General features: G+C 45.6%; 69 protein-coding genes (2 of these 69 only partly in view). 10 read left to right on the plus strand and 59 right to left on the minus strand.

Annotated features, from left to right (window positions below; translation table 11 throughout):
- Window positions 1–789: the 3' portion of a 3-dehydroquinate synthase gene (gene aroB, locus LDX50_RS04800; protein ID WP_225697270.1), read on the plus strand. It extends 255 nt beyond the left edge of the window; only the last 789 of its 1,044 coding nucleotides appear in the window; the start codon falls outside the window, past its left edge; its stop codon occupies window positions 787–789.
- Here the strand turns inward: aroB and LDX50_RS04805 are convergent.
- On the minus strand, window positions 786–959 hold the full coding sequence (locus LDX50_RS04805; protein ID WP_225697271.1) for a hypothetical protein: 174 nt from the start codon (window positions 957–959) through the stop codon (window positions 786–788). The two genes, aroB and LDX50_RS04805, sit on opposite strands and share 4 nt — an antisense overlap.
- A 100-nt stretch (window positions 960–1,059) precedes the next feature.
- Here LDX50_RS04805 and LDX50_RS04810 point away from each other — a divergent pair, with 100 nt between their 5' ends.
- Complete coding sequence (locus tag LDX50_RS04810) at window positions 1,060–2,295, plus strand: 3-phosphoshikimate 1-carboxyvinyltransferase (RefSeq protein ID WP_225697272.1); 1,236 nt, start codon at window positions 1,060–1,062, stop codon at window positions 2,293–2,295.
- Here the strand turns inward: LDX50_RS04810 and LDX50_RS04815 are convergent.
- The 4 genes from LDX50_RS04815 to LDX50_RS04830 form a co-directional block, all read right to left on the minus strand.
- Window positions 2,290–3,051: an ABC transporter substrate-binding protein gene (locus LDX50_RS04815; protein WP_225697273.1), complete on the minus strand. Its 762-nt coding sequence runs from the start codon at window positions 3,049–3,051 to the stop codon at window positions 2,290–2,292. The two genes, LDX50_RS04810 and LDX50_RS04815, sit on opposite strands and share 6 nt — an antisense overlap.
- Before the next feature lie 69 nt (window positions 3,052–3,120).
- Window positions 3,121–3,651 carry a YfiR family protein gene (locus tag LDX50_RS04820; protein WP_225697274.1) on the minus strand — a complete coding sequence of 177 codons (531 nt, stop codon included), beginning with the start codon at window positions 3,649–3,651 and terminating at the stop codon, window positions 3,121–3,123.
- Window positions 3,652–3,766: 115 nt separating this feature from the next.
- On the minus strand, window positions 3,767–4,837 hold the full coding sequence (locus LDX50_RS04825; protein WP_225697275.1) for a M42 family metallopeptidase: 1,071 nt from the start codon (window positions 4,835–4,837) through the stop codon (window positions 3,767–3,769).
- Between the two features lie 11 nt (window positions 4,838–4,848).
- Window positions 4,849–6,420 carry an acyl-CoA carboxylase subunit beta gene (locus LDX50_RS04830; RefSeq protein ID WP_225697276.1) on the minus strand — a complete coding sequence of 524 codons (1,572 nt, stop codon included), beginning with the start codon at window positions 6,418–6,420 and terminating at the stop codon, window positions 4,849–4,851.
- A 154-nt stretch (window positions 6,421–6,574) separates the two neighbouring features.
- On the opposite strand from LDX50_RS04830, the gene LDX50_RS04835 reads away from it, so the two are divergent.
- Both LDX50_RS04835 and LDX50_RS04840 read left to right on the plus strand, forming a co-directional pair.
- A complete protein-coding gene (locus LDX50_RS04835; RefSeq protein WP_225697277.1) occupies window positions 6,575–7,507 on the plus strand; it encodes a Ppx/GppA phosphatase family protein in 933 nt (310 codons plus the stop codon).
- 11 nt (window positions 7,508–7,518) lie between these two features.
- Window positions 7,519–8,607, plus strand: coding sequence for an Ldh family oxidoreductase (locus LDX50_RS04840; protein WP_225697278.1), 1,089 nt, complete (start codon window positions 7,519–7,521; stop codon window positions 8,605–8,607).
- On the opposite strand, the gene LDX50_RS04845 is transcribed toward LDX50_RS04840, so the two are convergent.
- The 38 genes from LDX50_RS04845 to LDX50_RS05030 form a co-directional block, all read right to left on the minus strand.
- Complete coding sequence (locus LDX50_RS04845) at window positions 8,599–9,129, minus strand: hypothetical protein (RefSeq protein WP_225697279.1); 531 nt, start codon at window positions 9,127–9,129, stop codon at window positions 8,599–8,601. The genes LDX50_RS04840 and LDX50_RS04845 overlap by 9 nt on opposite strands.
- Window positions 9,126–9,410, minus strand: a complete 285-nt coding sequence (locus LDX50_RS04850) for an FtsB family cell division protein (protein WP_225697280.1) — start codon at window positions 9,408–9,410, stop codon at window positions 9,126–9,128. The genes LDX50_RS04845 and LDX50_RS04850 overlap by 4 nt, the downstream gene beginning before the upstream one ends.
- A gap of 53 nt (window positions 9,411–9,463) precedes the next feature.
- Window positions 9,464–10,144 carry a hypothetical protein gene (locus LDX50_RS04855; protein ID WP_225697281.1) on the minus strand — a complete coding sequence of 227 codons (681 nt, stop codon included), beginning with the start codon at window positions 10,142–10,144 and terminating at the stop codon, window positions 9,464–9,466.
- 107 nt (window positions 10,145–10,251) lie between these two features.
- A complete protein-coding gene (gene eno, locus LDX50_RS04860; RefSeq protein ID WP_225697282.1) occupies window positions 10,252–11,526 on the minus strand; it encodes a phosphopyruvate hydratase in 1,275 nt (424 codons plus the stop codon).
- Between the two features lie 11 nt (window positions 11,527–11,537).
- Entirely contained in the window at window positions 11,538–12,641 is a 1,104-nt protein-coding gene (gene carA, locus LDX50_RS04865) for a glutamine-hydrolyzing carbamoyl-phosphate synthase small subunit (protein ID WP_225697283.1), read from the minus strand.
- Between the two features lie 122 nt (window positions 12,642–12,763).
- Window positions 12,764–13,495, minus strand: coding sequence for a 50S ribosomal protein L17 (gene rplQ, locus LDX50_RS04870; protein ID WP_225697284.1), 732 nt, complete (start codon window positions 13,493–13,495; stop codon window positions 12,764–12,766).
- A 6-nt stretch (window positions 13,496–13,501) separates the two neighbouring features.
- On the minus strand, window positions 13,502–14,491 hold the full coding sequence (locus tag LDX50_RS04875) for a DNA-directed RNA polymerase subunit alpha (protein WP_225697285.1): 990 nt from the start codon (window positions 14,489–14,491) through the stop codon (window positions 13,502–13,504).
- A 70-nt stretch (window positions 14,492–14,561) separates the two neighbouring features.
- Window positions 14,562–15,167 carry a 30S ribosomal protein S4 gene (rpsD, locus tag LDX50_RS04880; RefSeq protein ID WP_225697286.1) on the minus strand — a complete coding sequence of 202 codons (606 nt, stop codon included), beginning with the start codon at window positions 15,165–15,167 and terminating at the stop codon, window positions 14,562–14,564.
- Between the two features lie 31 nt (window positions 15,168–15,198).
- Complete coding sequence (rpsK, locus tag LDX50_RS04885) at window positions 15,199–15,591, minus strand: 30S ribosomal protein S11 (RefSeq protein ID WP_225697287.1); 393 nt, start codon at window positions 15,589–15,591, stop codon at window positions 15,199–15,201.
- A gap of 53 nt (window positions 15,592–15,644) precedes the next feature.
- Window positions 15,645–16,022: a 30S ribosomal protein S13 gene (gene rpsM, locus LDX50_RS04890; protein ID WP_225697288.1), complete on the minus strand. Its 378-nt coding sequence runs from the start codon at window positions 16,020–16,022 to the stop codon at window positions 15,645–15,647.
- 2 nt (window positions 16,023–16,024) lie between these two features.
- On the minus strand, window positions 16,025–16,141 hold the full coding sequence (gene ykgO, locus LDX50_RS04895; RefSeq protein WP_002695078.1) for a type B 50S ribosomal protein L36: 117 nt from the start codon (window positions 16,139–16,141) through the stop codon (window positions 16,025–16,027).
- A gap of 5 nt (window positions 16,142–16,146) precedes the next feature.
- The gene (gene infA, locus LDX50_RS04900) at window positions 16,147–16,365 is read right to left on the minus strand and encodes a translation initiation factor IF-1 (RefSeq protein ID WP_202856030.1); all 219 of its coding nucleotides are present in this window, start codon (window positions 16,363–16,365) and stop codon (window positions 16,147–16,149) included.
- 1 nt (window position 16,366) lies between these two features.
- On the minus strand, window positions 16,367–17,140 hold the full coding sequence (map, locus tag LDX50_RS04905; RefSeq protein WP_225697289.1) for a type I methionyl aminopeptidase: 774 nt from the start codon (window positions 17,138–17,140) through the stop codon (window positions 16,367–16,369).
- Between the two features lie 4 nt (window positions 17,141–17,144).
- On the minus strand, window positions 17,145–18,458 hold the full coding sequence (gene secY / locus LDX50_RS04910; protein WP_225697290.1) for a preprotein translocase subunit SecY: 1,314 nt from the start codon (window positions 18,456–18,458) through the stop codon (window positions 17,145–17,147).
- A 2-nt stretch (window positions 18,459–18,460) separates the two neighbouring features.
- Window positions 18,461–18,907: a 50S ribosomal protein L15 gene (rplO, locus tag LDX50_RS04915; RefSeq protein ID WP_225697291.1), complete on the minus strand. Its 447-nt coding sequence runs from the start codon at window positions 18,905–18,907 to the stop codon at window positions 18,461–18,463.
- Window positions 18,908–18,938: 31 nt separating this feature from the next.
- The gene (gene rpmD / locus LDX50_RS04920) at window positions 18,939–19,118 is read right to left on the minus strand and encodes a 50S ribosomal protein L30 (protein ID WP_225697292.1); all 180 of its coding nucleotides are present in this window, start codon (window positions 19,116–19,118) and stop codon (window positions 18,939–18,941) included.
- 4 nt (window positions 19,119–19,122) lie between these two features.
- On the minus strand, window positions 19,123–19,641 hold the full coding sequence (rpsE, locus tag LDX50_RS04925) for a 30S ribosomal protein S5 (RefSeq protein WP_225697293.1): 519 nt from the start codon (window positions 19,639–19,641) through the stop codon (window positions 19,123–19,125).
- A 5-nt stretch (window positions 19,642–19,646) separates the two neighbouring features.
- Window positions 19,647–19,994, minus strand: a complete 348-nt coding sequence (gene rplR, locus LDX50_RS04930; RefSeq protein ID WP_225697294.1) for a 50S ribosomal protein L18 — start codon at window positions 19,992–19,994, stop codon at window positions 19,647–19,649.
- 8 nt (window positions 19,995–20,002) lie between these two features.
- A complete protein-coding gene (gene rplF, locus LDX50_RS04935; RefSeq protein ID WP_225697295.1) occupies window positions 20,003–20,560 on the minus strand; it encodes a 50S ribosomal protein L6 in 558 nt (185 codons plus the stop codon).
- A gap of 14 nt (window positions 20,561–20,574) precedes the next feature.
- Window positions 20,575–20,973: a 30S ribosomal protein S8 gene (rpsH, locus tag LDX50_RS04940; RefSeq protein ID WP_225697296.1), complete on the minus strand. Its 399-nt coding sequence runs from the start codon at window positions 20,971–20,973 to the stop codon at window positions 20,575–20,577.
- A gap of 96 nt (window positions 20,974–21,069) precedes the next feature.
- Window positions 21,070–21,339 carry a 30S ribosomal protein S14 gene (gene rpsN / locus LDX50_RS04945; protein WP_225697297.1) on the minus strand — a complete coding sequence of 90 codons (270 nt, stop codon included), beginning with the start codon at window positions 21,337–21,339 and terminating at the stop codon, window positions 21,070–21,072.
- Between the two features lie 9 nt (window positions 21,340–21,348).
- Window positions 21,349–21,903, minus strand: coding sequence for a 50S ribosomal protein L5 (rplE, locus tag LDX50_RS04950; protein WP_225697298.1), 555 nt, complete (start codon window positions 21,901–21,903; stop codon window positions 21,349–21,351).
- Window positions 21,896–22,243 carry a 50S ribosomal protein L24 gene (gene rplX, locus LDX50_RS04955; protein ID WP_225697299.1) on the minus strand — a complete coding sequence of 116 codons (348 nt, stop codon included), beginning with the start codon at window positions 22,241–22,243 and terminating at the stop codon, window positions 21,896–21,898. Before rplX ends, rplE begins: the two co-directional genes overlap by 8 nt.
- 4 nt (window positions 22,244–22,247) lie before the next feature.
- Window positions 22,248–22,616 carry a 50S ribosomal protein L14 gene (gene rplN, locus LDX50_RS04960; protein ID WP_225697300.1) on the minus strand — a complete coding sequence of 123 codons (369 nt, stop codon included), beginning with the start codon at window positions 22,614–22,616 and terminating at the stop codon, window positions 22,248–22,250.
- A 2-nt stretch (window positions 22,617–22,618) separates the two neighbouring features.
- Window positions 22,619–22,876 (minus strand): 30S ribosomal protein S17, encoded by a 258-nt coding sequence (gene rpsQ, locus LDX50_RS04965; RefSeq protein WP_225697301.1) that lies wholly within the window; start codon window positions 22,874–22,876, stop codon window positions 22,619–22,621.
- A 7-nt stretch (window positions 22,877–22,883) separates the two neighbouring features.
- Entirely contained in the window at window positions 22,884–23,078 is a 195-nt protein-coding gene (rpmC, locus tag LDX50_RS04970; RefSeq protein WP_225697302.1) for a 50S ribosomal protein L29, read from the minus strand.
- Between the two features lie 5 nt (window positions 23,079–23,083).
- The gene (rplP, locus tag LDX50_RS04975) at window positions 23,084–23,506 is read right to left on the minus strand and encodes a 50S ribosomal protein L16 (RefSeq protein WP_225697303.1); all 423 of its coding nucleotides are present in this window, start codon (window positions 23,504–23,506) and stop codon (window positions 23,084–23,086) included.
- 35 nt (window positions 23,507–23,541) lie between these two features.
- Complete coding sequence (gene rpsC / locus LDX50_RS04980; protein WP_225697304.1) at window positions 23,542–24,291, minus strand: 30S ribosomal protein S3; 750 nt, start codon at window positions 24,289–24,291, stop codon at window positions 23,542–23,544.
- Between the two features lie 9 nt (window positions 24,292–24,300).
- Window positions 24,301–24,684 carry a 50S ribosomal protein L22 gene (gene rplV, locus LDX50_RS04985; protein ID WP_225697305.1) on the minus strand — a complete coding sequence of 128 codons (384 nt, stop codon included), beginning with the start codon at window positions 24,682–24,684 and terminating at the stop codon, window positions 24,301–24,303.
- A 2-nt stretch (window positions 24,685–24,686) separates the two neighbouring features.
- Window positions 24,687–24,965, minus strand: coding sequence for a 30S ribosomal protein S19 (gene rpsS, locus LDX50_RS04990; RefSeq protein WP_225697306.1), 279 nt, complete (start codon window positions 24,963–24,965; stop codon window positions 24,687–24,689).
- On the minus strand, window positions 24,965–25,792 hold the full coding sequence (rplB, locus tag LDX50_RS04995; RefSeq protein ID WP_225697307.1) for a 50S ribosomal protein L2: 828 nt from the start codon (window positions 25,790–25,792) through the stop codon (window positions 24,965–24,967). Before rplB ends, rpsS begins: the two co-directional genes overlap by 1 nt.
- Before the next feature lie 13 nt (window positions 25,793–25,805).
- Window positions 25,806–26,093 (minus strand): 50S ribosomal protein L23, encoded by a 288-nt coding sequence (gene rplW, locus LDX50_RS05000; protein ID WP_225697308.1) that lies wholly within the window; start codon window positions 26,091–26,093, stop codon window positions 25,806–25,808.
- Window positions 26,090–26,725, minus strand: coding sequence for a 50S ribosomal protein L4 (gene rplD / locus LDX50_RS05005; protein WP_225697309.1), 636 nt, complete (start codon window positions 26,723–26,725; stop codon window positions 26,090–26,092). The genes rplW and rplD overlap by 4 nt, the downstream gene beginning before the upstream one ends.
- The gene (gene rplC / locus LDX50_RS05010) at window positions 26,725–27,357 is read right to left on the minus strand and encodes a 50S ribosomal protein L3 (RefSeq protein ID WP_225697310.1); all 633 of its coding nucleotides are present in this window, start codon (window positions 27,355–27,357) and stop codon (window positions 26,725–26,727) included. The genes rplD and rplC overlap by 1 nt, the downstream gene beginning before the upstream one ends.
- A 204-nt stretch (window positions 27,358–27,561) precedes the next feature.
- Window positions 27,562–28,224: a DNA repair protein RecO gene (recO, locus tag LDX50_RS05015; protein ID WP_225697311.1), complete on the minus strand. Its 663-nt coding sequence runs from the start codon at window positions 28,222–28,224 to the stop codon at window positions 27,562–27,564.
- Window positions 28,224–30,401: a type IX secretion system anionic LPS delivery protein PorZ gene (porZ, locus tag LDX50_RS05020; protein WP_225697312.1), complete on the minus strand. Its 2,178-nt coding sequence runs from the start codon at window positions 30,399–30,401 to the stop codon at window positions 28,224–28,226. The genes recO and porZ overlap by 1 nt, the downstream gene beginning before the upstream one ends.
- Window positions 30,398–30,988, minus strand: a complete 591-nt coding sequence (locus LDX50_RS05025) for a thymidine kinase (protein ID WP_225697313.1) — start codon at window positions 30,986–30,988, stop codon at window positions 30,398–30,400. The genes porZ and LDX50_RS05025 overlap by 4 nt, the downstream gene beginning before the upstream one ends.
- Window positions 30,989–31,015: 27 nt before the next feature.
- Window positions 31,016–31,339, minus strand: coding sequence for a 2Fe-2S iron-sulfur cluster-binding protein (locus LDX50_RS05030; RefSeq protein ID WP_225697314.1), 324 nt, complete (start codon window positions 31,337–31,339; stop codon window positions 31,016–31,018).
- A gap of 192 nt (window positions 31,340–31,531) precedes the next feature.
- Here LDX50_RS05030 and LDX50_RS05035 point away from each other — a divergent pair, with 192 nt between their 5' ends.
- Window positions 31,532–32,533 (plus strand): hypothetical protein, encoded by a 1,002-nt coding sequence (locus LDX50_RS05035; RefSeq protein ID WP_225697315.1) that lies wholly within the window; start codon window positions 31,532–31,534, stop codon window positions 32,531–32,533.
- Here LDX50_RS05035 and rodA read toward each other — a convergent pair.
- From rodA to LDX50_RS05085, 10 genes are all read right to left on the minus strand, one after another.
- Window positions 32,530–33,804: a rod shape-determining protein RodA gene (gene rodA, locus LDX50_RS05040; RefSeq protein WP_225697316.1), complete on the minus strand. Its 1,275-nt coding sequence runs from the start codon at window positions 33,802–33,804 to the stop codon at window positions 32,530–32,532. The genes LDX50_RS05035 and rodA overlap by 4 nt on opposite strands.
- A gap of 1 nt (window position 33,805) precedes the next feature.
- The gene (gene mrdA, locus LDX50_RS05045; RefSeq protein ID WP_225697317.1) at window positions 33,806–35,608 is read right to left on the minus strand and encodes a penicillin-binding protein 2; all 1,803 of its coding nucleotides are present in this window, start codon (window positions 35,606–35,608) and stop codon (window positions 33,806–33,808) included.
- Window positions 35,605–36,126: a Rod shape-determining protein MreD gene (locus LDX50_RS05050; protein ID WP_225697318.1), complete on the minus strand. Its 522-nt coding sequence runs from the start codon at window positions 36,124–36,126 to the stop codon at window positions 35,605–35,607. The genes mrdA and LDX50_RS05050 overlap by 4 nt, the downstream gene beginning before the upstream one ends.
- On the minus strand, window positions 36,119–36,976 hold the full coding sequence (gene mreC / locus LDX50_RS05055) for a rod shape-determining protein MreC (protein ID WP_225697319.1): 858 nt from the start codon (window positions 36,974–36,976) through the stop codon (window positions 36,119–36,121). Before mreC ends, LDX50_RS05050 begins: the two co-directional genes overlap by 8 nt.
- A 50-nt stretch (window positions 36,977–37,026) precedes the next feature.
- Window positions 37,027–38,052 (minus strand): rod shape-determining protein, encoded by a 1,026-nt coding sequence (locus LDX50_RS05060; protein WP_225697320.1) that lies wholly within the window; start codon window positions 38,050–38,052, stop codon window positions 37,027–37,029.
- Window positions 38,053–38,140: 88 nt separating this feature from the next.
- A complete protein-coding gene (gene purH, locus LDX50_RS05065; RefSeq protein ID WP_225697321.1) occupies window positions 38,141–39,664 on the minus strand; it encodes a bifunctional phosphoribosylaminoimidazolecarboxamide formyltransferase/IMP cyclohydrolase in 1,524 nt (507 codons plus the stop codon).
- A 71-nt stretch (window positions 39,665–39,735) separates the two neighbouring features.
- Window positions 39,736–40,305, minus strand: coding sequence for a phosphoribosylglycinamide formyltransferase (purN, locus tag LDX50_RS05070; protein WP_225697322.1), 570 nt, complete (start codon window positions 40,303–40,305; stop codon window positions 39,736–39,738).
- A 4-nt stretch (window positions 40,306–40,309) separates the two neighbouring features.
- A complete protein-coding gene (locus tag LDX50_RS05075; protein ID WP_225697323.1) occupies window positions 40,310–41,188 on the minus strand; it encodes a geranylgeranylglycerol-phosphate geranylgeranyltransferase in 879 nt (292 codons plus the stop codon).
- 61 nt (window positions 41,189–41,249) lie between these two features.
- Window positions 41,250–43,724, minus strand: a complete 2,475-nt coding sequence (locus LDX50_RS05080; protein ID WP_225697324.1) for a TonB-dependent receptor — start codon at window positions 43,722–43,724, stop codon at window positions 41,250–41,252.
- 184 nt (window positions 43,725–43,908) lie between these two features.
- Window positions 43,909–44,307 (minus strand): DUF1801 domain-containing protein, encoded by a 399-nt coding sequence (locus LDX50_RS05085; protein ID WP_225697325.1) that lies wholly within the window; start codon window positions 44,305–44,307, stop codon window positions 43,909–43,911.
- A gap of 99 nt (window positions 44,308–44,406) precedes the next feature.
- Here LDX50_RS05085 and LDX50_RS05090 point away from each other — a divergent pair, with 99 nt between their 5' ends.
- The 3 genes from LDX50_RS05090 to frr are packed head-to-tail and all read left to right on the plus strand — an operon-like array spanning window position 44,407 to window position 46,263.
- Window positions 44,407–44,901 carry an acyl-CoA carboxylase biotin carboxyl carrier protein subunit gene (locus LDX50_RS05090; protein WP_225697326.1) on the plus strand — a complete coding sequence of 165 codons (495 nt, stop codon included), beginning with the start codon at window positions 44,407–44,409 and terminating at the stop codon, window positions 44,899–44,901.
- Window positions 44,902–44,956: 55 nt separating this feature from the next.
- Entirely contained in the window at window positions 44,957–45,661 is a 705-nt protein-coding gene (pyrH, locus tag LDX50_RS05095) for a UMP kinase (RefSeq protein ID WP_225697327.1), read from the plus strand.
- Window positions 45,662–45,702: 41 nt separating this feature from the next.
- Window positions 45,703–46,263, plus strand: a complete 561-nt coding sequence (frr, locus tag LDX50_RS05100) for a ribosome recycling factor (RefSeq protein ID WP_225697328.1) — start codon at window positions 45,703–45,705, stop codon at window positions 46,261–46,263.
- Here frr and LDX50_RS05105 read toward each other — a convergent pair.
- The 6 genes from LDX50_RS05105 to LDX50_RS05130 all read right to left on the minus strand — a co-directional run bounded on the left by LDX50_RS05105 (window position 46,260) and on the right by LDX50_RS05130 (window position 52,999).
- Entirely contained in the window at window positions 46,260–48,878 is a 2,619-nt protein-coding gene (locus LDX50_RS05105) for a DUF5686 and carboxypeptidase regulatory-like domain-containing protein (protein WP_225697329.1), read from the minus strand. The two genes, frr and LDX50_RS05105, sit on opposite strands and share 4 nt — an antisense overlap.
- A gap of 51 nt (window positions 48,879–48,929) precedes the next feature.
- On the minus strand, window positions 48,930–49,502 hold the full coding sequence (nadD, locus tag LDX50_RS05110; protein ID WP_225697330.1) for a nicotinate (nicotinamide) nucleotide adenylyltransferase: 573 nt from the start codon (window positions 49,500–49,502) through the stop codon (window positions 48,930–48,932).
- Window positions 49,499–50,068 carry a guanylate kinase gene (gene gmk / locus LDX50_RS05115; RefSeq protein WP_225697331.1) on the minus strand — a complete coding sequence of 190 codons (570 nt, stop codon included), beginning with the start codon at window positions 50,066–50,068 and terminating at the stop codon, window positions 49,499–49,501. Before gmk ends, nadD begins: the two co-directional genes overlap by 4 nt.
- A gap of 2 nt (window positions 50,069–50,070) precedes the next feature.
- Window positions 50,071–50,361 carry a zf-HC2 domain-containing protein gene (locus LDX50_RS05120; RefSeq protein WP_225697332.1) on the minus strand — a complete coding sequence of 97 codons (291 nt, stop codon included), beginning with the start codon at window positions 50,359–50,361 and terminating at the stop codon, window positions 50,071–50,073.
- A 6-nt stretch (window positions 50,362–50,367) separates the two neighbouring features.
- Window positions 50,368–50,949 carry a sigma-70 family RNA polymerase sigma factor gene (locus tag LDX50_RS05125; RefSeq protein ID WP_225697333.1) on the minus strand — a complete coding sequence of 194 codons (582 nt, stop codon included), beginning with the start codon at window positions 50,947–50,949 and terminating at the stop codon, window positions 50,368–50,370.
- 196 nt (window positions 50,950–51,145) lie between these two features.
- Window positions 51,146–52,999 carry a vWA domain-containing protein gene (locus LDX50_RS05130; protein ID WP_225697334.1) on the minus strand — a complete coding sequence of 618 codons (1,854 nt, stop codon included), beginning with the start codon at window positions 52,997–52,999 and terminating at the stop codon, window positions 51,146–51,148.
- Window positions 53,000–53,108: 109 nt separating this feature from the next.
- Between LDX50_RS05130 and LDX50_RS05135 the strand changes: the two genes are divergently transcribed.
- Window positions 53,109–53,672, plus strand: a complete 564-nt coding sequence (locus LDX50_RS05135) for an RNA polymerase sigma factor (RefSeq protein ID WP_225697335.1) — start codon at window positions 53,109–53,111, stop codon at window positions 53,670–53,672.
- Window positions 53,662–54,942, plus strand: the 5' portion of a protein-coding gene (locus tag LDX50_RS30980; protein ID WP_225697336.1) for an energy transducer TonB. 9 nt of this gene lie beyond the right edge of the window; the window shows 1,281 of its 1,290 coding nt (coding positions 1–1,281); it begins with the start codon at window positions 53,662–53,664; its stop codon lies beyond the right edge, outside the window. The genes LDX50_RS05135 and LDX50_RS30980 overlap by 11 nt, the downstream gene beginning before the upstream one ends.

A 54,942-nucleotide genomic window follows, 5' to 3' on the forward strand; every position in this document is an offset into this window, starting at 1 on the left:
GGCTTGCTCATCAACCTCGGGGGAGGCGTGATCGGTGATATGGGCGGATTTTGTGCCAGTACCTATAAACGCGGCATTTCATTCGTCAACATGCCCACAACCCTCCTGTCTCAGGTCGACGCCAGTATAGGCGGGAAATTAGGTATTGATTTTCATGGATTTAAGAATCACATCGGCCTCTTTCGTGACCCGGACGAGGTAATAATTTTCCAAACATTTTTAAATACATTACCTGAACGTGAGTTGAGGTCGGGTTTTGCCGAGATCATCAAACACCATCTCATTCAGGATACTGAGAACTGGAATTCTTTGAAAACCTCAGACTGGAATACAGTGATTTCACCTTCACTTTTACGTCACTCGATCGAAATTAAGTCGGCCGTCGTCATGAAAGACCCTTTCGAAAAAGGCTTGCGTAAAATTCTTAACTACGGACATACCGTAGGCCATGCCATTGAAACTCATTTCCTTGCCGGAGCAGATCCATTACTTCATGGAGAGGCAATCGCCGCCGGAATGGTGATTGAAAACTTCATTGCGGAAGGAAAACAGTTGTTAAACGGTGAATCCTGTAATGAGATCAATGGGTATATTCTACGTATTTATGGTAAAGCTATTATCAGGGAAACCGACATTGCTGCGATAATTCAACTTGCCTCACAGGACAAAAAGAATCAGAACAAAGAGATTCGGGGAAGTCTTTTGAAAGAAGCGGGAATCGCTACATGGGATGTTGCGATCACTCAGGAAGAAATGCGTGATGCTATCAATCGATACCGCGCTCTTTAAATATAGCGCATATCATTGTCATCTTCGCCGAAGGCGCGGTCTGCACGCAGAACAGTTTTCAATTTCTTTCCGGTTCTGATCAGGGATTTCCTGGTGGAATCCTTGGTCATGAAGAATGCGAGGGCTGAACCTATTCCAAGAGTTACAGCAAGGGTCTTTAGATCTTTCATATTCCCGACGTTTAAATCACTTATGCAGAAATCATTCCACTTTTAAGGTGTATTATTTTAATCAAATTTCCCCTATCATTGTTTTCAGAATTTTGCCGAGATGCTTCTAAATGATAATTCCATTCAAATTCAAGCCAACAAATCATCGCATCTGGTGAGCATTGCGTTGCCAGCTTCCAAGAGCATGGCGAACAGAGCACTCATAATTAATGCGTTAGGCGGAAATAAAGGTAACCTCGAAAGACTGAGTGAAGCCAGGGACACCCAGACCATGCACCGCCTTCTTTTATTAAATGAACCGGTTTGGGATGTGCTGGATGCCGGTACTACCATGCGTTTTCTAACGGCATATGCAGGGGTACTCGGACTGGATAAAACACTCACCGGAACTCCCAGAATGCAGGAACGCCCCATCGGTATTCTGGTAGATGCACTCTGTGAACTAGGCGCGAACATCTCGTATTCAGGCAAAAAGGGTTATCCTCCCCTCAAAATTGGTGCATTCGGCGGGCAGCGTACTGATTCTCTCACTGTTCGGGGAGACATCAGCAGCCAGTACATATCTGCCCTTTTGATGATTGCACCTATTTTGCCTCGCGGACTAAACATTACACTCGAAGGTAAGATCGGCAGCCGGCCGTATATTGAAATGACGCGTAAAGTCATGGAACGATTCGGTGTGCGAACCTTCTGGAAAGGTGAAGATAGTATTGAAATACCACCACAAACCTACCTTTCGGCAGACATAACAATTGAGCGGGACTGGTCGGCAGCCAGTTACTGGTACAGCATAGTTGCCCTGGGAGATGGTACCGAGGTCTTTCTTGAGGACCTTACGGACGATTCTATCCAGGGAGATCGTAAAATGGCTGATCTGATGTCGAAATTGGGTGTTGAAACGGTTTTCACTGAAAAGGGAGCCCATCTTCGACAAATTTCCCACAATTCTTCTGCCGAAATTGATTTTAGTGATTGTCCGGATATAGCCCAGACCATTGCGGTAATCTGTGCGGCAAAAGGTATCCGCTGTGTGATGCTGGGTCTGGAGAGCCTTAGAATCAAGGAGACCGACAGGATTGCTGCCCTGCAACTGGAATTAGCGAAAATCGGCAGCAAGCTCACAGAAACCAGAAATAATGAGGAATGGATTCTTGAACCAGGCAATTTAACCAAACCGGAGTCATCCTTTCATACCTATCATGACCATCGAATGGCGATGGCATTCGCCCCGCTGGCATGGAAATTCCCGATTAGCATTGAAGACCCTTCCGTAGTAAATAAGTCATATCCCGGTTTTTGGGATGACCTGAAAAAAGCCGGGGCAATTATTTCATAAAGATTTAAAATACGCAGGTGCATTTAAGAGCCGGCTGCCATACCAGGAAAAATACTCTCCGTTCACAATCCGGATTTTTGCATGGGGAAACATGTCTCTCAGTTCCGGAATATGCTTTTCCTTAAACGGATATGGTTCGGAAGAGAGAAAAATATGATCAGGATTTAGCTGATTAAGCATATGAGTGGTTAGCTCAGGATAGCGATCTGATGGCGCCTGATTTTGAAGTCCCAGTCTGTGAAGCATATCATCAATAAAGGTACCCTTCCCTGCAACCATCCATGGATCTTTCCAGATGAAATAAAGCACATTTCCCGTTAAGGGTGAATTTAAGGAATCAAATGCATTGAAGACCTGGTTTGCCATTTGACTGGCATGATTTGTCTTTCCGGTAATTTTGCCCACAGAAATGATCATTTCAAGGGCTTCCTGAAGATTTGAAACATCACTCACCCATACAGGATGCCTTTTCTCAAGCTCAAGGATACCTGACCTCTCATTCTCTTCCTTATTTGCAATGATCAAATCAGGATTCAGGGCCTCAATTCGCTCCAATGAAAAGTCCTTGGTGCCGCCAACAGACGTGAGGCTCTTTATTCCATTAGGGTGAATACAAAAACGTGTTCTGCCAACTACCCGGTCACCCAGACCGAGGTCGAATAGCAGCTCGGTTTGTGAAGGAACGAGCGATACAATCCGCTGTGGATTTGAAACAACATTTACGGCTCTGCCGAGTTGATCTTGAAATACTGGCATATTTAAAGATAAAAAAAAGAGCCCGACATCCTTCTGCCAGGCTCTTTAAGTACTTTCAAGCTTCGTAAATTAAATCACAATCGCCATTGCAGACAGCTGACTTGATACTTTCAATTTTGATGCGTTCAAGGCATTCTCATTCAGCTCAAACTTCAGTCGATTGTTTACAATCTTGAAGTTAATACCACTTCCTTTAGCACCCAGACCATTTTTGTCAGTAATAATTAGTGTCGGATTGTTGGAAACGACCTCGTGGATCGATTCAAACGTATTACTCGCCGCACTGCCTATATAAACTAACTGACAGTCTTTCGCCTCAGAAGCAGATGAGAGCTTCCTGACTTGCAAGAGTTTCCCCATGCGTTCCTTGTCGCCATACCAAGCTTTCAACGTATTGTACACATCGTCATCGCCCATGACACCGATAACGAATTGACCGGAATTTGCTGACTCTGGCCATTGGATGTATTTCAAAAAATTATAGATCATCATAGAATGCAATTCATGCTTCTCGCGATCTTGCGCGTTAACACTTGTTAATCCTATGACTACTACAAGAAGAGTAGCAATCAAACTCGCCTTACTGATTACTCTCGCCATACAAAAAATGTTTACGTTGTTTAAACTTAAAAGCAATGCTAAGGTAAACACATTGCTCAAGTGAATACGCCGAAATTGGGCCAGGTAATCAGCTATGTAAGGATTTTAGCCGATTTTAACGCATGTATCGAAAGTCTGTTTTGGGATCATGTTCCACTAAGAACTTGTAAATCAATTCAATAACATGATTAACATCTTCCTTATGAGCCATCTCAACAGTGGTGTGCATATACTTCAGTGGTAAGGAAATCAGGGCAGAAGCTACACCGGAATTGGAATAAGCGAACGCATCTGTATCAGTTCCTGTCATGCGCGAAGCCGCTGCACGCTGAAAAGGTATCTTATTTTTTGTCGCTACATCAATGATTTTTCGCAATAAATTATTCTGAACGGCTGGTCCGTACGTTAAAACCGGCCCCTCCCCTGCCTTTTGTAAGCCATGTTCAATCTTTTTGTAAGCTGGTGAGGTTGTTTCATGGCAAACATCCGTCACGATCGCAACATCGGGTTTGATACGTTCGGCGATCATCTGCGCGCCGCGAAGTCCGATTTCTTCCTGTACAGCATTCACGATATAGAGGCCAAAGGGTAGTTTATGCTTTTTCTGATGCAGTTTACGGGCCACCTCGGCAATCATAAATCCGCCAATTCGGTTATCCAGCGCCCGGCCGACAAAAAAGCGGTCATTTAATTCCATGAGTTCATCCTCAAACGTCATTACTGACCCCACATGGACACCCATTTTCTCCACTTCTTCCTTTTTTGAGCAGCCAATGTCCACGAAAATATTCTTCAGACTGGGTTTCTCTTCATTTTCAGCATTTCGAACGTGGATGGCGGGCCAACCAAAAACGCCTTTTACAATACCCTTATCGGTATGAATGTTGACCCGCTTGGAAGGGGCAATCATATGATCTGAACCACCGTTCCGTCGCACATAGATATATCCGTCATCACTGATGTAGTTGACAAACCATGAAATCTCATCTGCATGGGCTTCAATCACCACGCGGTGCTCAGCATCGGGGTTGATCACGCCCACAACGGTTCCATAGGTATCTACAAGATGTGTATCAATAAACGGTTTCATATAATCCAGCCATATTTGCTGTCCGGATGTTTCGAAACCTGTGGGTGATGCGTTATTAAGATAGGTAGTTAAAAAATTTCTGCTTTTCTTATCCATTCTGATTCTGTTTACAACGGTATATTGCCATGTTTCTTTCTTGGCAGTGAATCTGCCTTATTTTCGAGCATTTTGAAGGCCCGGATCAATTTTTTTCGGGTATCCCGCGGAAGGATTACCTCATCGATATATCCGCGGTGGGCTGCCCGGTAAGGGTTTGCAAATTTATTGGTGTATTCATCCACCTTTTCCTGAAGCTTTTCTTCCGGATTCTCAGATTCTGCGATTTCCCGCTTGAAAATGATTTCTGCCGCACCTTTGGCACCCATCACAGCGATTTCCGCCATCGGCCAGGCATAGTTCATATCGGCGCCTATATGTTTTGAGTTCATTACATCGTATGCTCCACCATAGGCTTTCCGGGTAATCACAGTCACACGGGGAACGGTCGCCTCACTGAAGGCATACAATAATTTGGCGCCATTGGTAATAATTCCATTCCATTCCTGATCTGTGCCAGGCAGGAAGCCCGGTACATCTTCCAGAACCAGAAGTGGGATATTGAAACAGTCGCAAAAACGCACGAACCGGGCACCCTTTGTACTTGCATGTATATCCAGAACTCCGGCCAGGGATGCAGGCTGATTACCAATAATCCCGACGCTCCGGCCTCCGATGAAGGCAAAACCAACTACAATATTCTCAGCAAAATTCTTATGCACTTCAAAGAATGATCCATCATCTACCAGGGAATCGATCACTTCACGCATGTCATAGGGTTGATTCGGGTTATCAGGAATGATGGAATCAAGTGCTTCACGGGCTTCGTCTTTTTCATCATACTCCGACACAGGTGCATCCTCCTCACAATTTTGGGGAATGAAGGAAAGTAGCCTCTTGATACTTTGGATACAGTCTACCTCATTTTTACAAGAAAAATGTGTGACTCCGCTTTTGGTACTGTGTGTGCTGGCACCTCCGAGCTCCTCGGCCGTAACATTCTCCTGTGTTACTGTTTTCACAACGTTCGGACCGGTGACGAACATATAGGATGAATTCTCAACCATAAAGATAAAATCTGTAATGGCCGGACTGTAAACTGCTCCGCCCGCACATGGCCCCATAATGGCAGAAATCTGCGGGATTACGCCACTCGCTCTTGTATTTCTGTAGAATATATCTGCATAGCCGCCCAGTGAAACAACCCCCTCCTGGATTCGCGCTCCCCCGGAATCATTCAGTCCGATTACCGGTGCGCCGTTCTTCATGGCCAGATCCATGATCTTTACAATTTTTTCAGCATGGGTTTCAGACAGTGACCCTCCAAAAACTGTAAAATCCTGGGAGAAAACATAAACCAGCCGCCCGTTCACAGTTCCGTAGCCGGTAACAACACCATCACCAAGGTAATGCTGCTTATCCAATCCGAAATCTTTGCAACGATGCATTACAAACTTTCCGATTTCCTCAAATGAACCTTCATCCATCAAAAGTTCAACACGTTCCCGGGCCGTAAGCTTACCTTTGGAATGCTGTGCTTCAATTCGTTTTTCACCTCCCCCAAGTGCGGCCTCATCGTTTTTCTTTTGCAGCAGATCAAACTTTTCTTCACGCGTTGGGAGGGAGTAAATACGTTTTTCCATGTTTTATAGAATCCAGGTGTTATAAATTAGTGTCCGTACAACCGGCAGTTGTATAAAAGTATCGATTGCGGTCAAATATAGCTAAAATTGGGTCAAATCTGTGGAGATGCTTGGCTGAATCAGGTATATTGCACCGTTCTGAAAATTTGACCTGATGAAAGACGAACGTATTGCTATTATTGACTGCGGAACCAATACTTTTCACCTGCTTATCGCAGATATAAAAAATCATGAGAGCACCATTGTATACCAGGACAAATCGGTTGTACGAATAGGCCAGGGCGGAATTAGTTTCGGTAAGATCAATAAGGACGCCTCAGACCGTGCTGTTTCCGCGTTACAAAATTTTTCAACAATCATCCGCCAACACGACATTCACCGGGTATATGCATATGCCACCAGCGCATTCCGTAGTGCCGCGAACGGAACAGAATTAACCCAGCGTATCGCACGGGAAACCGGAATACATATTACTATAATCGATGGGCGACGGGAAGCCGAATTGATCTATTCCGGGGTGACCTATGCGTTGAATGATCTGAAAGAAACCGCTTTGGTTGTGGACATTGGCGGCGGGAGTGTTGAGTTTATTATCGGAAAAGGAAATGATATTCTGTGGAAAGAAAGCTTTGAAATTGGCGGCCAGCGACTGATCGACCTGTTTTATGCGACAGATCCCATCACACAGCAATCGGCTGAAGAGTTACAGAACTTCCTTGATGTACGTCTTGGTGCACTTAGGAAGGCTGTCGACGAGCATAATCCGGGTATTTTGGTGGGATCATCAGGGTCATTTGAAACACTCAGTGAAATGTATACCGCCGGGACAATCAGCTCAAACGGGGACGGCGGTGAACTACCGTTAACCAAGGATGCATTTTATGATCTTCTGGAAAAATTACTTTCGCTGCCCCGGGAGGAACGATTAAAAATTCCGGGTATGGTGGAAATGCGGGTAGACATGATTGTGGTCGCCTCCCTATTGATTGATTATCTGATTCAAAAATTCAACCTCGAAATAATTCGTGTTTCGAAATATGCATTGAAGGAAGGGGTATTATCCCGTCTGCAACGGGGTAAATTATAGTCATTATTACTATGAAGGTATTTGCCGAAAAGGAATTACGAGCTTATGTGGAAAATGTATTTGTAGCCATGGGTTGCCCGGAAACGGCAGCGCGTCTGGCTGCAGATGTTCTGATCAGTGCAGATCTTCGCGGAATTGATTCGCACGGGGTTGCCCGCCTGATCGGGTATGTACGGTTATGGAAAAAAGGCCGGATCAATACCAACCCAAACATTCGGGTCGTTCATGAAACTCCGGGAACAGCGGTAGTGGATGGCGACAGTGGTCTGGGTTTGGTTGTTGCGCCTGAGGCGATGGAGATCGCTATGGAAAAAGCGGCCAATGTTGGTACAGGCTGGGTAGCGATTCGCAATTCAAATCATTTCGGTATTGCCGGATACCATGCCATGATGGGGCTTGACAGGGATATGATCGGCTGGGCATTCACCAATGCCAGTCCGCTTGTGGCCCCTACTTTTGGCAAGGAACGAATGCTGGGAACAAACCCCATCGCTGTAAGTATTCCTGCTGGGCAAGAGCCGCCATTTGTTGCCGATATGGCGACCACAACAGCGGCGAATGGGAAACTCGAGATACTTCAGCGAAAGGGTGAAGAAGCACCCCTGGGCTGGATCCAGGATAAATCAGGACAACCTGCTACGGATCCTCACGCGCTTAAGGAGGGCGGCGCCTTGTTGCCCCTTGGGGGCGACAGGGAGCACGGCAGCCACAAGGGGTATGCCCTTGGCGCGGTGGTAGATATTCTTTCGGCCGTGCTTTCAGGGGCCAATTACGGCCCCTGGGCGCCGCCGTTCGTATCGTTCCTTCCACTGGCCGATAACCCGGTTGGAGCTGGCCTGGGACATTTTGTGGGTGCGATGCGCATCGATGCATTCCGTCCGGCAGCAGAATTTAAAACCCATATGGATCAATGGATTCAACGATTCAGGGAGACGCAACCCGTTTCAGACAGCCAGCCTGTACTTATACCGGGAGACCCGGAACGTGAGGCGGAAAAGATACGAAGGGAATCAGGGATACCTATTGTTGATCCGGTAGTTAATGATTTACGTGAGGTTGCCGGAGAATTCGGACTTGAAATTCCGGACAGTTCAGAATGAAAAGAAGATACGGAAAACCCAGGGTGAACCATAGGGTCCGGTATTATCATAGCTAAAATCATATAATGCCACCAGGTTGATGGCACCGGATCGGCCCAGAGGCTGGGATATACCTCCGCCTAACAGGACGCGGTCGATCGTTTCACGACTTTCAGATCCGTCTAAATAGAATTGGGTATAATTTATTAGATCGTATTCAGCCATAAGAAAAAACATGCGATAGATATTATATCGCGTGAATAGCTGTCCGCCCCATAGGTTATCGTCCAGGTTGATATTCGTATATTTCACATATTGGTATTCCAAGCCTATCCCGGCAGACCACTTCGGGGTGATCATGTATCCGACGATAGGATTCACCTGAATTGCAGTGATGCCATTACCGGCATTAAATCCTACACCACCTCCAAAGAAGATCCGATCACGGAAAGGAGGTGGAGCATCATTTTCATAGACAACGGTTTTTTGTGCCATTAATGCGAAAGACAAACACAGCAGGCATATGGTAAGGGCAAATCTCATTCTTCTACGATCACGAAAACGTCTTCGGTCTTTTTCTTCATATAATACTTTTCGCGGGCGAATTTTTCCAGCAATTCATCATTGCTCAGGAGTTCTTCCCGTTCCTCCTTCACCTCATTTATCTTCTCCTGGTAATACGTTTTTTCATCTTCCAGGTTGCTAAGCTTCTGACGTAACGATATCTGGGTAATGAAATCATTATTATCGATGAATAACATCCAGATCATGAAAAAGGCAGTGGCCAGGAAATAGAAATTGCGGGTAATGGGTGGTATTTTCATAGCTTAAAAAGTAACAGAAAGATACAAAAAATAATCAAATAGAATAATCTGTATCATTCAATTCGAATCTCTATCAAAGATAAATGGTTCTTCATGTATTTCAAAAGAGTCCGAATGAACATTATGATGCCCAGCATCTCCATGCTTTCCTCCAGGAGAAATAACGACTGTAGCCACAAATCGCCATAATTTCGTACACGGAAAAAGAGCATTCCCTCGAAAAACTCCAGGCCCAATGCGCCAGAAATGAAGACTATTCCGGCCCACATCATGCCCCTTGCCGTTTCCGGAGGAAGGCTCCGCCAGAATTTAAAGAAAACTAATCCGAAGAGTGCCAGAGCGACTGCTGCGGGAATGACCCAACCCCAGTAGAAATATGGGTTCACACCGATGAGCGACCGTACTACCGGAATCAGCCGCTCGTGTAGGGCGACCATCTCATCGATGGAGAGGGCTAAAAATATTACAGATAACCATTTCCATTTTGTTGACAATCGCTCACCATGCGTCAGGTTGCCAATCATCAAAAGCAGAATTGCACTTAGGAGCAGAAGAAAGGTTGAGTAATAGGCCGGAATTGTTTGTTCACCATTCAGATGAAACAATTTTGCCAACTTCTCTGCCTGTGGCAAACCAAGACCCAGGCTTAGAAATAACACAATAAGGTGAATACCAACCAGAAATATTGTAATCCACACCAATACTCTGGTCAACCAGTCAACGGAAATCCGCATGCTATCTTAAAGTTGTCACATCTAACTATGCACAATATAAATGACCCAGCTTTTTTAAACAAAAAAAGCCTGCTCGGCGAGCAGGCTTTTGTATGTGGTATTGTTCCTTAGAAATTCTTTCCGGGGAATATGGCTGTTTCGGCCAGTTCTTCCTCGATCCTCAGGAGTTGATTATACTTCGCCATGCGATCCGATCGTGATGCCGAACCCGTTTTTATCTGACCTGTGTTCAGCGCCACAGCAAGATCCGCAATCGTGTTATCTTCAGTTTCACCTGAGCGATGTGACATCACGCTTTTATAGCTGTTCTTTTTAGCAAGATTTACCGCATCAATGGTCTCTGTGAGCGAGCCGATCTGATTTACCTTAATAAGGATACTGTTGGCAACACCCTGATCAATACCGTCCTGAAGACGATTCACATTAGTTACAAACAGGTCATCCCCCACCAGCTGTACTTTCTTGCCAATCTTGTTGGTAAGATTCTTCCAGCCAGTCCAGTCATCTTCTTCCATCCCGTCCTCTATCGAGATTATCGGATATTTATCAACCCATGATGCCCAGTAATCAACCATCTCATCACTTGATAATTTCTTGCCGGTGGAAGCAAAATGATAGACTTTCTCTTCAGCATTGTAAAACTCAGATGATGCGGCATCCATGGCAATAAAGATATCTTCTCCCGGGCGATATCCCGCTTTTTCAATGGCCTGCAACACCACTTCAATGGCTGCCTCGTTACTCTCAATGTTTGGAGCAAAGCCACCTTCATCACCCACATTGGTCGAAAGACCCTTTGAGTGAAGAACGCTCTTCAGGTGGTGAAAAACTTCGGTTCCCATACGAAGCGCTTGTGAAAATGATTCAGCATTTACAGGCATTACCATGAATTCCTGAAAATCAATAGCATTATCAGCATGACTTCCTCCATTCAATATATTCATCATAGGTACAGGAAGGGTGTTGGCATTCACTCCGCCAATGTAGCGAAATAATGACTGACCGGATTCCTGTGCCGCTGCTTTGGCAATGGCAAGGGAAGTACCCAAAATTGCATTTGCTCCCAGCTTGTTTTTATTTGGAGTACCATCAATTTCCAGCATGATCTTGTCCAGAAGATTCTGTTCAAACACAGGAAATCCAACAAGTTCTGTCGCAATGAGTTCGTTAACATTCTCGACTGCCTTAAGAACCCCTTTGCCCATATAAACCGATTTATCGCCATCACGAAGTTCAACGGCCTCATGTTTCCCGGTCGATGCACCGGAAGGCACTGCAGCCCGGCCCATTACTCCGTTGGTGGTAATTACATCAACTTCTACAGTCGGGTTGCCTCGGCTATCGAGAATCTGACGTGCATGTATATGTTCGATTAAGCTCATAATAAATTTGGTTATCGGTTATTTTTCATCAGGTCAATAAATTGGTCAAACAGGTAACGCGAATCATGCGGTCCTGGTGAGCTCTCCGGGTGATATTGCACGGAGAAGGCTTTCTTTCCTTTCAGGCGGATCCCGGCAATTGTATCATCATTCAAATGCTTGTGTGTTGCTACAACTACATCTGACTTCTCGACGTCCTCGGCTGATACCACAAACCCATGATTCTGGGAAGTGATCTCACTCAGACCTGTTTCCAGGTTGAGAACAGGATGATTGAGTCCGCGGTGACCATGGTGCATTTTATACGTCGAAATGCCGGCGGCTTCAGCCAGGATCTGATGACCCAGACAAATGCCGAATATCGGTGCGTTGCTGTCAATAATTTGCTTTACCGATTCCACAGCATAATCCATCACTGCAGGATCACCAGGTCCGTTGGAAATGAAGTATCCGTCCGGATTCCACGAAGACATTTCTTCATAAGTGGTTTTAGCTGGAAAAACTTTGCAGTAGCATCCCCTGCTTGCCAGGTTCTGAAGAATGCTGGATTTTATTCCCAGGTCGAGCACTGCCACTTTGAATTCAGCATTTTCATCTCCAACATAAAATATTTCAGTGGTGGTCACCTTGGTGGATAGCTCGAGTCCTTCCATGGAAGGCACTTTTTTGAGTTCCGCCTCTAACTGATCCGGGGATAACTCGGAAGAAATAATAGCATTCATAGCACCTTTGCTGCGTACATGCCGTACCAGCTTACGTGTATCAACATCGGCGATTCCCACCACATTATTATTTTCGAGGTAATCCTGCAGACTTTCACTGGCGGTTGCACGGCTGAAAATTCTGGAAAAATCATTCACTACGATCCCTTTGATTTTAGGTGTGCCGGATTCCTGTTCGGTTTCCTTTACTCCATAATTACCAATATGGCTGGTTGTGTTGATGATGATCTGACCGTAGTATGATGGATCTGTATAGATTTCCTGATATCCGGTCATGCCTGTATTAAAGCAAATTTCTCCTCCTGATGTTCCCTTTTTCCCGATAGCAGTTCCTTCCAACAGCAAGCCATCTTCTAGCAGCAGGTAGGCTTTTTCCCTGGTATGGATTTTCATAGTTGGTAGTGGTTATGTGATCACGGCCTGAATCTCTTCCGGCCACTCACGTGCAAAAATAAAAAAAGGGAGCGGATTAGTATCCGTTCCCCTGATATTTATAGAACTGAAGCGACAAGAAATTATTTCTTTTCTTCTTCGTCTGAATCTTCTTCCTTCTTCTCTTCAGTCTCCTCTGTTACTTCATCAATAACTTCTTCGACTTTTTCAACCGCTTCTTCAACAACCTCTTCGGCTGCTTCAGCCACTGCTTCAGCTTTCTCTTCTACAACTTCTACGGCATCTTCTACTGCACTTTCAGCTGTTGCTGCTGCATCGGCAACGACATCTGCCGCATCTTCTGCAACGTCTTCAGCTTTTTCTGCAATATCACTGGCAGCTGCCTTCACCTCTGCCTTGGCAGCAGTTACAGCGCCTGAATCATCTGAAGAGGATTTCTTTCCTCTTCTGCTTCGACGAGTCTTTGCTTTGGCAGGCTTATCGGCCAGCATCAATTCGTTGTAATCAACCAATTCAATGATACACATATCTGCGTTATCACCCAGGCGATTACCTGTTTTGATGATGCGGGTATATCCTCCCGGACGATCAGCAATTTTTGTCGCTACTTCGTCGAAAAGAGTCTGTACCGATCCTTTATCGTTGAGATAGGAGAAAACTACCCTGCGTGAATGCGTAGTATCTTCTTTGGCTTTGGTAAGCAGGGGCTCCACATATTTTCTCAGTTCTTTCGCTTTAGCCACCGTAGTGGTAATGCGTTTATTGAGAATCAGCGAAGAAGCCATATTGGAAAGCATTGCTTTTCTATGAGGAGCAGTTCTGCTCAAATGATTGAATTTCTTCCCGTGTCTCATGATTTCTTATTCTTCTTCAAGTTTATATTTCGACAGATCCATGCCGAATGTTAAATTTTTCTCCTGTACTAACTGCTCAAGTTCCGCCAGAGATTTCTTTCCGAAGTTTCTAAACTTCATCATATCAGAGATCTCAAGACGAACCAGATCACCTAATGTCTTCACATCAGCCGCTTTTAGGCAGTTGTAAGCTCTAACAGAAAGATCCAGATCATTCAGTGGCGTCTTCAGAAGTTTACGCATGTGGAGCATTTCCTCATCCACCTGCTCGATTTCGCTTCCCTTATCGGTTTCAAGCTCAATTGACTTGTCGGAGAACAGCATAAAATGCTGGATCAGGATATGAGCCGCACCTTCAAGTGCTTTCTCAGGATGGATGGAACCATCTGTTTCAATATCGATAACCAGTTGTTCGTAGTCAGTCTTCTGTTCAACACGCGTGTTTTCAACACTGTATTTCACATTCTTGATCGGTGTAAAGATTGCATCGATCGGAATAAAACCGAACACTTGTTCAGAAGGCTTATTCTCCTCTGCAGGAAGATAGCCTCGGCCTTTCTCCACAGTCAGTTCAACTTCAAGCTCAACAGATTCATCCAGGTTGCACAAAACCAATTCAGGATTCAGGATCTCAAATGCCGCTGTGGCATTTGCGATATCACCTGCCTTAAATTCTTTCTGATTCTTAAGCGATACGGTAATTTTGTTATCATATGATTCACCGATCTTCTTAAAACGAACCATTTTAAGATTAAGGATGATCTCTGAAACGTCCTCCACTACACCTTCGATTGTCGAAAATTCGTGTAAAACACCTGGGATCTTAATCCCGGTAATGGCGTATCCTTCCAGAGAAGACAGCAGAATTCTGCGCAGCGCATTTCCGATGGTCACACCGTACCCTTTTTCGAGTGGCTTGAATGTGAACAGTCCATGGAAATCGTCTGCCTTTTCCATCACGACTTTATCAGGCATTTGAAATGCTAAAATCGACATAGTTTATCTTGCTTTTATGGTTATAACCCCGGCTGTTTGCACAGCCAGGCCTATTAAATAGATTCTAAGATTATTTCGAGTAAAGCTCGACGATCAACTGCTCGTTGATATTTTCAGGAATGTCTTCACGCGAAGGTACAGCAACCATTCTGCCTACCATTGCACTGCCATCCCACTCAAGCCAGGGGTAACGCTTATTGCTGTGCGTAGCCAGGCTTTCAGTAATCAATTCCAGCGTTTTCGAACGCTCACGAACTTCAACAACATCTCCTACTTTAATCTGATATGAAGGTATATTCACTACAGAACCGTTCACTACAATATGCTTATGAAGTACAAGCTGACGTGCAGAACGACGGGTCGGAGCAATTCCTAAACGGAAGATGGTATTATCAAGACGCGACTCCAGTAACTGAAGCAGGATCTCACCTGTAATACCCGACTTACGTGATGCCCTGTCAAACAGGTTAGCAAACTGGCGCTCCAGTACACCATACGTATACTTTGCCTTCTGCTTTTCCATCAGCTGAACAGCATATTCAGACTGCTTTCTTCTCCTGTTACGGCCATGCTGACCGGGAGGATAGCTCTTCTTTGCCAGTGCTTTGCTAGGACCGAAGATCGGTTCGTTAAACCTTCTGGCTATTTTTGTTTTGGGACCTCTGTATCGTGCCATTATTATTTATACCTTTCTATCAAACTAATACTTATACTCTGCGTCGCTTAGGAGGACGACATCCATTATGAGGAAGCGGAGTCACATCCTTGATAGTTGTGATTTCAATTCCTGAATTCTGGATCGTACGAATTGCAGATTCCCTTCCGGAACCCGGACCTTTTACAAATACTTCCACCTTACGCAATCCGAGGTCATATGCTTTCTGAGCGCAATCCTGAGCGGCCATCTGAGCAGCATAGGGAGTGTTCTTTTTAGAACCCTTGAATCCCATTTTACCTGCCGATGCCCAGGAAATTACCTGACCTGAGGTATTGGTCATCGAAATGATGATGTTGTTGAACGACGCCTTAATGTGCGCCTGTCCAATAGCCTCAACAGCTACAACTCTCTTTTTAGCTTTATCTTTTCTTTTCTGTGCCATGTTCTTAAACGGTTCACATCAATGTTGTGCCAGGCACAACAAGTGTAATCTTATTATTTAGTTGCCTTCTTTTTGTTGGCTACTGTCTTTCTCTTTCCTTTACGGGTTCTCGAGTTGTTCTTGGTACGCTGACCACGAACAGGAAGCCCTTTCCGGTGTCTCAATCCGCGATAACACCCGATATCCATAAGACGCTTAATATTCAACTGTACTTCAGATTTGAGGACACCCTCTACCTTAAAGTTTTCAGTGATCACAGTACGAATAGCACCGGCTTCATCGTCGGTCCAGTCCTGTACCTTTTTATCCCAATCCACTCCGGCCTGGGAAAGTATTTTCTGTGCAGACCTCTTTCCGATACCGAAAATATAGGTCAGGGCAATCTCGCCTCTTTTGTTATCGGGAATATCTACTCCTGCAATTCGTGCCATAATTAGCCTTGTCTTTGTTTAAATCTCGGATTTTTCTTATTGATCACGTAGACCTTGCCTTTGCGTCGAATGATCTTGCAGTCGGCGCTACGCTTTTTCACTGATGCTTTAACTTTCATGGTCTTTATTTATATCTGTAAACGATCCGTCCTTTTGTTAAATCATAAGGCGACATTTCAAGCTTTACTCTGTCACCCGGTAAAATTTTAATATAGTTCATTCGCATCTTGCCGGATATATGTGCAATCACTTCATGCCCGTTTTCCAGTTCTACGCGAAACATCGCGTTGGAAAGTGCTTCGGTAATTGTACCATCCTGCTCAATCGATTTCTGTTTAGCCATATTAAAACGTAAAGTTTTCTTCTATATACTTATGGGTCGTTACGACCTCTGTTCCTTCTTTGAAGATCGCTACCGTATGCTCAAAATGAGCTGAAGGCTTACGATCCACTGTTCTGATGGTCCATCCATCGGATTCCTGAACAACGTTCCGGGTTCCAAGGTTCACCATCGGCTCTATTGCAATCACTAAACCATCCTGAAGCTTTGTTCCTTTGCCACGTTTTCCGTAGTTCGGGACCTCAGGACCTTCATGTAAATGCGCGCCGACTCCATGTCCTACCAGTTCACGTACAATCCCGTAACCATATTCTTCCACATGATTCTGAATCGCAAACGCTACATCACCGATACGCTGGCCGACAACAGCCTGTTCAATACCTTTGTAAAGCGACTCTTTAGTCACTTTGAGCAGCTGCATTACTTCGTCACTAACTTTCCCTACAGGATAGGTATATGCCGAATCGGTATGAAAACCCTTGTAATACACACCACAATCAACTGAGATTATATCACCTTCCCGTAATACATACGGTCCGGGAAATCCATGCACTACGTTTTCATTTACTGAAATACATAGTGCGGCAGGGAAACCATTATAATTCTTGAACGATGGCACTCCGCCGTGGTCCCTGATATATTCCTCAGCAATACGGTCAAGCTCTTCTGTCTTAACCCCTGGCTGCACACGTTTGGCAACCTCTCCATGGGCCCGACCTAAAATTTCGGCCCCTTCTTTCATTAAAGCTACTTCTTCCTTTGACTTATAATAGATCATAGGATCAGGCAGCCGCTATCTGAGACCTACCTTTCACTTTTCCGGATTTCATCATTCCTTCGTAGTGTCTCATCAACAGATAACTCTCTATCTGCTGTAATGTATCCAAAATAACTCCCACCATAATCAGCAGGGAAGTTCCACCATAAAACTGTGCGAAAGAGGATGTTACACCTGCCAATTGTGCAAAAGCAGGAAGAATCGCTACTATCGCCAGGAAAATGGATCCTGGTAATGTTATTTTCGTCAGAACCTGATCAATAAATTCGGATGTCTGCTTTCCTGGTTTAATACCCGGAATAAAACCTCCGTTACGCTTCAGGTTATCTGCGATATCGTTCGGATTAACTGTGATCGCTGTATAGAAAAATGTAAACAGCAGAATCAGTATAGCGAACAATAAGTTATACTGCCACGAGAACGGATTTGAGAAGGTTGATCCAATATAGTTTCCTACTTCACTTTCCCTCCAGATTCCCGCGATTAACGGTGGAATAAACATCAACGCCTGGGCGAAGATGATCGGCATTACACCGGAAGCGTTAACCTTCAGTGGAATGTAATCACGTTTACCGCCATACATTTTATTGCCCACGACCTGCTTTGCATACTGGATCGGAATCCGGCGCGTTGCCTGGGTAAGAGCCACTACAGCCATTACCACGAAGAACAATGCAACAATTTCCAATACAAACGCCAGGGCACCGCTCATTCCCCTTGTTGTCATTTCAGCAATCAGACTGCTTGGTAGTCGTGAAATGATACCGATCATGATCAACATGGATATTCCGTTTCCAATACCTTTATCAGTAATTTTTTCTCCCAGCCACATACAGAACATGGTTCCGGAAGCCAGAATAATCACTGAAGATACGTGGAAGAATATTCCTGAATAAAGGATTGCTTCGTCAGGAATTGTTGCCGACAGATATCCCCAGGCCTGAAAGGCGGTGATCACGATGGTGAGCACCCGGGTAATCTGGGTCAAACGCTTCCGGCCGGATTCACCTTCCTTCTGCATCTTTTGAAAATACGGTACCGCTACCGTCAACAGCTGAATTACGATGGATGCCGAAATGTACGGCATGATACCCAAAGCAAAGATTGACGCACGGCTGAAAGACCCTCCTAGAAACGTATCCAGCAATCCGAAGATTCCGCCTGTTGAGGCATCACCCAATTTATCAGGATCGATACCCGGCAGAACAATAAAAGACCCTAGTCTGAAAACAATAAGAAACCCGAGTGTATTCAGGATTCTTATCCGCAGATCTTCAATCGAAAATATATTCTGTATGGTCTTAAAGAATTTCTTCATAACTACAACTGGGTCACTTTTCCTCCTGCTGCTTCAATTGCCTTCGCTGCTGCTGCAGAAAAAGCGTGGGCGGTTACTTCCACCTTTGATTTCAATTCACCATTTCCCAGGATCTTAATCAAATCCTTTTTGCCAGCCAGTCCGTGGTCTACCAGGGCAGCCACATCAATGGTCTTCAGTTTTGTATCCTGTATCAGCTTCTCAAGAGTGCTCAGGTTAATCGCCTTGTATTCAACACGGTTCGGATTTCTGAATCCAAACTTGGGAACACGACGCTGCAGTGGCATCTGACCACCTTCGAATCCAAGCTTCTGCGAATAGCCCGAACGAGACTTGGCACCTTTGTGACCGCGCGTAGAGGTTCCTCCACGTCCGCTTCCCTGTCCGCGACCGATACGCTTTTTACTTTTAACTGATCCTTCTGCTGGCTTTAATGTATTCAGTTTCATCTCGCTTCAATATTTTCCGTTTCTGTACTGATTAAACCTCAGTTACCGAAACCAGGTGGCTTACTTTATTAATCATACCTTGGATCTGAGGAGTCAGCTCCACCTCAACAGTTCTGTTGATCTTGCCCAAACCGAGCGCTTCGATCGTTCTTTTCTGGCGTTCAGGCCGTCCAATGGTACTGCGAACCTGTGAAATTTTAACTTTTGACATCTTCTTACCCGTTAAAAACTTTCGACAATGATATACCTCGCTGACGTGCCACAGTATACGGATCACGCATGGATGTAAGCGCATCAAATGTCGCTTTTACCACGTTGTGAGGGTTACTGGATCCTTTTGATTTCGCAAGTACATTATGTACTCCGGCACTTTCAAGAACCGCACGCATCGCACCACCCGCAATTACTCCTGTACCAGGGGAAGCAGGCTTCAGCAACACATATCCACCACTATATTTTCCATATGCCTCATGAGGAACTGTTCCATTGATGACCGGAACCTTCACAAGATTCTTTTTAGCATCATCAATTCCCTTTGTGATCGCATCAGTTACTTCGTTTGCCTTTCCAAGTCCGTATCCAACTACACCGTTACCATCTCCTACTACAACGATGGCAGAAAAACTGAACCTTCTACCACCCTTTACCACTTTGGCAACACGCTTTATGGCTACGACCTTTTCCTTAAGATCGATTTCACTGGCTTTTACTGATCTAATATTGCTTTCAGACATATCTTTTAAAATTTAAGGCCTCCCTCACGTGCACCGTCAGCCAGTGCCTTCACCTTACCATGATACAAATATCCGTTACGGTCAAACACAATTGATTCAATTCCACTGGCCACTGCCTTTTCAGCAAGCTTCTTTCCTACTGCCTGTGAAACTTCTACGTTTGACTTTTCCTGACCCAACTCCTTTGAAGAAGCAGAGATCAGTGTATGACCTTTTGTATCATCAATAATCTGGGCATAAATGCCTTTATTACTCTTGAATATGGTCAAACGAGGACGTTCGCTGGTTCCGCTGATTCTGCGGCGTACACCACGCTTGATCCGGAGTCTTCTGTTTAATTTATCGAATGCCATGGCTCTTATTATTTAGCGGCTTGTTTACCTGCCTTACGTCTGATCTGCTCACCGACAAATCGGATACCTTTTCCTTTGTAAGGCTCTACCTTTCTTAATGATCTAATCTTAGCTGCAACCTGTCCGACAAGCTGCTTATCAATACCCTGAAGTGTGATAACAGGATTCTTACCTTTTTCCGTTTCAGCACTTACTGAAAGTTCCTCAGGTACTGCAAGCCAGATGTTGTGTGAATATCCCAGGCTCAATTCCAGCACATTATTCTGAGCGGAAGCCTTGTAACCAACACCCACCAGTTCCATCTTCTTGGTGTATCCGTCTGTAACACCTTCGACCATATTGTTGATCAGTGAACGGTATAAGCCATGCATCGCTTTGTGTCGCTTCTGCTCGCTAGGACGCTCAACTGTCAGCTCTCCCTCATTTTCAACCAATTTGAAGGAAGGGTCTATCATTTGTGACAACTCCCCTTTCGGACCTTTCACTGTAACTTCACCAGATTTCTGGTCGAAGGTATAGGAAATGCCGGAGGCAAGTTTGATTGGTTTTTTCCCTATTCGTGACATTTCGTTTCTCTATATTAATATACGTAACACAATACCTCTCCGCCGACGTGCTCATTCCTCGCTTCTTTGTCGGTGATCACTCCACGGGAGGTCGACAGAATAGCAATTCCAAGTCCGTTCAATACACGGGGTAATTCTTCCGCATTGGAGTACTTGCGCAAGCCAGGCTTACTGATACGCTCCAGGTGCGTAATGGCAGGCTGCTTTGTCTCCATATCGTATTTCAATGCAATTTTAATCTTGCCCTGATTGTCAGGAGTATCTTCAAATTTGTAATGAAGAATATATCCCTTCTCATGCAGCAATTTGGTCATCTCCTTCTTCAAGTTGGAAGCAGGGATTTCCACCACCCTATGCCGTGCTTTGATGGCATTCCTCAAACGGGTCAAATAATCTGCTATCGGATCTGTCATTGTTCTATGTTTCTAATAGTAAAATTGCAACCCTGCCGAAACAGGCCTGCAAAGATACATAACTATTTTTTCGATTGAAAATAAAAGAGAATCTTTTTACCAGCTCGCTTTGGTCACTCCGGGGATCTTTCCATCGGATGCCATTTCGCGAAATGTTACCCTGGAAATTCCGAATTTCCGCATGTAACCTTTCGGACGACCGGTGAGCTTGCAGCGGTTATGAAGGCGAACAGGCGAAGCATTCCGGGGAAGCTTATCAAGACCTTCGTAATCACCTGCTTCCTTAAGAGCTTTGCGCTTAGCCGCATATTTTGCTACCAGCTTTTCTCTTTTAATTTCTCTTGCTATAACTGATTTTCTAGCCATAATATATTTCTAGTTTTTACCGCCGGCGAAAGGCATACCAAATGCTTTCAACAGCTCGTAACTTTCTTCATCCGTCTTGGCAGTGGTCACAAATGTGATATCCATACCATTGATACGGTTTACCTTATCAATACTAATTTCAGGGAAGATGATCTGCTCCTTTACACCCAGGGTGTAATTTCCACGTCCATCAAATCCTTTGTCGTTGATCCCACGGAAATCGCGAACCCGCGGTAATGCAACAGACATCAGACGATCCATGAATTCATACATCTTATCTCCGCGCAGTGTTACACGGGCACCAATCGGCATTCCATCGCGCAACTTAAAGTTTGAGATTGATTTCTTCGAAATCGTAGGAACCGCTTTCTGACCAGTGATCACTGTAAGCTCTTCCACTCCAACATCCACAAGTTTCTTATCTGCAACTGCAGCACCGATACCTTTATTCACACAGATCTTGGTGATCTTGGGAACTTCCATGATCGACTTGTACTGAAACTTGTCCATCAGGGCCTGAACGATCTCGTTCGTATACTTATCTTTTAATCTCGGATTAGCCATTTTTAATAAATTCTCCGGTTTTCTTAGAATATCTCTGAAGCTTGTTATCCTTGTTCGGCTTGCGTCCAACACGTGTTGCTTCACCGGTTGCAGGATCTACCACCATCAGATTACTGATGTGAATAGAAGCTTCTGTTTTTTCAATGCCTCCTTCGGGCTTGGTGGCAGAAGGTTTCACGTGCTTGGTAACAATGTTAACACCTTCTACAAAGGCACGTCGCTTCTCACGATTTACCTCCAGTACCTGGCCCGTCTTGCCCTTTGAGTTTCCGGAAATAACCTTTACGGTATCTCCTTTACGTATGTGCAGTTTAGGCTGTTTGTTATTCGTTCTTTCCATGGTCTTATAATACTTCTGGCGCTAAAGAAACAATCTTCATAAATTGTTTTTCACGCAATTCACGTGCAACGGGTCCAAAGATACGTGTACCTCTTGGCTCATCATTCGGGTTCAGCAATACAGCAGCATTGTCCTCAAAGCGGATATACGATCCGTCTTTACGACGTACTTCCTTCTTGGTGCGCACGATAACTGCCTTAGAAACTGTTCCCTTCTTCAGGTTTGAAGAGGAAAGGGCCGACTTCACCGTTACAACAATTTTGTCACCCACGGAAGCATACCGCTTACCGGTACCTCCCAATACACGGATACACAGAACCTCTTTGGCTCCACTATTATCCGCGACATTCAATCTAGATTCCTGCTGTATCATGGTTATTTAGCCTTTTCAATGATTTCAACTAATCTCCAACGCTTGTTCTTGCTCAAGGGACGGGTCTCCATAATACGAACAGTATCACCGATTCCACATTCGCCCTTTTCGTCGTGAGCCATAAACTTGGTAGTTTTATTCACAAACTTACCATAGATAGGGTGCTTCTCTTTACGGTTTACCACAACGGTGATGGTCTTATCCATCTTGTTGCTGGACACCTGCCCTACTCGTTCTTTTCTTAATCTTCTGGACTCCATTTACTAGTTATTTAGCAAGTTCTTTAGCTCTTAATTCAGTCTGCAACCGGGCAATCAGTTTCCGGGTGTCCCTGATTTTCATAGGATTTTCAACGGGTGAAATCGCGTGAGCGAATTTCATCTTATCGAAAGCCTCCTGCTCACTGGCAAGTTTCTGCTTCAGCTCATCCAGGCTTAACGCACGTATTTCTGAATTCTTCATGATTTCTATTGTTCAACGTAATCTCTACGTACTACAAATTTTGTTTTAATCGGCAGCTTTTGCTGTGCCAGGCGCAGTGCTTCCTTCGCCAATTCAATGTCTACGCCACCTGCTTCGAACAGAATGGTTCCGGGGCGAACAACAGCTACCCAATATTCCGGAGCACCTTTACCCTTACCCATACGAACCTCAGCAGGTTTCTTTGTAACGGGCTTGTCAGGGAAAATCCGAATCCAAACCTGGCCTTCACGTTTCATAGCACGGGTCATCGCGATCCTCGCTGCTTCAATCTGTCGTGAAGTAATCCATCCCGGCTCAAGTGCCTTAATTCCAAAAGCACCAAAAGCAATCATGTGACCGCGCTGTGCAATACCTTTTACACGGCCTTTCTGCTTCTTTCTGAATTTTACTCTTTTCGGCTGTAACATAATGCTATATCTTTATCGCCCTTCGGCTGAATTCCTTATTTATTACGTTTCCTTCTGGGTCCACCCTGCTGATTGTCCCGACGACGACCACCACGAGGTCCGCCTGCGCCCGGTCCGCCAGCGTTGCTACTCATTCCAATATTCGGAGAGAGATCACGCTTTCCATAAACCTCACCCTTGAAGATCCATACTTTGATACCGATCTTACCATAAACAGTATTAGCCTCACTAATGGCGTAATCGATATCCGCACGCAAGGTGTGCAAAGGAATACGTCCTTCCTTGTACTGCTCGGAACGGGCCATTTCAGCACCACCCAAACGACCGCTTACCTTGATCTTGATTCCCAGGGCACCCACACGCATTGCAGAAGCAATAGCCTGCTTCATTGCACGACGATAGGAGATACGGGCTTCAAGCTGCTGTGCAATCGAATCACCAACCAGTTTGGCATCCAGCTCGGGACGTTTGATCTCAAAAATATTGATCTGAACATCCTTGCCGGTGAGCTTCTTCAATTCTTCCTTGATCTTATCAACCTCTGAACCGCCTTTTCCGATTACCACACCCGGACGAGCCGTATGGATGGTAAGAGTGATTCTCTTCAGCGTACGCTCAATGATCACTTTCGAAATGCCGCCCTTAGGGATACGTGCATCAATGTATTTGCGGATATTGTGATCCTCAACAAGCTTTTCAGAGAATGTATTTCCTCCGTACCAGTTTGAGTCCCATCCCCTGATGATTCCAAGTCTTAACGCTATCGGGTTTACTTTCTGTCCCATTATATCTTATTATTCTTCGTTATTATCTTCCGTTGTCGATGCCTCGGCAGCATTTCTGCTTTCCAGGATGAGTGTTACGTGATTTGAACGCTTACGAATTCTGTGCGCACGACCCTGCGGTGCAGGACGAAGACGCTTCAGGATCCGGCCACTGTCTACACGAATCTCTTTCACATACAGATCTGCATCTTCCAGATCGATATCCTCATTCTTCTGCTGCCAGTTGGCAATCGCTGAAAGCAACAGCTTTTCCAGACGCGCAGCTCCCTGCTTTGGTTCGTATTTCAGAATATTCAGGGCTCGGTTAACCTGCTCGCCACGAATTAAATCAGCCACCAGTCGCATCTTACGCGGTGAAGTGGGTACGTTATTAAGTTTAGCTACAGCCTCCATAATTATCTCTTGCCTTTATCTTTCTTACCGACATGTCCCCTGAAGTTCCTGGTGGGAGCAAACTCGCCGAGTTTATGTCCTACCATGTTCTCAGTTACATATACCGGAATAAATTTATTTCCGTTGTGCACAGCAAATGTGAAGCCCACGAACTCAGGAGAGATCATTGAACGGCGTGACCATGTCTTGATCACGGATTTCTTTCCAGAATCATTCATGGTCTCTACTTTCTTTTCGAGACGGAAATCTATATAAGGTCCTTTTTTTAGTGATCTAGCCATTATTTCTTCTTACCTCTGCTTATAATTAGGTTATTAGAATACTTCTTAGGTGAACGCGTCTTCTTACCTTTCGCGTACAGTCCCTTACGTGATCTGGGGTGTCCTCCGGATGCCCTTCCTTCACCACCACCCATCGGGTGATCAACAGGGTTCATCGCAACACCACGTGTGCGGGGTCTTGAACCCAACCAACGGTTACGACCTGCCTTTCCAAGTGTCACGTTCATGTGATCTCCGTTCGATACGGTTCCTACTGTAGCCATACACGTGGTAAGAACACGACGTGACTCCCCTGAAGGAAGCTTGATAGTCGCATATTTACCCTCACGTGCCACGAGCTGACAGTAAGACCCGGCGCTTCGTGCCATTGCACCGCCACGTCCGGGCTTCAATTCAATGTTGTGTACAATTGTTCCCAATGGAATTTTACCGAGGGGAAGCGCATTACCTACCTCGGGAGCTACGTTCTCGCCAGAAACAACGGTCTGACCAACCTGCAATCCCTCAGGGGCAATGATGTATGACTTCGCTCCGTCAGCGTAGAACAACAACGCGATCCTCGCCGTACGGGAAGGATCATATTCAATAGCCTTCACCGTTGCCGGTACATCGGTCTTGCTTCTTTTAAAGTCGATAAGGCGGATCTTCTGCTTGTGACCACCACCAATGTAGCGCATGGTCATCTTACCGCTGTTGTTACGTCCACCGCTCTTCTTACGGGTCACAACCAATGCCTTTTCCGGCTCACTCTTCGTGATCTCGGTAAACATAGGAGCGACTCTGTAGCGCTGTCCAGGAGTAACCGGTCGTAATTTCTTAACTGCCATTTCTTCCTAACTTTTAAATTTCGCTGTAAAAATCAATTACATCCCCGTCCTTCACAGTAATGATGGCCTTCTTGTATGAAGGGCCTCTTCCTGAAATGACACGGGATTTGGTATACCGCGTTTTCTTCTTACCCAGGTAGTTCATGGTATTTACATCCTCTACCGTTACGCCGTACATCTTTTCTACAGCCTTTTTGATCTCCACCTTATTGGCTTTGCGGTCTACAATGAAACCATACTTGCCCTTTTCATTGAGCGCAGAGACTTTTTCTGTTACTACGGGTTTTATTAGTACGCTCATGATTTCTTATTCAATAAATTATCGATCTTTTCAATCGAGCTCTCGCTCAGGATCAGATTGTCAGCATTCAATACATCGTAGGTATTCAATGAATCTGCCAATACAATCTTGGTGTTCTTCAGGTTTCGCCCAGACAACACCACATTCTTACTGTTCTCACCCAAAACAAGCAACGTCTTCTTGCTGTCAAGTGCCAGTGCTTCGAGCAACTTGATGTATTCCTTTGTTTTCGGAGCTTCAAAATTGAAGTCCTCAACAATCGCAATACCACCATCCTGTGCTTTATAGGTAAGAGCCGACTTGCGTGCAAGTTCCTTCAGCTTCTTGTTCAGCTTGAAAGAATAATTACGGGGCTTCGGACCGAATACACGTCCACCACCTTTGAATACAGGCGACTTGATGCTACCCGCACGTGCTGTACCCGTACCCTTCTGCTTCTTAATCTTCCTGGTAGATCCACTGATCTCCGCACGTTCCTTCGACTTGTGCGTTCCCTGACGCTGATTTGCCAGGTACTGCTTCACATCTAAATAAATAGCGTGATCGTTGGGCTCGATATTAAACACCTCCGCAGAAAGCGTAACCTTGCGGCCAGTATCTTCACCCGTATATTTTTTAACTGAAATATCCATTATTTCTCAAGTATTACGATTGAATTATTTGCTCCGGGCACAGATCCACTGATCAAAACAATGTTCTGCTCAGGAATAATCTTCATTACACGCAGGTTCACCATCTTTACACGATTGTTCCCTGTACGTCCCGCCATTCGCATACCTTTGAATACACGTGCCGGATAAGAAGCTCCACCGATTGAACCCGGTGCACGCAACCTGTTGTGCTGGCCGTGTGTACTCTGACCAACACCACCGAAACCATGACGCTTCACTACGCCCTGAAATCCTTTACCCTTGGACTGACCAATGGCATCCACGAAATCTCCTTCAACAAATACATCGCCCACACGAACTTCCTGACCTAACTGGATCTCTCCGTCAAATTCCATTCGAAAATCGCGGAACTCAACCACTTCCCGCTTGGGAGTAGTGTTCGCTTTCTTGAAATGTCCTAACAGCGCCTTGGGTACATTCTTCTCTTTTGCTTCTCCAAAAGCAAGCTGTACCGCCTTATAGCCATCAGTCTCTTCATTCTTAACCTGTGTGATCACACAGGGACCAGCTTCTATAACCGTGCATGGAACATTTTTTCCAGCGGCACTGAATATGCTAGTCATACCGATTTTTCTTCCTATAATACCAGACATTTTCTAATCTTTATAAGCGTAGTTGTGCTAACCCTTCTACAGTTTTTCCGCAAAAGGACTGCAAAGATAGTAACTAAAAGTAAGTTAACAAATAGTGCCTTGTAAATTTTTCCGCCTGAGAGGCTGAAAAGATGCATTTAATTTTTGAGTCCTGCTTCCCGCTGAATTTTGCCGCATCCGGACATAAAAAATTCTAAACCTCCTCTAAAATATTTCCATCAGCACATTCAGCGACCGGATTTCCTTTAATCCCTCCACATGATGCCGGTAGAAATCAAGAATGTGCGACAGAATAGTCCGCCGCAAAGAACGGCCAAGTATGAGCTCTTCCCCATAATTGATGTCCATCAACCGGCGGATCACAGGCACCTCCTCCGCACTGAAATCCAGCATAAACCCCGGAGATGAATCCAGCCCAAAGCCCAGAAAGCGCGATAACTTTACCAGAAACTGAAGATGGAAGTTCTGAAAATTATCATCCAGCTCGTCAAACACCAGCATCGACTGCTCCAGAAAAAGATAAAGGTCTTCCGATGGACCTTCCTCCCGAACGCATTTATAAAGCACTTCCGACAGGAATAATGAAATACCCGCCTTGCGAACATCATACGGAATGGTTGAATAGGGATGTGAACACCGCATCTCGGAAAGCCGCTGAATGTCTGAATTCTCCTTATGGGTGACAACCAGGTCCAGAAGTGTGAGCGGTTGCAGCAGCGCCATACGCCCCTTTCCCTTTTTCCCGCTCCGGATGCCATTGATGATATAGGTCTGCACACCAAAGCGGGATGTGAACACCTTCGCAATCACCGACGTTTCACGGTACTTAAAGAATTTGAATACGATGCCGCTGGTCTGATGTATCATTAGTTGATCACAGCAATTTTCCCCACGTACGACTCCTCTCCATCTGCCGAGGCACTGAACACGAGATATATCCCCGTTGTATTGCTGCGGGCGCGTACAGGCCAGGTGGCAGTGCCTCCATTGGCCTGAGTCTGATAAATCAACCGGCCACTGATATCGGTAATCTTTACAATGGCATCCCTGGCCAACCCCGAAATAGCTACGTCACCCCGGAAGGTTCTCAAAACCGGATTCGGAAAGACCTTAACATCCTCGTGCTTCCCTTCACTTTCGGTCGCGTCACTTCTGAATGATGCAATGCCCGCCTCCGTCAGAAAAAACACCTCACCGGACACATCGTCAATCGCAATATCAAGAATCACATCTGATGGAAGGGGTGAGTTTTGGGTGGTAAAATGAACAATCAGATTGTCAGCCAGCGGATCAAAAAGCCAGGCACCCTCATCCGTTCCCATCCATTTCCGGTTTCCACCATCCACCGCAATGGCATATACCTCACGGTCAACCAGCAACGGCCTGCCGTCAAATACCGGCTCCACGGCATTGATGGATCCATCCAGATTTCCGGGATTGAATAAAAGGCTTACACCCCTGGCTGTTCCGATCCAAAGAAAACCATCCCGGTCTGTTGCCGCGGCAAAGACATTCCGCGATGCCAGGCTGCCCTGATCTGTTTGCTCCGATATATAACGTGACGTTGCATCCGACAAATTATATCCTAACATACCGCCTCCGCGGGCAGGTGGAATTATCAACCAGGCGACTCCGCTGGCCAGTGTGAACGACAGCGCCGATCTTGCAATTACCGGCAAGAAAGGATAAGCCGTCCAGCTTTCACCGTTAAAGCTCAGTAAAGGTGTTGCTGAAAGATAATTAAGCATGAATAATCCGGCATTAGCCGAAACCAGCTGAGGAATGATTATGTCCGAATCCCGGGCCGGAACGAGCGGACTGTTCGTGTCATTATAAAGAACCACAGATCCTTCCGATACCTGCAGAAGTCCCTTGCCGGATGATGCAAGGTACGTCGCCTCCGGCGCATTCACTCCGTCGGTAATATCGGTAAATCCGGGGTAACCCATATTTTCCCAAATCCCTGATCTGAAAACAGAATACCCGAGGCTATTATTTAAGGGCAGGACCTGACTGCTGTAGCCGCCAGGGAAAGCTATCAGTTCACCCCTGGAATACCTGAGACCAAACATATTCGACTGTACGGGTCCGGATGGTGAAAAGGATGAAAGCGCACCATCTCTGTCGGAAAGCAATCCTGCCCGCGAATCGGCAATCCACCAGTTCCCCGACTGATCAAGCAACCCATCCCGCACTTCTGTAATTGGTGATTCGCTGATTTCATCCAGTACTTGCCCGGTCTCATCTACAACCTCCGCCTTGGCAAAGGAAAAAACGAGTAGTTGCCCGTTATATGTGTCAATGCCCTTATACAGACCTTCCTGCAGAAACGCCTGCGATTGTCCGCCGACATATTTATATATGGTATCCGATGATTGAAAATACAGCACTCCGCCTGTTGTTGTCACCTTCTTAAGTTCTTCGGGCAACGTATTGCGCTTCCAGTTTTTGTAATCTGCAGGATCGACTCCGGCCAATGCGACTGCCTGCCAGCCATCCGGTGTCACCGCTACCAGGCTGTCGGAGTAAACCGCCAGGTCCCGAACGGCAACCTGACTGGCCAGAGAACCAATTTCACGGTAAGTAGCCCGCACATTCTTTGCCGATAAGTCGAAATCCAAAATACCGTAGTCGGTACCAATAAATGCCAGTTCCCCCACAATCTCAATCGCATTGACTGCCCTGGAACCCACGACCTGGGAGTTTGTGGTAAAATCAACATTAACGATCTCCCCGTTCTCAATGATGTCCATATTGCCGGAACGGTATCCAATCAGAAGCCTGCTGCCTGACGGATCAAAGGCGAGTACTGAAATATCAACTCCCTGAAGACCATCAAGGGTTGAATACTTGACGATCTCACCTGAAGACTTTTCAACTGAGAATAAACCAACATCAGAAGCTGCGAAGATCCGGGAGGTGGTTTCCTCAACTTCCAGGACCCGGGAATAAGAAAAATGTGTTCGCCAGGTACCCAGTGGAATATCCTGACCATGTACGCCAAGGGAAATTAGTATGACCCCGATAAACCACAGGTTTTTCACTTATTGTTCCGTTTCCTCATATCTTCCATAAAACTCTTGCGGCTTCTGGCCTCGTACTGCTGCTTGCTACCCAACATGACCGTAGATTCATCCTCGGCAAGACGGTAGGAAAAAGAAGCCAGTTCCCCGGTCTTGGCGCAAATGGCATGCACTTTGGTAACGTACTCGGCGACTGCCATGAGCTGCGGCATCATTCCGAAGGGTTTGCCTTCATAGTCCATATCAAGCCCGGCCACAATCACCCTCTTTCCGGCATTAGCCAGTTTGTTACAAACATTCACGATCTCATCATCAAAAAATTGCGCCTCGTCGATGCCAACCACATCACATTCGCCTGCCAGGAGAATAATATCATTGGCAAAATCTACGGGTGTTGACCGGATTGTTCGCTCATTATGTGAGACTACATCGGCATCATGATATCGTTTGTCAACCGCCGGTTTGAATATTTCCACATGCTGACCCGCAATTATTGCACGGTTCAGCCGGCGAATCAATTCCTCGGTCTTACCGCTGAACATGCACCCCGATATTACTTCAATCCAGCCTGCACGACCGGTTTTTCCCATATGTGGCTCAACAAACATCGCTGTAAATTAAACGAATTCCTTTCTTTATTCATATCTGTAAACAAGGTGGGGTAACTGGTTGGCCGGAGGAACTTCGATAGTAACATCACCCAGGCAGCGTGTCTGACACGCAAGACGCTGTCTGCCGGAAAGTTTGCCGTCTTCCAGAAATCGCTTTTCGACCGGGGTAAGGGGCGAAAGAGCGTCCATTCCTGCCTGCACATTAAATGCACAGGTGGTGCATCTTCCCTTCCCTCCGCAGGCATGCATCCAATCAATAAAATTTTCCTGGAAGGCCAATAGGATTGACTGGTTTCCAGGTACTTTCACTTTTTTCCCCGCGAGGTTTGAAATAGTTATTTCCGGCATAATTCCTTGTTCAGATTCAAAGGTACGTGCAAACGCACTGGCAGCAAAGTCAAATGCAATACAGAATAATCATTTTAACGATCACCATATTTTTCCGGGCTTCCAATAAATCACAGATGATTCCGTTTTTTATAACGATAAGTATTTATTCCATATTCGTTAACTTTAAACTGGATCTCAAAAATTGTTGAAATGGATAGCAGTATCAGAAGAGATGTCATGAAGGATTACAGCAAAAGGTTCGCTAACAAGGTGGCCGATGACTTTTTTGCTGATCATGAAAAAATTGCGAGCAAGGATGTAATGAATGTTCAGGAGATCAAGCAGGTGAATCTTTTCGTGGTAAAAAATCTGTATGACCAGTGGCAACGTGAGTCAGACGAACTCCGGAGTCCATTTTTTGATTACTCATCGCCAGAGATTAAAGAGGCGATGCAGGTTTTCATGAACAAGCTTTCACACCATATTTCGCTGAACAGGAAGACATATGGCGAATTGCTGGAAAAATCGACTGAGGAGACCTTACTCCTTATCTTTACGCCGTATGATTTCTATTTCCGGTTACTGAGTGAATACGACAAGGATGAAATCCCTGTTTCCTATCTTTCCTATGTCTTGAAATATGTAAAGATCAACCCCCATATACTGCGCAACATCCTGGAGATCATCGCGGAAAGAAATCTTGAGAAAATTGAAAAGGGCCAGATCAACGAACTTCTCGATAAATCACTCGAGCGCACCGCTGAAAGCCCGGAAGACGTAGAGCAGTATATCGAAAAATTCTCGGGATATGTATCGTTGAGCCTGGAAGAGATTTACGGAGAAGATAAAAAAAAGGAGATCCGCAAAGCACCGGATCAAGCTGAAGAGAAAAAGAAGGAAAAGAACACGGGACATAAACCTACCCTGAATGATCTTCTTCAGAAGGATGAAGTGCCCACCCTGGCAGATATTCACAGAAGAGCCAAAATTGAAGACATCAAAAAAAGCCTCTCCATCAATCAGCGTTTTATGTTTGTGAACACATTATTTAACGGAAGTGAAGAAGCATTCGAGAGGACTGTAGAGCATATTGAAAGTGTCTCAAACTCAGAGGAGGCTATATCATTCCTCACCCATAAATTCACAAACTGGGACCATGACAGCGAAGAGGTATCCGAATTTATTCAGCTTATCAGAAGGCGTCACTCCTAGTGGGTAAGTACCTGCATCCGGTGCGCGTCGAGCTTCAGAAAAATAAATAACAGGATTGTAAAGGCCCACAGAGACGATCCTCCGTGACTGAAGAAGGGCAGCGGAATACCCACCACCGGGAATAAACCGATGGTCATACCAATATTTACCGCAAAGTGGAAAAAGAGAATACATGCCACGCAGTAGCCATAGACACGGGCAAAACGCGATTTTTGTCTTTCGGCAAGGAAAATCACACGCAGCATCAGTGCAACGAACAGGCCGATCAGAATCAGGCTTCCTATCCATCCATGTTCTTCTCCGATTGTACAGAAAATAAAGTCAGTGCTTTGTTCCGGCACATAGTCATATTTCGTCTGGGTCCCGTTCAGGAATCCCTTTCCCGAGAAGCCACCACTTCCTATTGCAATTTTAGACTGAAGCACATTGTATCCGGCGCCACGGGGATCCGCTTCCGGACCTTCGATAAGCGTGAGTATCCGATTTTGCTGGTGAGGTTTGAGCACACTATTAAAGACATAATCAACACTCATGATTACGCCTGCTACCATCAGTCCGCCCGCCACAATAAAAGCGATACGTTTAAAAGTTTTCTTTCCGATCAGGATCAGGAATGTGACCAGCACACCAATGCCTACATAGAGATACACATGTTGCGGAACCAGCATCGTAAGAAAAAAGATGAAAGCCATGATCACGCCCATGATGATCAGGAAGGGTGACATCCCTTCACGATAGAAGACAAGGACAAATGCGGAAAAGACCATGGCTGTACCCGTATCTCCCTGCAGTACAATCAATATCGCGGGTACACCAATAATTGCGAAGACAATAAGTTGATCCCTTAGTTTATCCATTCGGAATCCCGAACTGCTGATCACTTTACTCACCGCCAGCGCAGTGGCAAATTTCGCGAACTCGGAAGGTTGAAGCCTGAACGATCCCAGTTCAAACCAGGATTTAGATCCTGCAACTTCTCTTCCAAAGAGCAGAACGAAAATAAGTATGGCGATGACCGCACCGTAAATCACCAGGGCAAAAGTATCGTAGAACCTGAAATCTATTACCATGATCATTACGATCAGGACAATTGAACCCAGGATAAAAAGAAACTGTCTTCCACTATTCAATTCCGGGCTGAAAATACTCTGAACCGCACTTTCGTTGTAAACAGCCGCATAGATATTCATCCATCCTAACAGCACGATCAGGAAAAAAAGGCTGACGGTCAGCCAATCCATTTGATTTACTATGCTCTCTCTACGGGTCATACTATAAAAATTCTCCTTTCTTCACATACGCCTCGATATTCGGTCGCTGTGTCTGACCTAGTAAATATTTCTCAATCATCAGGCTGGCGATGGCAGCTGCAGCCCTGGCTCCCTGCCCTGCGTCCTCCACATATACAGAAAGGGCGATTTGCGGATTTTCCCGTGGCGCGAATGCGATGAATACGGAGTGATCCGGTAAAGGATCATTCTGCACCGTACCAGTCTTTCCACATACAACCACATCCCGAAGCTTTGCCCGGTACTGGCCTGTTCCCGATTCCACTACATTGGCCATGGCCTCCACGGCTACTTCAAAATATTGGGGATCGACAGTAGTAAAATGCTTCTCCTGAAATGCTTCCAGCGGTTTGCCGGATTCTCCCACCGAGCGGACCAGGTGAGGGGTATAATAAAATCCACGATTGGCCATGATCGCCGCAAAATTTGCCATTTGCAGGGGAACAACGAGGTTCTCTCCTTCACCGATCGCAATCGAATAAATATTGGAATATTTCCAGGGCCTGTTATTATAGGCACGGTCGTAATATGCCACACTGGGCACCATTCCTGTCTTTTCATTGGGAAGATCTATTCCCAGCTTATCTCCCAACCCAAAACTCTCGATATGTGTATGCCACTTTTCCAGCCCGATACGTGTATCCTCAAAAGGATCCTTGGATATCTCCCGGTTCACGACGCGTTTCATCACATTGTAAAAGTAAGGGTTACACGAATGTGTGATTGCGCCAACCAGATCCTCGTAGGAATGCGGACCGTGACAGCCGATGATACTTCTGTTACAGGCAATCCTTGTTGAGGGAGTAATCACACCTTCCTGCAATGCAACAAGCGCCTGCATGATCTTAAATATGGATCCCGGTCTGTACTGTGCCATGAGCGGCCTGTTGAAAAGGGGCTTCATGGTATCCTGGCTGATCGCACTAAAGTTTTCACTGTAGTTGCGTCCGGTTAGCAAATTGGGGTCGTAAGATGGGCCGGAAACGATGGCAAGAACTTCTCCGGTAGCCGGCTCAATGGCCACAATACTTCCCGACTTGCCTTCGAGAAGCATTTCTCCGTATTTCTGCAGGTCGATGTCAATGGTAGAATATAAATTCTGACCGGGCTCCGATGGAATATCAAGATTTCCATCATCATACGGTCCCATATCTACGCCGTGAACATTTTTCTTTTTGAATTTAACCCCGCGTTTACCCCTTAGCTGATTTTCATAATAGAGTTCAATTCCGCTCTGACCGATGTAATCTCCCTGCTGATAATAGCTGGAAGTATCGGATTCAAGCTTGCGTTTACTGATCTCTGAAACGTATCCCAGCGCATTTGCCATGATCGGCTCGGTATAAGCCCTGGTTGTTCTTGACTGAATATTAAACCCCTTGAAATCTACCAGGTAATCTTCGCTTTTGGCGAGGTCGACATTCGATAACTGCCGGATAAAAATGGAAGGTTTTCGCCACGAGTATTTCTTGGCAACAGCCATCTTTTCAACAAACTCTTCGGTTGTAATATTGAATATTTTACAGAAAAGAGCTGTATCGAGATCCTGAACATCATTTGGAACAACGGTCAGGTCAAATTCAGGGGTATTATAGACCATCAGCTTCCCGTTACGATCATAGATAAGACCCCGATACGGATATTCCACCACACGCTGCACAACGTTATCTGTTGCTGCAAGCGCATACCGTTCATCAACGACCTGAATCGAAAACAGTTTGATCAGGTAGATGACCGCGATCAACACGATGACTGCCGGTATTACCAATTTTCTACTGCTGTTCATAAACCTCTCTTCGCCGAATAAAATAAAATCTGTGATATAAGCAGAGCCACCACCGTAAAGAGTGTTGACATCAAAACCTTCATCATTGTGAACCCGAACAGATGAAACCCGGAGGCTTCTGTGAAAAACAGGATCAGATGATGCAAAAATACGAGCGGCACCATGTACATCATGAACCATTGCCACCCGCTGGAACGTATCGAAGGAACCATCCCGGAGTCATATCCGCCCTGAGGCGTGATCAGATTCAACCAGATGTTCCTTACAAACATTATGAACACACAAGCTGCCGCATGAATTCCCAAACTATCATAAAAAATATCAATGGCAAATCCGGTAACGAATCCAAGCAGCATCAATAACGGCCTGTTGGTCTCCAGGGGAAGAAACAACAGGAACCCTACATATATAAAACAAAAAGACTTATCAAACAGCACAACATTCCGCAGAAAAATTACCTGCACAAGCACATAGGCAAAAAACGATATCACCTGGAATATGATGCTTCGATTAGTCATAAAGTTCGTTTGCGGCCTCCTTAACCCCGCTGGCCAGTTCTACAGAATCCTGTTCATTCCTCAGAACATTCCGCACCAGGTATACATAACTTATCTCATTCAGGTCGGCTGCCAACTGCATATCAATGTCATACCAGGGTGAATTATCCTGCAAATTGACATTTCTGATGACGCCTACGGGTATATTTTCCGGGAAGATTGCATTGTACCCGGAAGTTACCACGGTATCTCCCACCATTGGCTGAACGTGGCGGGGAACAAAGGAGAGGGTCGCCACATAGGGGTCTGTTCCGTCCCATTGGGTGGTACAAAGGTCTCCTGTTCGTTTGATCTTTGAGGATATCCTCATATCCGTATGAAGTATGGATGTAATAACGCTGAATCGCCTGGACGTAGATTTCACCTTCCCTACCACCCCATCGGCATTCATTACCGCCATATCAGGTCGAATGCCATCCTGCTCACCCCTGTCAATGGTAATGAAGTTCGTGAATCGTCTGGTGGAGTTGTTAATTACCTTGGCCGGAATATATTCGAACTGGTTCAGATAGGTGCGATCCTGCAGACGTGTCCGGTCCATCGGATATATACTTTGTGAGATTTGCTGAAGCTCCATTTTCAGGCGGGCATTCTCCCGTGCGAGCTCCTCGTTCACTTCACCCAGCCGGAAATACTCAGATACACCCTGTGAGGTCTGCATCATACCAGCTACAAGCTTGTTGGAAGAATTGAAGAAACGGGCGCCCTGGTATTGATTATTCTGTACGATCAGCCAGATACACAGGATTTCCAGGAATATAAAAATCAGGAAAGCCCGATACTGATACAGAAAAATGAATAATCGTTGCATTTACTACATAAATACCCGTTAAAAAAATAAATACACTGGGCAAAAGCCTGTCAGGTCATCAATACTGCTTTGAATGAATTCAGGTTCTTCAACGCATGACCTGTGCCCCGAACAACCGCCCTTAACGGATCTTCAGCCACATGAATCGGTAATTTTGTTTTCAGAGCCAGACGCTTGTCAAGACCCCGCAGCAAGGCGCCTCCACCTGTGAGATGAATCCCGTTGTCATAGATATCCGCAGACAGCTCTGGCGGGGAGATCTCAAGTGCCTTCAGTACAGCTTCCTCAATTTTTGATACCGATTTATCAAGCGCGAATGCAATTTCAGAATAGGATATTTTGATCACCTTGGGGATACCGGTCATCAAATCTCTCCCACGAATCTCATAATCCTCCGGCCCGTCGTCGAGCTCCGTTAACGCCGACCCAACTTCAATTTTAACTTTTTCCGCAGACCTTTCACCGATGAGCAGGTTATGCTGCCTGCGCATGTAATCAAGAATATCGCGGTTGAATGTATCACCTGCGGTACGGATTGACTGATCGCATACAATTCCGGACAATGCAATCACAGCAATTTCAGTCGTTCCACCTCCAATGTCTACGATCATTGAGCCTACAGGCTGTTCAATATCTATTCCAATACCAATGGCAGCCGCGATGGGCTCATGAATCATATAGACTTCCTTTGCGCCGGCATGTTCAGCTGAATCCCGTACTGCACGTTTTTCAACTTCAGTAATACCCGATGGAATACAGATGACCATTCTATGGGATGAGGGGAAAAACTTTTTACCACTGTCGATCATCTTGATCATACCGCGGATCATATGTTCTGCAGCGTGGAAGTCGGCGATTACTCCGTCCTTTAGCGGACGAATGGTTTTAATATTCTCGTGGGTTTTTTCATGCATCTGCATGGCTTGTCTTCCGATGGCAAGAACTTTATTGGTGTTCTTGTCTATCGCAATGATCGAAGGTTCGTCGACAACGATCTTATCACGGTGAATAATTAAGGTATTTGCAGTGCCCAGATCAATCGCAATATCACTGGAGAAAAAATCAAACAATCCCATATGTAGTCTGAATCAAAAAGTTAGTCCGTCGCTTGGCGACCGGAATTTACAAATTTGTTTTATTTAAAAACCCCAAATAAAGTTTTTTTTAATGTTTAAAATGCCGTATTCCTGTGAATACCATAGCCATGTCATTTTTATCACAAAATTCCACCGAATCTTTGTCCCTCACCGAACCGCCCGGCTGGATGATGGAAGTGATGCCTTCCTGATGCGCTATTTCCACGGAATCGGCGAAAGGAAAGAAGGCATCTGATGCCATAACCGATCCTTTCAGGTCAAATCCAAATACTTTCGCCTTCGCAATTGCCTGTTTTAAAGCATCAACACGCGAAGTTTGTCCGACGCCACTGGCCAGCATCTGACCATTCCGAGCCAGCACTATAGCATTTGATTTAGTATGCTTGCAAATTTTACTCGCAAAGATCATCGCCTCCATTTGTGCCTCATCCGGAATTTTACGGGTAACCACCGTGAGATCTTTCTGCGCGTCAGTTTTTAAATCCCTGTCCTGCTCAATGACCCCATTCAGAAGACTTTTGAACTGTTTCTTAGTTCCTAATACACCTTTTTGACGGAGAATTATTCGATTTTTCTTACCACAAAGGAGTTCCAGTGCCTCCGGAGTATAATCCGGAGCGATCAGGATCTCGAAGAAAAGATCATGCATTTTTTCAGCAGCTTCCTGGTCAACGGTACTGTTGGTAACCAAAATTCCCCCGAAAGCTGAAACCGTATCTGCCGCAAATGCTCTTTCATAGGCTTGCGCTACAGAATCCCCTGTAGCAACCCCGCAGGCATTCGTATGTTTTATGATCGCGAAGGCGGTATCCTGGAATTCTTCAATTAATGAAACTGCCGCATCCACATCCACCAGATTATTAAATGATAGCTCCTTGCCATTCAGTTGATCAAACAGTTCTGAAAGAGGCCCGTAGAACGCGGCCTTCTGGTGGGGATTTTCTCCGTAGCGCAGCGCGCGCGACGGTCCGGCTGAAATACGAAATTTCTGATCCGGCTCACCACCAGTGAAATAATCATGAATGGCAGTGTCATAATGGGAGCTTACCCGAAATGCACGCGTGGCAAAGGACATCCGCTGCTCAAGTGTGGTGCCACCTTCATTGGCTGCAAGAATCTCGGCAACCTCTGCATACTGATCTCTTGAGGAAACGATAAGGACATCCCTGAAATTCTTTGCTGCGCCGCGGATCAGTGAAATTCCCCCGATGTCAATCTTTTCAATGATCTCGCTTTCACTGGCGCCGGAAGCAACCGTCTCTTCAAAAGGATAGAGATCAACAATAACCATATCGATGGCAGGTATGTCGAACTCTACAGCTTGCCGTAAATCCCCTTCGTCGGATCTGCGGTGAAGAATTCCGCCGAATATCTTCGGATGAAGCGTCTTTACCCGTCCGCCGAAAATTGAGGGATAGGAAGTCATGTCTTCAACGGCGGTTACCGGAACATTGAGCTCTTCGATAAACCGCTGAGTCCCCCCGGTTGAGTATATTTTTACATTGTGCTCTTCCAGCAACCTGATGATTGGCTCCAGACGGTCTTTGTGATAAACGGAAATAAGTGCGGACTGAATCTTTTTAACGGACATTGTTGATTTTGGGTATTCCTTGAAATTGAAATTGACCGGTTAACCCTGGTTATTCCGATCAGGTTGCAAAACTACTTATTTTTAAACATTGACTCTATAATCACGGGATAATATTGATATTCAAGTTCATGAACGCTGGCAGCGATGTCTTCCGGAGTATCATCTTTATCAACCTGACAGGTTGCCTGAAACAGAATATCCCCTTCATCATAGTTTTCATTAACCAGGTGAATCGTGATTCCCGTTTCCTTATCACCTGATTCCTTAACTGCCTGATGCACACGTGAACCGTACATCCCCTTCCCTCCATATTTTGGCAACAGTGCCGGATGAATATTTACAATTCTGCCGGGATATTCTTTCACCAATGATGCTGGCACAAGCCACAGAAACCCAGCAAGAACAATCAGGTCGATCTGGTTATCTTTTAAAATTTCAATGACCGCCGTTTCATTGTAAAATTCATTCCGGGTAAAAACGTGCGAGGAAATATGATGCTTCTTTGCTCGTTCCAGCACATAGGCGTCTGCCTTATTCGACAAAATAAGCCGTACGGAAATATCCTGATTATTCTCGAAGTGTCTGATAATGGCTTCTGCATTCGTTCCGTTTCCGGATGCAAAAATGGCTATGTTCTTCATTCGCTTAAAAGAGAATCATGCTTAAAATTCCAGCCAGCATGATGATTTTACAATGATTGCTGAGGCGTCTGTATTCATCCATGGTATCCGCTTTGCTCAAATTAAAGAGCAGCCAGAAGATCGGCAACAATAACCCCGCTGAAAACAATGAGAGTTCCTGGCCGACAAAAACAAAAGAGAGTGCAACGAGCCCGAGGACAAAACTAACCGAAAGTATATAGATAAACCATTTCGTTTTTCGCAGTCCGACCACCACCGGCAAGGTACGGCACCCAAAGGTTGCATCTCCCTTGAGATCTTCCATATCCTTGATGATCTCCCGAATCATCGTAAAACAAAAAGCAAACAATGAATAAGCCAGTACAAGGGCATGTGAAGATCCATAAATAAAGTGGACAATATAAATCGAAATCCCCGTGAGCACCGCTACACTCAGGTTGCCAATCACCGGCAGACGTTTCAACTGATTTGAATACAGCCACAGCAATCCGGCACTCAGTAAATTGATCAATGCCAGTTTCCATGATACCAGGAATCCAAGCAAAACACCCACGATGCTAAAAAAAACGTGGAAGAACATCGCTACACGTCTTTTCATGAATTTACCTACCACTACTCTTTGCGGCTTATTGATCAGATCGATTTTCACATCGTAATAATCGTTGATCACGTACCCTGCGGCGGCAATCAAGGCTGTGGACAAACTAAGAAAAAACATCTTAGGATTGAGCAGTACATCAATCCAGGGAATATCGCCACTGGCCAGGAAAATTGCCGTAAAGTATTGAGCCAGCACCAGGATCACCAGATTCCAGACACGCGTAATCCTTAGCAGGCCGGTGAAGGTATAGTGATACGGTGTACTGGGTGCAGGAACTTCCATGAATTACATTTTAGCAAATGTACTCGCCTGCACGGTTTAATACAATTACCCTTACTTTTATCTATATCCTGATTCCCAGCGTGATCATGTAATTAGCCAATGCCTGCGGATAGAAGTAGTTTTCACGCACCACGTAATCCGGACCGCCCTGGTAACCAAAGGTATATCCATTGGAAGAAAATTGTTCCCCGAAAATGTTGTTCACCTGAACCGTCAGATCAATCCCACTGAAGACCCATCCCTCCAGTGAATAACGAAGACGAAGGTCGTTTACAAAATAATCCTCAATCTTCCTGTTTTCATTCGATGTATTATCAAGGTACTGATCACCCACATACTTACTGAGCAGGGTGAGTTCGAGCTTATCCGAACGGTGAATGGCTCCACTAAGAACTTGCCAGGTCAGCTGAGAAGCCGCAATGATGGAGGGTGAATAGGCAATGTCCGTGTCGGCATACTCATTTTCGATGATATTGAACTCGTCGAATGCAGGTCCGTAATCGTAGATAATTTCCGTAAATGACCGGATCTTATTTCGGCTGAATGTAGCATTGGCCTGCCAGGTGAAATTTGGTGAGATGCTCCAACCGGCCTGCAGTTCAATACCTGCGCGATAGCTGTCGTCGACATTTCTTCGAAGCGGGGAACCCACATCATTCAGCTCCCCGGTAAGAACCAGCTGATTGCTGTAGTCCATCCAGTATGCATTGGCCTCAAATGAAATAACACTTCCGGTATTTCGATACCCTATCTCGAGGTTATTCAGTTTTTCTGGCTGAGGCATATCGGGATTATCAATAAAGTCTGTTCGCACCGGCTCCCTGTTGGCCACAGCAAAAGAGGCATAAACGGTATTTCGGTCGCCCGGCATGAAACTTATTCCAGCTTTCGGATTGAAAAAATCATACTGCGCATCCAATTCCAGATCCCTTAGGTCATTATCTATCCCTGCGATACTGTAGTCGATGCGTCTGTACTGAAGATCACCGAAAACCTGCCATTGCCCGTTGATCTGGTGCACCGCTTTCACATAGGTATTAAGATCCGTTTTGACCCCGGTATTATCATAGTAACGGTAATCTTTCGGAACATTTCCGGCCGCTGTTTCTGTCCAGATCACCTCGCCAAAATGATCACCGTCATAACGGTTCCATCCTCCTCCAAGTGTTATTTCGGTAGATGTTCCGGGCTGGTACATCAGCGCATAGGTAAGTCCGTAGAAATGGTTATCGAGCCAACGTCTTCGAACCAGATCTGTGGATGTAAGAATGGTATCTCCGACCACAGCATCCCCGAGTCCATAGTCTGAAAAGTCATCATCGCGCCGGAACTGTTCATAAAATCCGCGACCGTAGGTATAATGGAGTGCAGCCTGTGCGGTAAACCTGTCACTGAACCGGTGACTGGCATGCAGCTGATAATGATCCTGCTGATAATCATCAACCTGATTCTCATACAGGTACCAGTTGAACGTGCGGCCCGCGGTACGCATATTTCCGGCCTGTTCTTCGTCCAGTCCATTATTGATAATAACCGCCTCAATTCCTTCACTATCATTTTTAAGGACAGCTTCAGGCGTCCCATACCAGGACTGATAGGTTCGTTCGTCCCCGCCGAAAATCAGGGCCTTAACAATGGTTTTGGCACCGTAATAGCCTGCTGAGAAATAATAGGAGTCAAGATCGGAAGATGCCCGGTCGATATACCCGTCGGAATTGATTTTAGACAGGCGCCCGTCGATGGCCCAGTGATCTTTCAATATGCCCGTTCCAAACGAGAAGGTATGGCGGCGTGTTCTGAATGACCCAACACCGTTGATCAGTTCGGCATAGGGATCCTGGTCGAGGTGGTTGGTTTGCAAATTGATAGTCCCGCCAAATGCACCGGCGCCATTCGTCGATGTTCCAACACCGCGCTGAACCTGGATGCTCTGCGTCGATGAGGCAATATCGGGAATATCGACCCAGAAGACACCCTGACTCTCACTGTCGTTGAGCGGAACGCCGTTGATGGTAACATTGATCCTTGTCGCATCGGATCCCCGGATTCGGATCCCTGTATAACCAACCCCTGCTCCCGCATCGGATGTGGTAACTACTGAAGGCATGAAATTCAGTACAAAGGGCAAATCCTGCCCCTGGTTCATGGCTTTTATTTCTTCCCGGTTCATCTCGCTGTGGGTGACGGGCGACGTTTCCCCCGCCCTGGTGGCGCGAACGATCACTTCCTCGGCGAGAAAAGTGCGTGAATCCAGCCTGAATTCCATTTCCTGCCGGGCAGGAATTGATACTTCTCCGGAAAAATTATCATAAGAAACATGGGAAATCAATAGTTGAATTGTTCCCTCCCGAAGTCCGGAAAATACAAATTTCCCGTCCAGGTCGGTCGTCACCGCCTTGTTCAGTGACTTAATTTCAACGACTGCACCGGGAATACCCTTTCCGTCGGCCTGATCAATGACAACTCCTTCCAGGGAGTGTTGCGCAAACGCGAAAATCGTGCTGCATACGAGCAGCGAAGTAAGCAAAGATTTCATTTTATTCCTTTATGTTAAAACCTGCAGGACAGGGGGTTCCTGCATCCTTAACATACCATCCCTACGCCAGCATTACCTGGATCAGGTTCCAGCCTTTTCAGATTAAGGCCTTGGGTATAATCTCAGCCCGTATATTGGGCACCCCTATGGATCAAATTTAGTTTATAATCATCATAGTGCAAAATCATTCCCTTTCGGAAGCATCAATAACCGTCGCCTCCAGCAAAAGATCAGCAAGCAACGGCCGGTCAATTTCATGTATGGATGCAAATAAACGGAATCGGACCTCCTTTCCCTTGCCGCCGGTAAGGTAATCCGACTGCAGAGTTTTGCCTTTTGTAAAACCAAGTGCCACGCCACTCCCCGGTTTCAGTCCGCCCCACGGTATCACACTTGGCCAGATATAACAAATTCTTCTGAAGCGGGAATAGAATGGAACGTTATAGGAAATTTTTTCCCGAACATCCGGAATATTTTCGTAGACCAGATTTCTTAAAATTTCGACGAGCTTTTGTTCCCCGGCCGGAAGGAAATCAAAAAAATCATCATAGGTATGAAAGGATACACGCTGAAATTTATTCATGACTTCAATTTTAGGATGATTTCAGGCAAAAATTCAATCGGGTTCATAAAATAATCTTTAGTGTTTCAGCGGATAGTTTGAATCACGTATATTTGAAGCATGTATCGAATCTCTGCCGGGGAAAAATCGTTTGAAATTTCCTTCTCCCAAGGTAACCTGCTGATCGATGGCAATCCCTTTGACGGGGATTTCTCAGAAATCAGTGACAGGCAATTCCATCTGATCAAAAATCATAAATCTTATCGTATCGAGGTAATGTCGTTTGACAAGGCAGGCAAAACATTTGTTTTCCGAATCAACAATCAGATCATCACGACGTCCCTTAAAGACAAAATGGATCTGTTATTGGAACGGCTTGGAATGGATCACCTCACTGAGGAAGCGGTCAATGATATTTTCGCACCCATGCCCGGGCTGATTCTGGATGTACAGGTAAAAGTGGGTGACGAAGTTCAGAAGGGAACACCAATCCTCATTCTGGAAGCCATGAAAATGGAAAACGTTATCAAGGCTGCCGGAGATGGTATTGTAAAAGAGGTTTTAGTTGAAAAAGGAAATAGCGTTGAAAAGAATCAGGTATTAGTACGATTCTGAGGTATGTTCATACGCGATAAAATTCATATATTAAACATTATAGGTCCGGAATTGCATGAAATATAATCGAATTTTACTCAAGCTTAGTGGCGAATCCCTCATGGGAAATGTACAGTACGGAATCGACCCGGAGCGTTTGAATCAGTATGCCGCAGAGATCAAGGCTGTTGTGGAAGAGGGTATAGAAGTCGCCATTGTTATTGGCGGGGGAAATATTTACCGCGGAGTTCAGGCTGAAGAAAGCGGGATCGAACGGGTACAGGGGGATTATATGGGAATGCTGGCGACCGTGATCAACGGCATGGCACTGCAGAGTGCCCTGGAAAGAATTGGTTTGTTTACGCGACTGATGTCCGGAATCAAAATGGAGCAGGTTTGTGAACCCTTTATTCGCCGAAGGGCGATCCGGCACCTGGAAAAGGGCCGAATAGTGATTTTCGGTGCAGGAATTGGAAACCCTTATTTTACAACCGATTCGACCGCAAGTCTTCGTGCGATTGAAATTCAGGCAGATGTCGTTTTGAAAGGTACCCGTGTGGATGGTGTCTATACAGCCGATCCGGAAAAGGATCCAAGTGCTACCCGGTATTCCACGCTTACATTTCGTGAAGCCTATGAGAAAAACCTCAATATCATGGATATGACGGCCTTTACGCTGTGCCAGGAGAATGGTTTGCCTGTTATTGTATTTGACATGAACAAACCAGGTAATCTGTTGAAAATTCTGAAGGGAGAAAAATACGGAACGCTCATTCAATAGATTACCATTTTGTATATTAGCCGCCGAAAAATTTGCTGATTATGGAAGAAATTAACATGTATCTTGACGAAGCCCGCGAAATGATGGGAAAAGCACTCGGGCATTTAAAAAGTGAACTTGCTAAAATTCGGGCTGGTAAAGCCTCTCCATCCATGCTCGACAGCGTGATGGTCGAATACTATGGCACCCCCACCCCATTGAGTCAGACTGCTTCCGTAACCACACCTGATGCCAGAACCATATTCATCAAACCCTGGGAGAAAAAACTTATCACCGATATTGAGCGCGCTATTATGAACAGTGATCTCGGACTGAATCCGCAGAATGACGGTGAGCAGGTGATCATTAATATTCCGATGCTTACCGAAGAGCGCCGTATACAGCTTGTAAAGCAGGCACGTGCGGAAGGTGAACATGCGAAAGTGAGCATCCGGAATATCCGGAAGGACACCAACGACGGGTTAAAGCAACTGCAAAAGGACGGAATGGCTGAAGACGATATCAAGCGGGCGGAAGATAAAGTTCAGCAGCTCACTGATGAGCATACCAAGAAAGTGGATGAGATCCTGGACCGCAAGGAGCAGGATATCATGACAGTCTAGAAAATATCATCCAGGTTTGTCGCAATACCTATACGAACCCCCCAGTCGTAATAGGTGCCGTCCTGGAAAGCAGCAACCGCTTCCACTCGAATAATCCGGAAGATATAATTTATTCCATAGCCCACCTCGGTGTAATATTGTGAAACTTCGTTACCCAGGTAATTGGCGAAGAAACCTTCCCTGATACCCATAAGTCGAATCTTTGGAAAGCGGGTAAGGAGAAACTTCCTGAACTGGTACTGTGCAAAAACCGAAACGTACGATCCATTGGTACTGTACTTATAGTAGTTGAGCAGCCTGTAGCTGGTTACAGGATCTGTAGTAATGAAAGGTGTCTGATTTCCCTGGAAATGTTGAAAATCCATGAAGTATTCCGGATTATTTCCCAGGAATGTCCCCCCACTAACAGCAAGATCTGCAAAACCCTGGATACCGATCTTAAAACTATGACGGAATGATGCTTCCACCTGATGAAACTCGACATCACTTCCAAGTATATCGGGCAACCCGGTCCTGTACATGAAGGATAGAGTCGGACTTGAATTATCCACGGGGTATTTCTCTCCATTATAGATCCGGTATTTCAGCCATGGCCGCCATTCAAGCCTTGCCTGAAAAGTAGTTGCCTGGTGATTTACAAAAGCGGTGGAATCCAGAATGTCATTTTCCGGATCATTGGAAGTGTAGCCCTTCCCATTGAAAATTTTAAAATCTGTCGTATTGTCAAGCGACCGTCGGTCGGCATACATCAAATTCGTATTTAATTTCAGTTTATTCAGCGACCCTTGTTTGCTGTAGCCGATACGGATAAAATCATGCTCATAGATCTTCATGTAGTTCTGCTCACCCAGTAAGCTGAAGATTGTGTTCAGCAATGGATGGATGGGTTCACTGGCATTAAACTGCTGGATATACCTCCCTGCAGAAAGTGTCAGATCATTTCGTTTTCGCCGGGGCCCGAAACCGTATTGCGTTTCCAATTTGTAATTCCATGCCTTTCTTGAAAATGTGTAGCGGCCGGTGGGATGAATCGACAGCCAGCTTTTATTTTCAAAATTCTTTGTGAGCTGTACCCCGCTCGTGAGATCAAAGCCATCTACGGTATTGAAGTTGCCGCTTATGTTATCGATAGTGAATTTAAGTCCATCTCCAATGCGATAGGTATCACCCAGGAGAAGATCATATACCTGGAAGCCTTTTTTGCGTTTTCCGGTTCGCAGCGTATCTCCCTCGGCTTCCAGACGCTGAATCTCTGCAAGGCTATCAGTCTTTGCATATCCGATCACCTCCTCTTTCGATAGCGGTACAGGACGGATCGACTGCCAATATACCGAGTCATGTTTGTACGCCATCGAATCGATTTTGTATGTCCGGTCGCTGATTATTTCAGGTTCATCCTGTTCCTTCCGTTCCTGTTTTTCATATTCGCGCAGGAGTTTTCGCAATTGTTTATTGGTCACTTCGCCACCATCAGCCAGCTGGCTTTGAATATTGGTAAGCGCCTCGTCCTTCACCTGGTCCTCCAGCTTTTCTGCAAGCTCTTTGTCTACCTTTTCATCAATCACGGTGAGTGGCACATCAAGCTCGGGATTCACCGTAATATCATAATCACTCACACTGGCCAGGTATTTTCCTTCAAAATCAAAGCCGAAGACGACTCCGCTGATCAGAAATTCATGTGTTACCGGAAGCCAGACTTCGTCGCGGATAGGCGCGTATTGCTGGCGGATATCAAAGGTAATGCCCAATTTAGTTACTTCTAGCTCGAGGCTGTGAATCGCCCAGATATCCTCGATGATCTGAATATAACCAGTGAAGACATTGTCTCCTTTTGACCTGGGAATCACCCGGATTCTGCTGATCTCTGCATCCCCTTCTTTAAAAGTTCCGTCATATTCAAACCGATAATAGGAAAAGGCCTTCGGGGATAACGGGGATACAGAGTTTGCCAGTTCAGGCTCATAAAACGAACCGTTGATATAAGCATTCGGACTGGCATTTTCATCGTTTTCACCGCTCGTGCGGATGGAAATAACAGTCTCCTTATAGGTACCGGGCCGGATGTACTCAATGTCGCTGATGGATTCCTGGATAAATACCCGGTCAAGCTCCACACCTTCTTTCTCCAATGTTTTCCTCAAAAAGAAGGGCGCATTCTTCAGTTTGCCCGCACCCTTGATGTAAACGCGGGCGGTATAACGGTCGAGCTGCTGGGTATGAAATTTGCTTTTGGCAATAGCCTTTCGCATGATGGTATAAGCCGGATCTTCTTTCCCTGCTGTGACGGTTACGTCGCGAAGTACCAGTGTTTGGGGCTGGAGCACCATATCCTGCCGGACATTGGCTCCGCCGATAGTAATTGTGACAGACCTGGTCTCATAACCGACATATTGAAAATAAACAGTATATGTGCCCGGAGCCACTGAAATCTCGTAATTCCCCTCGGCATTGGAGGTGGTTCCATTATTTAATTCCTTTATGAATACCGTGGTGAAAGAAAGTGGCTCGCCTTCGTTATTTCGGATTTCTCCATAAATATTGGCTTCCTGGGAGTAGGACGCCTGAAAAGCGAATAACAGAGAAATAAGAAGTGTAAGGAGTAGTTGTTTTGTCATAAGTCTTCAAAGGCTCTCCGAACTAAGACGCACCCGGGCAGTAAAAGGTTGCTAGATATAGAATTTCTTACCAAGGATCAAATCTTCAACGGCAGGGTGCACCAGATATTTTATTGATTTTCCTTCGGCGACTGATTTTCTGATATAGGTAGCAGAAATGTCCAGCAATGGAGCAGGGATCATCTTCACATGGGGGTGATCTGCAAATTCACTGGCCTGAGCACCGGGCCGGGGATAAACATACAATCCGTATTGATCCAGAATCACCTGATAATTTTTCCATTTGGAAAACGAATGGAGGTTGTCCTCGCCTATGATTAGTCGGAATTCATTATCCGGGTATTGTGAGGAAAGGTAGGCCAGGGTATCAACCGTATAGCTTGGCCGGGGCATGTTGAATTCCACATCGGTCACATCCAGATTATAATTATCATAGATGGCAGCACGTACCATGTCATACCTGTCAAACTCGTGCAAGAGTGATTGCCGCTTCTTAAATGGATTCTGGGGAGAAACTACAAACCAGACCTTCTCAAGGTCTGTATTTTCCACCATACTATTGGCAATGATCAGGTGCCCAATATGGATCGGATTAAATGAACCGAAAAATAAACCTACTTTCATGCGAGAAAATCACCGACAAGTTTTTCTGCTTGTTTCAATGTTTCTTCAAGGTCATCATTTACCAGCGTAACATCAAATTTGTCTTCGAAGCCCATTTCAAACCGCGCTTTGAAAAGGCGCTGTGACATACTGTCAGCTGTTTCGGTATGGCGCATAGTCAGCCGGTCCTCCAATACTTCCATTGATGGAACCCGCACGAATACAGCAAGGGCCTGGTCACCAAAATACTTTTTAAGGGTTAGACCGCCTTTCACATCTACATCAAAAATGACTGCTTTACCCTGATCCCAGATGCGCTGAACCTCTGTTTTGAGGGTACCATAGAAATTTCCGGGGTAGACTTCTTCCCATTCCACAAAATCGCCCTGTTCAATATGATGCCGGAATTCGTCGGGAGTGAGAAAATAATAGTCCTTTCCATGTACTTCATTTCGGCCGCGCTTATCTCGCGTACAGGCAGAAATAGAAAACCCCAGGCCGGGGTTGGCATCTAGCAGGTGGCGCACGATGGTGGTCTTTCCTGAACCGGACGGGGCAGAAAAAATAATGGCTTTTCCTTGCTTCATTCCTATTCAGCCATGTTGAAGACCCGCATCCGAATGTCATTTTTCATTTTATCGGATAGCTTCTTGTCGCTGCAATTTTTGCGGATCAGTTCACGGATGGTTTTGTCGACGCTGTAGATCTCAAAATAAGGCATACAGTTCTCCAGATGCTTTTTGAATATCTCCTTCTCCTGAGGAGTTGCTTCATCATCCAGAACCAGGCTGAGAATGCGCAAGCATTCATGATGGTCAGGTTTATCTTTCGGTGACCCCGATGATTCCTGATCCATTGAGTCGGTAGAGGTTGTAGACATAATGCACTATTTAGAATAACCCATTTTTTTGGCGTAATCGCTCAGTTTATCTTTTAACAAGTTTCTGGCTCTGTGAAGCCTTGACCGCACTGTCCCGATTGGTATATCAAGTATTTTTGCCATTTCATCATACTTGAAACCTTCCAGGTCGCACAAAATAATTACGGTCCGAAAATCGACATCCAGCGCATTGAGCGCATTGGAAATTTCATCACCCAGCATATCCTGAACCGTATCCACCCTCAGATCGGTAGTGATTGCTCTGTCTACATCGTCTGAATTGTAATACGTTTCGACTTCCTGGTAATCTACTTTCGCCGGCTCTTTGCTCTTCTTCCGGAAGTCGTTGATGAAGCTGTTTTTCAATATTCGAAACAACCATGCTTTCGCATTAGTTCCTTGTTCGAATGAATGAATGAAACGGAAGGCCTTCAGGTATGTATCCTGAACAAGATCTTTCGCATCATCTTCATCAAAGGTGAGTCGGTAAGCAAAATTGTACATCGAATCGATGTGCGGCAAAAATTCGTGATCGAAGATTGCCACCTTTTGCTCCTGAGAATAAGCTCGTTTTTCGGTATCCGACATATTATGAGTCAAAAATAGTAATTATGTTCATTAAACGGGAATAATATTCCTCAATATACTGATACGTAAAATCAGCATTTTGCGCTATCATTTTCACATTTTTACCCGCAAAAATGATACCGTTGTCAGCAAGACTACATATCTGTAATAATAAGTGCCTGAATACCCTAATTGTTAGATATTCAGGCACTTTTCTTTATAAATTCTTTTGAGTCTTCATCAATCTTACCAATTCACTCCGGTAGCCCTCGGCATCGTCACCCCGTGAATTCTTCGCGAGAACAATGATGTCATCGAGTGAATACTCATTGAGATATTCCGATTCCCGCAGCCACATTCCGAATCCAGCGACCGCGGCCGACCAGCGGAAATTGTCGGAAGTACGCTGGAGGTTTACAGACTCATCCCGTATCACCTCGGTGATCAGCTGGCTTTTATTCCCGTCAGGTTTCTTGTAGCGCAGCTTGACAGTCATTAGCTCATTGGAAAACGAATCCTGTTTCTTCTCGGGCTTCTGATATTTCAGTGGATCGATTGAATAGAATGGACTTTTCACGCCAACCGGCACCACTTCATAGAGTGCCGTGACAGTATGTCCGGCACCCAATTCACCTGCATCCTTTTTGTCATTATTAAAATCTTCATCCTTCAGTGCGCGGTTCTCATATCCGATGAGTCGGTAGGCCTGAACATTAGCCGGATTAAATTCAACCTGGATCTTCACATCCTTTGCGATGGTGAAAAGCGTTCCACCAAACTCATTTACGAATACTTTGCGGGCCTCCTGGATATTATCGATGTAGGCGTAATTCCCGTTGCCCTTGTCGGCCAATGTCTCCATTTTCGAATCCTTCAGATTGCCGGTTCCAAAACCCAGTACGGTTAGAAAGATGCCGCTTTCGCGCTTTTGTTCAATCAGTTTTTCCAGCTCATCATTACTGCTGAGGCCAACATTGAAGTCGCCGTCAGTCGCGAGAATAACCCGGTTATTACCCTCTTTCACAAATTCCCGTTCAGCAAGGTCGTAGGCTTTCAATATTCCCGCTCCCCCGGCAGTGGATCCCCCGGCCTGCAGACGTGAGAGCGCGTCGATGATTTCATCTTTTTCACTTCCACTGGTCGGCTCCAGAACTACGCCAGCGGCACCGGCATATACCACAATCGATACCTTATCCTGTGGCCGAAGCTCGCCAACCAGCATTCGGAACGCCGATTTCAGGAGAGGAAGCTTGTTGGCATCAGACATTGAGCCGGATACATCCAGGAGAAACACCAGGTTCGAAGGAGGAAGATTTTCAGTGGGGATATTTTTTCCCTGCAGTCCGATATGCACCAGCTTGTGCTCCGGGTTCCAGGGAGCCGATGAAACTTCAGTATTGATGCTGAACGGATGCTCACCGGCAGGCTCACGGTAATCATAATTAAAATAATTGATCATTTCTTCGATGCGAACCGCATCCGCAGGAGGTCGCTGACCGTTATTCAGATACCTGCGCATATTGGCATAGGAAGCGGCATCCACATCGATTGAAAATGTGGACAGGGGTTTATCGGCAACACCCTTGTAGCCCCATTCCGCGATTTCAGCATATTCTTCATTGGTTGGAGGAATATAAACCTCGGCATCATATGAAGGAGCCGCTTGCTTAAGCCTTTTTCTACCGGATACGACCGAAACACTTCCTGATATGTCGCGTTTTTCCTCGACCGCGTAGCCTGTCACCACAACTTCACTCAATTCCATAACATCCTGTTGGAGGGTAACCTTTATGTGAGATTTGCTCTCCAGTTTTATCTCCTGAGTCATGTAACCTACAAAGCTTATCTCTAAAACTCCTTTAGAGGCATCCGGAACATCCAGTTCATACTTTCCTTCTAAATCAGTTACTGTTCCGATGGTGGTGCCTTTGAGAATTACATTGACACCCGGCAGCGGGCTGCCATCATCGGCGATTACCACACCTGTGATACGCTCAAAGGGCGTGTGGCCTATTGCGGCCATGGTGCCGGCCATTAGCAGCATTACGATTACAAACAATGATTTTTTCATGATTCCTTTATTTGGTTCACATTCATGATGCATGGAATTTGAGAATTCCATAATCGGGATTAACTTTTTTGGTGTCGCCGTCGGCGATTAATGGTTATATTTAAAATCCGTGGACATCATTCGTGACGATATAGAGTTGCTGGAGGCTTTCCGCAAATCGGGGGATCCTGAGATTTTAGGAACCTTATATGGGCGCTACATGCACCTTGTATACGGTGTTTGCCTGAAATACCTGAAGGACCGGGAAAAATCAAAAGATGCCGTCATGGAAATCTTCGAGAAACTGAATCAGCAGGTACTTCGTTACGAGATCCGCAATTTCAAATCCTGGCTCCATGTCCTTACCAAGAACTATTGCCTGATGATCCTGCGATCGGCGCAGTGGAAGCGCGAACAACAGGCTGAAGAAATCTCAGAATTTTATATGGAATCGGGCACATTCATGCATCATGAAAATGGGCAGGGGAACGAATCCGACCTGAAGGCTCTCGAAAAATGTATAGAAACGCTTCAGAATAAACAGAAAACATGTGTCAGATTGTTTTACCTGGAGGAACGATCCTACCGTGAGATATCCGATGAAACAGAATTTGATTTAAAAAAAGTGAAGAGTTACATTCAGAATGGCAAAAGAAACCTGAAGATATGCATGGAAAAAAAACGTGAAGAATAAAGGAAACATATCGCACCTCACCCCCGAGTTGATGGAAGCCTATCTGAATGGCTCCCTTGACAACGCGGCTATGCACCAGGTTGAAAAGCTTATGCTGGAATCTGATTTTGAATCAGAGGCCATGGAAGGCATGTCTTTACTATCCCCGGAAGAACGAAAATCCGATTTGCAACAGCTTCATACCTCATTGAAGGAACGCACCCAACGCAGGGCAGGATTCAAATGGTGGCAGCTGGCCGCGGCAATTGCCATTCTTGCGACAGTTACGTTCTTCCTGGTTCAGCCGCCGTCAGATGAACCGGTTCTTGCAGATAATACCCCCGCCACTTCAAAGGAGCAACCTGAAGAAGCCGATGTACCGGAAATGGAAGCCCGGGATACAAGTGACCTGATCGCACTGAATGATGTAAAACCGGTACAGGAAACGGCCTCGTCAAAATTGAAGGAGGAATCGCCGGCTGAAATGTTGGCCAATGAAGCTGCCCCGGCAGAAGATGAGACACCCACCATCGACCTGGATTCATTCGAAGAGGATACAGACGAGGTTTTACTTGAAACAATTCCTGCAGAGGAAATGGCGTTGTCTCGTAAAAGACTTGTACCCAGCCCTGATTCCATGGAAAATCCGCGAGTGGTCATTTTGGAAAAGGTGGAAACCAACAACAGCAAGGTAGGACGCATTGCCGGTGAGCCACTGCCCATCGAAACGCAAAACGGTCGCACTGTCCGCGGCCGTGTGATTCTTCAGGACGGCACACCAATTCCTGGTGTGAATGTGGCGATCAACGGAACCAATGATGGTACTGTATCCGACATCGATGGTTACTATCAGATCAATGTTCCCAACGATGCATCACTGGTATTCTCACTTATAGGCATGGAGCAACAGGAAGTTACCCGACCCGACAGGGAGGAGATCAATGTAACGATGGCACAGGATGTGACCGCGCTGAGCGAAGTGGTGGTTACCGGCCGGAGCCAGCCCGGACTCACCATCGGGGCTAATCCGGAAGACGGACAAGCAGCATTTGAAGAATATCTTGATAAAAACCTGCAATACCCGGAAGATGGTCGCGAGGGTACTGTAATCGTACGAATCGATATTTCCCCGAATGGAAACATTGAGGATATGAAAGTAATCCGCTCGATGGGTGAAACTTACGACCGTGAAGCCATCCGACTGCTGGAGAACGGTCCGAAGTGGACGCCCGCCTTAAAAAACGGAAACCCGGTTTCTGACCGGGTCCGTGTGAAGATCATATTTAAGAAA

Source organism: Fulvivirga sedimenti (genome assembly GCF_020328055.1).

Excerpts from the sequence above, each read along its gene's own strand:
- rpsD (WP_225697286.1), bottom strand. The coding sequence starts at position 15,167 with ATGGCACGATACAGAGGTCCCAAAACAAAAATAGCCAGAAGGTTTAAC.
- LDX50_RS04825 (WP_225697275.1), bottom strand. The coding sequence starts at position 4,837 with ATGGATAAGAAAAGCAGAAATTTTTTAACTACCTATCTTAATAACGCA.
- nadD (WP_225697330.1), bottom strand. The coding sequence starts at position 49,502 with ATGAAAGTAGGTTTATTTTTCGGTTCATTTAATCCGATCCATATTGGG.
- gmk (WP_225697331.1), bottom strand. The coding sequence starts at position 50,068 with ATGAAGCAAGGAAAAGCCATTATTTTTTCTGCCCCGTCCGGTTCAGGA.
- rpsQ (WP_225697301.1), bottom strand. The coding sequence starts at position 22,876 with ATGGAGTCCAGAAGATTAAGAAAAGAACGAGTAGGGCAGGTGTCCAGC.
- rplQ (WP_225697284.1), bottom strand. The coding sequence starts at position 13,495 with ATGAGACACGGGAAGAAATTCAATCATTTGAGCAGAACTGCTCCTCAT.
- LDX50_RS04830 (WP_225697276.1), bottom strand. The coding sequence starts at position 6,420 with ATGGAAAAACGTATTTACTCCCTCCCAACGCGTGAAGAAAAGTTTGAT.
- purH (WP_225697321.1), bottom strand. The coding sequence starts at position 39,664 with ATGTCCGTTAAAAAGATTCAGTCCGCACTTATTTCCGTTTATCACAAA.
- rpsN (WP_225697297.1), bottom strand. The coding sequence starts at position 21,339 with ATGGCTAGAAAATCAGTTATAGCAAGAGAAATTAAAAGAGAAAAGCTG.
- recO (WP_225697311.1), bottom strand. The coding sequence starts at position 28,224 with ATGATACATCAGACCAGCGGCATCGTATTCAAATTCTTTAAGTACCGT.
- LDX50_RS05105 (WP_225697329.1), bottom strand. The coding sequence starts at position 48,878 with ATGACAAAACAACTACTCCTTACACTTCTTATTTCTCTGTTATTCGCT.
- eno (WP_225697282.1), bottom strand. The coding sequence starts at position 11,526 with ATGAGCTTAATCGAACATATACATGCACGTCAGATTCTCGATAGCCGA.
- secY (WP_225697290.1), bottom strand. The coding sequence starts at position 18,458 with ATGAAGAAATTCTTTAAGACCATACAGAATATATTTTCGATTGAAGAT.
- LDX50_RS04845 (WP_225697279.1), bottom strand. The coding sequence starts at position 9,129 with ATGAGATTTGCCCTTACCATATGCCTGCTGTGTTTGTCTTTCGCATTA.
- rplX (WP_225697299.1), bottom strand. The coding sequence starts at position 22,243 with ATGGAAAGAACGAATAACAAACAGCCTAAACTGCACATACGTAAAGGA.
- LDX50_RS04810 (WP_225697272.1), top strand. The coding sequence starts at position 1,060 with ATGCTTCTAAATGATAATTCCATTCAAATTCAAGCCAACAAATCATCG.
- pyrH (WP_225697327.1), top strand. The coding sequence starts at position 44,957 with ATGAAATATAATCGAATTTTACTCAAGCTTAGTGGCGAATCCCTCATG.
- LDX50_RS05050 (WP_225697318.1), bottom strand. The coding sequence starts at position 36,126 with ATGACTAATCGAAGCATCATATTCCAGGTGATATCGTTTTTTGCCTAT.
- LDX50_RS05090 (WP_225697326.1), top strand. The coding sequence starts at position 44,407 with ATGTATCGAATCTCTGCCGGGGAAAAATCGTTTGAAATTTCCTTCTCC.
- rplW (WP_225697308.1), bottom strand. The coding sequence starts at position 26,093 with ATGAGCGTACTAATAAAACCCGTAGTAACAGAAAAAGTCTCTGCGCTC.
- LDX50_RS04840 (WP_225697278.1), top strand. The coding sequence starts at position 7,519 with ATGAAGGTATTTGCCGAAAAGGAATTACGAGCTTATGTGGAAAATGTA.
- rodA (WP_225697316.1), bottom strand. The coding sequence starts at position 33,804 with ATGACCCGTAGAGAGAGCATAGTAAATCAAATGGATTGGCTGACCGTC.
- rplO (WP_225697291.1), bottom strand. The coding sequence starts at position 18,907 with ATGAAACTGAATACATTAAAGCCAGCAGAAGGATCAGTTAAAAGTAAA.
- LDX50_RS04850 (WP_225697280.1), bottom strand. The coding sequence starts at position 9,410 with ATGAAAATACCACCCATTACCCGCAATTTCTATTTCCTGGCCACTGCC.
- rplC (WP_225697310.1), bottom strand. The coding sequence starts at position 27,357 with ATGTCTGGTATTATAGGAAGAAAAATCGGTATGACTAGCATATTCAGT.
- LDX50_RS05120 (WP_225697332.1), bottom strand. The coding sequence starts at position 50,361 with ATGTCTACAACCTCTACCGACTCAATGGATCAGGAATCATCGGGGTCA.
- carA (WP_225697283.1), bottom strand. The coding sequence starts at position 12,641 with ATGAAAATCCATACCAGGGAAAAAGCCTACCTGCTGCTAGAAGATGGC.
- rpsH (WP_225697296.1), bottom strand. The coding sequence starts at position 20,973 with ATGACAGATCCGATAGCAGATTATTTGACCCGTTTGAGGAATGCCATC.
- mrdA (WP_225697317.1), bottom strand. The coding sequence starts at position 35,608 with ATGAACAGCAGTAGAAAATTGGTAATACCGGCAGTCATCGTGTTGATC.
- frr (WP_225697328.1), top strand. The coding sequence starts at position 45,703 with ATGGAAGAAATTAACATGTATCTTGACGAAGCCCGCGAAATGATGGGA.
- LDX50_RS05125 (WP_225697333.1), bottom strand. The coding sequence starts at position 50,949 with ATGTCGGATACCGAAAAACGAGCTTATTCTCAGGAGCAAAAGGTGGCA.
- rpsM (WP_225697288.1), bottom strand. The coding sequence starts at position 16,022 with ATGGCACGAATTGCAGGAGTAGATATTCCCGATAACAAAAGAGGCGAG.
- LDX50_RS05030 (WP_225697314.1), bottom strand. The coding sequence starts at position 31,339 with ATGCCGGAAATAACTATTTCAAACCTCGCGGGGAAAAAAGTGAAAGTA.
- LDX50_RS05060 (WP_225697320.1), bottom strand. The coding sequence starts at position 38,052 with ATGGGATTGTTTGATTTTTTCTCCAGTGATATTGCGATTGATCTGGGC.
- rpsK (WP_225697287.1), bottom strand. The coding sequence starts at position 15,591 with ATGGCACAGAAAAGAAAAGATAAAGCTAAAAAGAGAGTTGTAGCTGTT.
- rplD (WP_225697309.1), bottom strand. The coding sequence starts at position 26,725 with ATGGATATTTCAGTTAAAAAATATACGGGTGAAGATACTGGCCGCAAG.
- map (WP_225697289.1), bottom strand. The coding sequence starts at position 17,140 with ATGATCTATTATAAGTCAAAGGAAGAAGTAGCTTTAATGAAAGAAGGG.
- rplB (WP_225697307.1), bottom strand. The coding sequence starts at position 25,792 with ATGGCAGTTAAGAAATTACGACCGGTTACTCCTGGACAGCGCTACAGA.
- rpsS (WP_225697306.1), bottom strand. The coding sequence starts at position 24,965 with ATGGCTAGATCACTAAAAAAAGGACCTTATATAGATTTCCGTCTCGAA.
- rplP (WP_225697303.1), bottom strand. The coding sequence starts at position 23,506 with ATGTTACAGCCGAAAAGAGTAAAATTCAGAAAGAAGCAGAAAGGCCGT.
- LDX50_RS05130 (WP_225697334.1), bottom strand. The coding sequence starts at position 52,999 with ATGAAAAAATCATTGTTTGTAATCGTAATGCTGCTAATGGCCGGCACC.
- infA (WP_202856030.1), bottom strand. The coding sequence starts at position 16,365 with ATGGCTAAACAGAAATCGATTGAGCAGGATGGTACAATTACCGAAGCA.
- rplN (WP_225697300.1), bottom strand. The coding sequence starts at position 22,616 with ATGATACAGCAGGAATCTAGATTGAATGTCGCGGATAATAGTGGAGCC.
- rpsC (WP_225697304.1), bottom strand. The coding sequence starts at position 24,291 with ATGGGACAGAAAGTAAACCCGATAGCGTTAAGACTTGGAATCATCAGG.
- LDX50_RS04820 (WP_225697274.1), bottom strand. The coding sequence starts at position 3,651 with ATGGCGAGAGTAATCAGTAAGGCGAGTTTGATTGCTACTCTTCTTGTA.
- ykgO (WP_002695078.1), bottom strand. The coding sequence starts at position 16,141 with ATGAAAGTTAAAGCATCAGTGAAAAAGCGTAGCGCCGACTGCAAGATC.
- LDX50_RS04875 (WP_225697285.1), bottom strand. The coding sequence starts at position 14,491 with ATGTCGATTTTAGCATTTCAAATGCCTGATAAAGTCGTGATGGAAAAG.
- purN (WP_225697322.1), bottom strand. The coding sequence starts at position 40,305 with ATGAAGAACATAGCCATTTTTGCATCCGGAAACGGAACGAATGCAGAA.
- LDX50_RS04805 (WP_225697271.1), bottom strand. The coding sequence starts at position 959 with ATGAAAGATCTAAAGACCCTTGCTGTAACTCTTGGAATAGGTTCAGCC.
- LDX50_RS05085 (WP_225697325.1), bottom strand. The coding sequence starts at position 44,307 with ATGAATAAATTTCAGCGTGTATCCTTTCATACCTATGATGATTTTTTT.
- rplV (WP_225697305.1), bottom strand. The coding sequence starts at position 24,684 with ATGGAGGCTGTAGCTAAACTTAATAACGTACCCACTTCACCGCGTAAG.
- LDX50_RS05025 (WP_225697313.1), bottom strand. The coding sequence starts at position 30,988 with ATGTTTGTTGAGCCACATATGGGAAAAACCGGTCGTGCAGGCTGGATT.
- LDX50_RS05075 (WP_225697323.1), bottom strand. The coding sequence starts at position 41,188 with ATGGAAGTTCCTGCACCCAGTACACCGTATCACTATACCTTCACCGGC.
- LDX50_RS05080 (WP_225697324.1), bottom strand. The coding sequence starts at position 43,724 with ATGAAATCTTTGCTTACTTCGCTGCTCGTATGCAGCACGATTTTCGCG.
- rplF (WP_225697295.1), bottom strand. The coding sequence starts at position 20,560 with ATGTCACGAATAGGGAAAAAACCAATCAAACTTGCCTCCGGCATTTCC.
- LDX50_RS04835 (WP_225697277.1), top strand. The coding sequence starts at position 6,575 with ATGAAAGACGAACGTATTGCTATTATTGACTGCGGAACCAATACTTTT.
- rplR (WP_225697294.1), bottom strand. The coding sequence starts at position 19,994 with ATGGCATTCGATAAATTAAACAGAAGACTCCGGATCAAGCGTGGTGTA.
- mreC (WP_225697319.1), bottom strand. The coding sequence starts at position 36,976 with ATGCAACGATTATTCATTTTTCTGTATCAGTATCGGGCTTTCCTGATT.
- rpmC (WP_225697302.1), bottom strand. The coding sequence starts at position 23,078 with ATGAAGAATTCAGAAATACGTGCGTTAAGCCTGGATGAGCTGAAGCAG.
- rpsE (WP_225697293.1), bottom strand. The coding sequence starts at position 19,641 with ATGTCTGAAAGCAATATTAGATCAGTAAAAGCCAGTGAAATCGATCTT.
- LDX50_RS04815 (WP_225697273.1), bottom strand. The coding sequence starts at position 3,051 with ATGCCAGTATTTCAAGATCAACTCGGCAGAGCCGTAAATGTTGTTTCA.
- rplE (WP_225697298.1), bottom strand. The coding sequence starts at position 21,903 with ATGGCTAATCCGAGATTAAAAGATAAGTATACGAACGAGATCGTTCAG.
- LDX50_RS05035 (WP_225697315.1), top strand. The coding sequence starts at position 31,532 with ATGGATAGCAGTATCAGAAGAGATGTCATGAAGGATTACAGCAAAAGG.
- rpmD (WP_225697292.1), bottom strand. The coding sequence starts at position 19,118 with ATGTCAAAAGTTAAAATTTCACAGGTTCGCAGTACCATTGGACGGCCT.
- LDX50_RS04855 (WP_225697281.1), bottom strand. The coding sequence starts at position 10,144 with ATGCGGATTTCCGTTGACTGGTTGACCAGAGTATTGGTGTGGATTACA.